The organism is Candidatus Eisenbacteria bacterium (assembly GCA_018831195.1).
GTDB lineage: Bacteria > Eisenbacteria > RBG-16-71-46 > CAIMUX01 > JAHJDP01 > JAHJDP01.
This window is the reverse complement of the sequence record JAHJDP010000032.1, coordinates 173015-230685: the sequence shown is the minus strand read 5'-3', so window position 1 is coordinate 230685 and position 57671 is coordinate 173015. Positions and strand designations below refer to the sequence as shown.

Genomic DNA, 57671 nt, shown 5'->3' with positions numbered 1-57671 from the left:
TCATCCCATTGGGCCGCATACTCCCACTCAGCGTCGGTGGGAAGTCGATATCCCTCAGCCCCATACGGATCGCCCCCGTTGCAGAGCCAATCACCAGAATGTTCATAAGCCCGCGTCAAACCGGCCTGCAAACTCAGCCAATCGCAATAGCGCGCGGCGCCGTACCAGGTCACTTCCAAAACGGGATGCTGGGACGGATCATATCCTTGCGGGTAGCCGCTCAGACCGTAGGGAGTTTCGGTCAAATAAAATGTGCCGGCCCCATCGAATACAATTTGACTGCCGTAGTTCGTCAGCTTCAGAAGGGCCTCTGTACTCCCATCCAAATTATCGAGCACATTTGTGGTTGTCACCGTCACATACCCATTGTCATAAGCCCATTGGACCGCTTCCATATATTCCTGGTTGGTGACTTCATACCGGCCGAGTTGGAAATCCCGTGTGAGCGTGACTTCGTGCAGAGTTTCGCCGCAGAAGGAGTGGCCGTCACCCATGAGGAAAGTCCCGGCAGGAACCGTGACCATCTCGGGATCGGCATAGCCGGCTGAGAAGGCGAAAAAGGACAGCAATAAACTGATGAACATTAAATCTCTGCGGCCCAACATCTCTGATGCCCTCCCCATGTCGCATGTTCTAAAATCGTCAATTCCCAGGCTGCAAGTTGTGATTGCATTATAGCTTACCAAAATTTGAGATGATCCGGGGAGTAAAAGTTGGAGGCGGCAACCAGATTCGAACTGGTGAATAACGGTTTTGCAGACCGTCGCCTTAGCCACTTGGCTATGCCGCCTCCCGGAGACGAAACCTCCCGGGGAAGGAGCCCCGAAAGGATCAAGAGAGAGAGGCATAAAAATGGAGCGGGAGACGAGATTCGAACTCGCGACAGTCACCTTGGCAAGGTGATGCTCTACCGGGCTGAGCTACTCCCGCTCTACTTAGATAAAGGCCACCGTAAGAGCCGCAAGCGGCTTCACAGATTTGCAGTTTAGGGTCCACCCGCCTCAGCTGTCAATACCTACGAAATAAATCCGGTCTACAGGTCTGAGACTCCCGGCGCCACCGCATCCCCACCGCAACACCTAATACCACAAGACCTTCCCATCTATCATCGTCCGCCCCATGCCCTATCCCCAGCCACAAAAGAGTCCCTCGCACAAGATCTCCAAAACGGCTACTATCCCCTCGATATGGCGCTTCGAATCCATAAATATGGCGGCACTTCGGTCGATGGGCCGGATCGTCTCCGCTCGGTGGCCCGCAGGCTCTCCGCCGATGTCGGCGCCGGCCACCGGGTCCTGGTCGTTGTTTCCGCCGCGGGCCATACAACCGATCAGCTCGTGACGATGGCCCGGGAATTCTGCAGCAAACCACCCCGCCGTGAGCTGGATATGCTCGTCACCGCCGGTGAACGGATCACGATGGCCCTGCTGGCGATGGCCCTGCATGAACTGGGGATCCCCGCCATCTCCTTCACAGGCTCCCAGAGCGGGATTATCACCGACACTCTGCATCAAGACGCCCGGATCCGCACCATCCGCCCCTTCCGCATCCTCCACGAGCTGAATCGGGGGCGTGTCGTCATCGTGGCGGGATTTCAGGGTGTGAGCGAGGCGAAGGAAATCACGACGCTTGGACGCGGCGGTTCGGATACAACCGCCGTCGCCCTCGCCATTATCTTCGGGGCCCCTTGGTGTGGGATCTACACCGATGTGCCGGGTATCCTCACGGCCGACCCCCGTTTCTTGCCTCATGGGCGCCCCCTGAAGCGCATCAGCCATGATGCCGCGGCGGTCCTGAGTCATCTTGGGGCGGGCGTTCTATCGCATCGTGCCGCGGCTCTTGCGAGGAAATTCGGCATCCCCCTCAAAGTGGCCCGATCGGATGCTGAGGATGAGGGCACCTGGGTCCTGCCAAATCATATGAAGGAACCACCTCAAGGGACTGAATCCGTAGAGCTTACCATGAGAGAGGTCGACCCGATGGAATCCGCGAAGATCCTATCCATTGCCTTGGCGCGCCCGGTATGGAAACTCACGATCGAACAAACCATCGATGCCATTCTTTCGCCCGCCGTGCCTCTTGAGGATCTCGGTCGCCCCCTGATCCTGCATGAGGAAGGGACGGCAACCGGCCATTCCCGCCACCTCATCTTTGAGGGCGATCCCCCTGCAGGGCTGCCGGAAGGCATGGCGGCCCGCGGTGCGTTGGCCCTGTTGAGCCTGGTGGGTGAGGGCACGATGGTCGATCCGGCGGTGGTGGATAAGGCTCGAGACGCCCTCGCCCACCATCAATGCCGGATCCTCGGAGTATATGCCCAAGGATTGGCCTTATCTTTTCTGATAAACAAGGATGAATCCGATGCGGCGATAAAGGTCATGCACAAGACCTTTATTGAATCGGTTTAACAATAAAATCCGCCGGCAGACAGAAGCGCCGGTCAGCGTATGACGACAATCCGGCCCTGGTTGCGATCTTCTCCAATATCGACACGATAAAGATAAACACCCGGCCGCACCCGGTTGCCATTTTCATCACGCCCATCCCATGGGATCTCAAGCGAGCCGGGTGAAAACTCACCCTGGAACAGATTCCGAATGAGGCGCCCGTCGACTCCATAGACTTGAATTGAACCTGCGATCGGCCTCTCAATTTGCAGTTTAAAAATTGTCTGCACATGCAGGGGATTCGGCGAAGCAAGACTCATTCTGTAATCCTGGCCGTTCAGAGCCCAGGTTGTCGTTGTGTCCGGGTCGGCGAAGATGGCGAAATCATCGATCGCCGCCTCAACGGCCGATCCCGGTCCGCGATCCGATGCGATAAACCTGAACTGCACATCCCCCAGAGCGTGCCCAAACTTCTCTATGAGATCACTGTCCACCAAAACCCATTCCGCAGTGGAAATATTGATATTCTCAATATCAACCCATGCTCCGCCGTTGTTGCGGGCCTGCACGACCCAATAATCCTCATAAGGATTGGCGCCGAGATGATTGGTGAACCAGCGGAAATACTTGGCCCGGGCGGTTTTTGATCCCCTAAGGTTGTACATCGGACTGGTCAAGGTCGTCTGGCCGAAGTCGACATCGTTGAAAGCGTCGTCCTCGCCGGGTATATGCTGTCCCGTGATCCAACATTGGGTTCCGGAATGAGTATGGTCTTCGCCCGGCTGGAATGCCGTGCCGATCGGCTCGACCCTCTCCCAGATCCCCTTGGTCGCATCATCTTCCGAGCCGCCGACAACCCAAGCGTCGCTGTCGTCCTCAAAATTGTCCCGCCACTTAACGACATCGAAGGAATAATATTCATCAGGCGCCAGCAGCGGTGAACAAACGTGATTTCCATCATGATCCGTGGCGGAGAGGTAGTAATCGATCGTCGTCAGCAGAGGCTGGGCCGGGATGGCGCCGCTATAGACGCCGGGGGTTTCCGTCCCGGCGAGCAAAAAGGTTTCAAAGCCGCCGCCGTTGATTCGATAAGACATAAACACCGAGTCCGGGCAAACCGTCGAGACCTTTGACATGATGTCGGCGCTGATCTCGAAATCAAAGCCGGATTCCGGCCTGGAATCAACCGGAACATGGAGGATGTGGACCCGCGGCAATGGAATGTGAACGATCGCCGCCGCCCGCTCCCCGATATCGGCGCTGTGATACCCGATATAGAAAAAGCCGTTCTCACCCCACCCCTCACTCCAGCTGTTTTTACAGATCCAGGCGCCATGATCGCCACAGACATAATCATCCCACCCAACAATGATGACGGCATGATTGACGTCGCCGACCGAGGCATGTTCATAGCAGTCGCCTTGATAATAGCGGAAGTCGGAATGAACCATCATCGCGACAACAATGGGACCGTATTCATAAATCGCCGCCTTCATCGCCCTTGTGCTTTGCGACAAATAGAACCAATTAGAAATCTTCGCCTGGGGCTCGAAATGATTTTGAAAACAGGCGGCCAGCTCCGTGGCCACATAGGGGATATCTTCCTCCGTCATGGCGCCCGGATCCATGAAGAGCCTATAACAGGAATTCATCCAACCACCGTCGCAACCATATCCACTGTCATTGCACGAAAGCATTTGCTGCTCGCTGAGATCATAGATAAGGCCGTCATGAATTCTTGCGCAGCCCTCCAGCGCCCCAATCGAAGCAAAGGCCCAGCAGGACCCACAGTCACCTTGATTCTTTGCCGGCGTTGTCCCTTCATGATCACGCCAGTCAAAACGGATGGGCAGATCGTCGGCGTTCTTCATCGATATGGAGGGATCGATTCTGGGGTATTGATCCATATCGTCCGGCGGATTCAATGTAAGCGTACGCTGTAATCTTTCCCAAGACCAGTCGGATCGGGATGTGGGACCGGCCTTCCAGCGATACCCTTTCTCGGCGATTTTCTGCCGAACCTCTTCCAGCGTCTCATCCTTCTCAGGGGGAAGAGGTTCTTCAGCGGCGGCAGGGCGTATAGAGAAAGGAGCGACAAAAAAGATCGACAGAAGGACGATCCCTAATATTCGATTTTTCCCCCCATCATTCGGCCGGCGGGGGAATCCGGTGTCGGTCGCATGCTTCTTGAAGGAACCGAATGCGCAAGAATCCTTCGAGGTGATTCCGCACAGCATTTGGCTGCCCTCTCTTCCCGCCGCCCCCGGCTTTCTGCGGCTACTGTAAGATTAGAGGGAACTGTGAAATATGTCCAGGCGGAATAAATCGATGAAGACAGAGCCTTTAAAGAGCCCGGGACCTTTCAATGGCTTGTTTATAAATATCCAGGTATCTCAAGGCCGTTTGACCCCATGAGTAATCAAGCTGCATGATTTTTGAAACCAGTTTTTTAAAGGTTCGCGGTTTGCCGTAGACATCAACGGCGCGCTGGATCGCTTTCAACATGGCTTCCCGTTTGTACGGTTCAAAAACAAACCCGGTCCCCCGTCCCGAGATCGGTTCGAATTCGAAGACGGTATCAGCCAGCCCACCGGTCGCCCTGACAATCGGCACCGTACCGTACCGGTAGGAATACATTTGATTCAAACCACAAGGTTCATAGAGGCTCGGCATAAGGAAAAAATCGGACCCCGCTTCAACAAGATGAGCCATCGGCTCGCTAAATCCGATGCTGACACCGATGCTCTGGGGATATTGAGTCCTCAGTTTCCTCATCAGCTTCTCATACCGGGGTTCTCCCGTTCCGAGCACGATGAGTTTCAAACGATCGCCCGTGATCATTTCTTTGGCCGCGCTTTCGATGAGATCAAAGCCCTTCTGATCAACGAGCCGTGTTACCATCCCCACGATTGGGATATCCATCTCCACCGGAAGTTCCATCGCTTGCAGTAACCGCTCTTTGTTTAAGCGCTTGTTTTGAAAGTCGGAAGGACGGTAGGGATAGGGAATCATCGGATCGGTTGCAGGATTCCAAACCTCCATATCTATACCATTCAGGATCCCCACCAGGTCGCCGGCCCGTTCCTGGAGCAGATCTTCCAGCCCGAAACCATATTCTTTGGAGACAATATCCTTTGCATACCGCGGACTCACCGTCGTCAACACATCCGAATCGGTCACCCCCATCTTGAGAAAGTTGGCCTGCTTCCAGAATTCCACCGGACCGGCGGGATAGAGCCAATTTTCAGGGAAACCAAGCCGGCGGACTTCACCCAGGGGATACATTCCCTGGTATCCGATATTATGAATCGTCAGCACGATCCCCGGCCGGGGCCCGATGCCGCGTGCGAGAAAGGTCGCCAGCGGAGCGGTGTGATTATCGTGTAGATGCACAAGTTCCGCCCGCCAGAGATCCCGTCGAACCACCTCCTCGACGGCACGGCAAAAGAAGATAAATCTCAGCGCATTATCGGGCCAATCCTTCCCCGTCTCCGGATCGATATAGGGATTGGGGCGATGATAAAAGCCGGGATGCTCCACCATCAATATTTCAACCCGGCTCATGGTTTCACACGCATGAATCACGCGGGCTGAATGCCGTTCCTCTCCCAGCGTCAAACCGATGGACCATTCCTTCAAGATTTTGAAACCGGCCGGCCTCTCATGATCCATTCCCGGATAGAGCGGGATCGCCACGGCGACCTGATGACCCAATCTCACCAATTCCCTGGGCAATGCGCCCATGACATCAGCCAAGCCCCCCACCTTCATGTAAGGAGCCATTTCGGCACTGCACATTAAGATTTTCAATTCTTAGCCTTCGGTGTTGGGATGTTCTTTGTCTGAGGGGCTTTTTTTATCTTCAGGATCGATGGACTCATCATCCAACTTGGCATCGCGAAGAAAGGCGGCGGCTTCTTCAGGAGGTGTCGGATTGATATAGAATCCTGTTCCCCATTCAAATCCTGCGACCTTCGTTAACTTGGGCATAATCTCTATATGCCAATGGAAATGAAAGGGCCCGGGCCAATCATTGACCGGTGCAGAGTGCACCACAAAATTATAGGGCGGATAATTCAGGGTGGCATTCAGGCGGGATAGAACATCCTTGAGCATACCGGCCAAAGCCCAATCATCATCTGGATCCCCATATTCAAAATTGGAGGCGTGTTTTTTGGGCAGAATCCATGTCTCAAAAGGGAATCGCGCGGCGAAAGGGGCGACAGCGATATATTTACTGGTTTCGTTGACGATCCTCTTCTCAAACATCTTTTCCTGTGAGATGACATCACAAAAGATGCAACGCTCTTTCAATGCATAATGCTGGTCGACCCCTTCAAGCTCATCGACCATCCGGCGGGGAACAATCGGCGTCGCCACCAATTGGCAATGTGAATGCTCTAAAGAGGCGCCCGCCGCCTCACCATGATTCTTGAATACCTGTATATAGCGAAAACGTCTATCCTGCGAAAGGTCGCTGATCCGAATCCGAATGGCCCGGATCACCCTCGCGATCCGAGCATGCGCCATCCGGCTGAGTTCCAAATCGTGCAACGGGGATTCAATAATAACTTCATGGGCGCCGACCCCGTTCATTTTGTCATAGATCCCTTCAGCTTCGCGTTTCAGCTCTCCTTCAATCTGGAGTGCGGGAAATTTATTTGAAACGACGCGGACACGCCACCCCGGCGCATTGCGGGCGGTGCCCTCTTTGCGGTCGGCATAAACCTCGGGAGGGGTCTTATCCTCATGACCTTCGCAGAAGGGGCAGAAACCGCTCTTCCGGCTGATCTGCACATGACCGAAGTCGGATGGTCTCCGGCCTCGCTCGGTTGAAACAATCACCCACCGCCCGATGACGGGATCTTTGCGGAGCTCAGGCATTCCGGCGCCTCCAATGAATCCTCATCGGCCGCATCCTGCGGCGGCCGTCTGTCAAATGGACCCTCTCTCAACTCTCAATGTCTCTTCATAAACATATCTAAGCCGCTGTCTGAGAATGGGCCGAAGCTCCTGCCCGCGGCGGGACAGGATGATTTCGGCTGTGGCCAGGAACCGTTCCAGTTCAAACCGCTTTCCACCGGATTCGGTCCCCCATGCAAAAGAAGGGATCCATTTGGGTGTCAAGCCGGGACGCCCGAAGAGTTGACTGGCGACACCGGTCACGCAGCCGGTTGTCAGGAGGGTTCCGATGGCGGTCTTCGTGTGATCTCCAAGAAAAGATCCCAACTTGATCCGGCCCGATGAAACCGCACGCCCTTCCTCCATCAATCGGACATCGCCGTAGTTATTCTTAAGATCGCTGGTGGTCGTGAGGGCGCCCAAATTCACCCACTCACCGAGGTATGAATGCCCGACAAAACCTTCATGGGCTTTGTTCGAATAACCCAAGACAACAGTGGAATCGATTTCACCATGAACCCGGCATTCGGGCCCCAACACCACACCGCCGCCGATTCTCTCACCCAGCAGAAGACATCCCGGACCGGCCCAAACCGGTCCCTTGACCCAGGTCATCGGCGCCACCCGGCATCCCGCCTCGAGAACGATCGGACCTTCACTGGCGTCGAGCAAGGCGCCCCGCCGGACAACAACACCGGCTCCCAGCGAAACCCGATCGGGTTCTTCAATCTCTCCTTTAACAATAACATCCTCGCCGTAGGGTGTTCCCAATCTCTTCGCCAAATCGCTTTCCAGAAGTTCCTCTGTCCAACCGACCAATTCCCACAAATGACCGAGACATTTTTGCCGTTTGGGAAAATCAAGCCAATCGATTCCTTTGGGACGTTCCCCTTCACATAGGATAGCTTGCATCTCGCCCAGCGCCTTCTGTGAGACCGGGGGCGCCGGCCGGATAGCGAGAATGCGGTCATCGTCGATGTACCCCTGCCCCGCCTTCAAGAGATCGAAAGATTTTTCAAGAGATGCGGCATCGGCCTCCGGCAGCCAACATCCGTTGATCAGGATGAGATCGGCCTCCGGCCGCTGTTCACCGGCCCGCTCCCCGTACCGCTCTGAGATTAGATCGTGGAGATCAGGACGGGCCGCAAAACCCAGATTTTCGCGCCCGAGAAGCCGTTGCCAGCGTTCCCGCAGAGTCCACGCGCCGACCCTCAATTCATAGACGGGGCGCATCCAAGTAAACGGTTGAAGACGCCGCCAGCCCGCATCCTCGAAAAGACGATATTCCACTGATTGAATCGCTCCCTATTCAGCCCGCGCTCTTTATGGTTCTTCCGTCAATTTTACTTCCATTCATTTTCTTCCATCATTGCTTGTTAATCATCGTGTCGATGACAAAAGCGCCATCCAATCCCAAATCGACGGCTCTACGCCTAATTTCCTGCGCTCGATCCCGGCTGACAAAATCACCAACCTGGATTTTGTACAACAACCCTTCATGGACAATATATACAGGTTCATCAAAGAGGCGCCGCAATTCCGCGGCCCGCGCTTCCGCCGGGTCCATCTGGGTAAAGGCCGCGACCTGCACACGATACCCATACCGGGTATTCGGTTCGTCTTCGCCGCTCTCTTCACCCGGCAGCGGCATCGCCTCTGGGAATCCTGGCTGCACCCGGTTATCCGGTGCTTCTGAGGGCAGTTCCCGCCCCGGCGCCTCTTCCACCGGCGTCGTCTGCTTCCGGGATTTCCCGCACCCGAAAGCGAGAATCATCGTTAAAAATAGTACCAGGCTATAAGAACCGATCTTCATGATTCTCCTCCCGCATCCTCCGGACCAGCTCCCGGATTTCCTGTACCCGCTCCCGGGGACAGACCAGGGTCACATCCTTTGTGCGCACCACAACAAGATTGTCGACTCCTAGCAGGGCGACCCGGCCCTCTTCGTCCGAATATACAATATTGCCGCTTGCATCCTGAACAATAACATCTCCATCTGTACGATTCTGCGTGGTGTCGGCTGGGCGGGTTTCGCCCCAGGCTTCCCATGTCCCCAAATCCGACCAGGCAAAAGGCGCCTCCACGACCCAGACACTTTTCGCCTTCTCCATGATGCCCTGATCCACTGAAATCGAGGGCGCTGCTACAAAATATTTATTGATAGCCGCCCGCCGGTTCGATTCAGTTTCCAGCTCTTCCTGAGCCGGCAGCGCATCATAGATATCCGGCTGAACTCTTTTCAATTCCGTCAAGAATGCCGTTACGGTCCAGATAAAAATCCCGCTGTTCCAGAAATACATTCCGGATTTCAGATATTTCTTCGCATCGGCGAGTTCGGGTTTCTCATAGAATCCATTGGCGCTGTACGCGGTCGGAATATCACCCTTTGGCGTTCCGCGCTCAATATAGCCGTATCCCGTTTCAGCCCGGTGGGGTTTGATACCGAGGGTGACCAACCCACCCGTGCTGCGGGCGACCCTTATCGCGGTCTTGACCGTCGTCAGAAATAGATCAAGCTCCGGAATCCAATGATCCGAGGGAAGGATGACAACGCAGGCTCCGGGATGTTCCATGGCCAGGAGATGACAACCCAGGGCAATGGCGGGACCGGTGTTCTTTGCCACTGTTTCTTGGATCACCCTCTCGTGGCGGAGGCGGGGCAGCTCCTTCAAAAGGGCCGAGGCAAGGCTTTCCGATGAGAGGACCCAGGGAGAGCCCTTTGGATTGAGAGCCAAGGCCCGGCGATAGGCTTGGCGGATGAGAGAATCCTCTCCGCCCAGCGCGAAAAACTGCTTTGGACGCACCTTGCGGCTTAGGGGCCAGAAACGCTCTCCGGATCCCCCAGCCAGGATGAAGACGGCAAGATCAGATTCAGGCACGGGTTTTCCTCCCTCAGCACGTTGAAACCGGTCTCAGAATACAAAACCCCAAACCTCAAGTCACTGAAAAGGATAGGTGCCAGGAAGCCGACCCCTTCCACCCGCCACCCCCCTGCGATCAAAAGAGAGGATTGAATTGGGATCAAGGTCGAAGCACTATATGCCGACCACCCCCATAGACACTTGATGCCGAAGAAGATCCCTGGATTTCAAGATGGCATGGCGCCGCAGAACCGGGAAGAAGACAGGGGAGACGATGAATTGTTGGGAGTTGAAAAAATGCGGCCGGGAGCCCGGCGGTTTTCAGGTCGACGATTTGGGTGTTTGCCCCGCTGCCGCGGCCGCATGGGAGCCTTCTTCAGACAAGGGAGATCGTTCGCGGCATTGCTGGGACATTGCGGGAACCCTCAGCGGCGGTATCGTGGAAGGATCGTTCGCTGTAAAACTGATGAACTGCGCGGTTTGTGATGTATTTTTGACAATTCAGCAGGTGGAGAGGTTAAAACCCCTTCCGAAATAAGTGGGGCGGCCTTGTCTCTTGCGGGATGCTAGAAATGAGACCGATGCTGGGGCCGATCGGACCCATCCTCCTCCTTCCCCCCCTCGATGATTTGCAGCTCATCCTCTTTTTCCGATGAATGACTTTCTTCATCTTTCTTCCGCTTCGGTTTGGGGGGCGATCCGCTCACCGCGTCGTAATATACGGATTCCGTTGCTTCAACAATTCGAGACCAGCTGAATTGATCTTCGGCCAGATGACCGCATTGCTTTGCCACCCGGCTCACCATTTCCGGGTTTTCCAGCAACATCTTCATCTTCTTGTGGAGATCTTCGACATCCCGGCTGCGGAAGGTCACCGCCTCATTTTCAACGACTTCTACATTCTCCGGAATATCACTCAAAAGAACGCACTTGCCGTAACTCAACGCCTCGATCAGTGAAATCGACTGCCCCTCCAGGATCGACGGCAAAGCCACAAAATAGGCATTCGTCCAAAGTTCATCGAGCACCTCGCCATAAACATATCCGACCATTTGCACGCGCGGATCATTGTCACGAAGACTCTCAAGGCTATCGACATAGCCGTCACTGAAAGAGGATCCCCCCGCCATGACAAGACGGACATCAGTATCAAGTCTCCGGAAGGCCTCGATCAAATAGTGGCAACCCTTCTCAGGCACCAACCGCCCTACAAAGAGAATGTAAGGATGCTTGTCGAGGTTGTACCTCTTGATCTTGTTCGGCGGCAACTGCGCGCCAGGGTTTGTTCCATTGGGAATAAAAAATGTCTCGGCGTTGTATTCCTCTTTGAAATACTTTCGCAGTGTTTTAGAAACGACAATAGTGCGATTGGGGAACTTGACCGCAGGCTCTTCGCATTTCTGAAGAAAAAGCCGGGCCATCTTCCCCCATTTTCCGCGCTGCCAATCCAAACCATGGACCGTGACAATTGTCTTTGTTTTTTTGAGCCGGGGCAGCCACGCGAAAATGCTCGGTCCCAGGGCGTGAAAATGCACAATATCATACTTCGAAAACATCGTTATCAATGTCGCAATCGCGCAATGTGAAATCGCGTCGAAATGCTTCGTGTTGAGCGAAGGAAAACGGATGGTGCGGATCCCGCGATACATCCCCGTATGAGATGAATAATGGTTCCGGCTGAAAACGGTGACCTCATGCCCTCGTTCCACCAACCGCATACCGATTTCCTCGACATGCCGCTCAATACCGCCATAGGTGGCGGGAATACCCTTCTGCCCCACCATGGCGATCTTCAGCGGCCGCCGCCCCCCCAGGACCGAATCGGCCCCGTGCTTCCTGTCATCAGGAGGGCTCATGAGGAAACCTCTTCATAAATGTTTAACAGCCTTTCCATATGCAGTGCGGGATTATGATCCTTCTCCACCAATCGTCTCGCCTCCCGCCCCATTTCGCGGGTTTGCTCCGGATGATCCAGAGCCTCGCGCATCGCCATGCCCAGGCCATCAGCATCCCCTGGCGGGAACGTCCATCCTGTCCGATCGGCACGAACCAGCTCCGGGATACCTCCGATGGAACTTCCGATCACTGGTTTTCCCAGCGCGAAGGCCTCGAGAATGGCATAGGGCTGATTCTCGTACCATTCCGATGGAACCACCACCACGCTGGCGCTTTGAATCACCTCTTTTAAATCTTCACCCGAACAGAATCCTTCAAATCGGATCCCGTCCTCCAAGCCCCATTCGGTGACCTTTGCCTCTAACTCCGCGCGAAGCGGGCCCTCACCCAGAATCCGAAGCTTCCATCCCCGGCCGACATTCTGCCGCCGCGCGGCCTCAATGAGGGTCGGTAGTCCTTTTTCACGCGACAGTCTTCCAGCATACACCACAACCGGGTCACCCTCGTAGACCGGCTTGAAATCATCGGTCGGAAGAAAATTCGGAAGATGCCGGAGTTTGATCGGCCTTTGGCTCATTTCACCGACTTTATCCACAAGGAAACGGCTGGGGCAGAGATAGAGGGCGATCTGATCATAAGTGCCCCAGAGAGTATGCAGGTAAGCCTCCAGGCTGCCCAGGATACTGGCGGGTCTGGAATTGAGGATGCAAGTGTTCATGGCGGCATGATAGAAACGGCCCTTCCGGCACCGCTCACAGATCTCCCCCCCTACCATCAACAGATAGGCGGGGCAGACCGGCTTGTAGTCATGCAATGTCATGACCATAGGAACATCACATCTTGCCAACTCCCTCACGACGGATAAAGAAATCTGGTGATAGATATTCTGGTGGTGGGCTACATGCGGTCTCCGAGCCCTAACCAGCTCTCGAACCCGCCTCACACTCTCCCGGTTGTAAAGAACCCGGGAGGCCGCCTTCAACTTACCCAGCCCACCCATCGACTTGTGATAATCGACCTCCTCCACAAAAGCATCGGCTTCGGTGGCAGGGACATTGCGCGGATGGGCCATGGAGAGATGCCCAACCTGGTGGCCCGCCTCCCTGAGAAGCCGGGAAATATCGAGGTAATACCGCTCGGCTCCACCTTTTGCATAATGGAACTTGTTGATTAGCAATATGTTCAAAGCCCAACCCCATTTTGGGCGGCATAGACCCTCTCCGTCTTCTCCGCCATCCTATCCATCCGAAAAAGCTCATTGAATCGTTCCAAACCGGATCGCCCCATCTTGATTCGGGTCTCATCCTCGAGGAGAAGGCGCTTGAGCGCGGCCCCGAGCGGGCCGATCGCTCCCGGCTCGACCAGAAGCCCCGTGACCTCGTGGACAACCATATCGGGAATCCCATAGACCATCGTCGAGAGAACCGGAATTCCGGCGGCCATGGCCTCGAGGATGACAAAGGGCTGTGTTTCAACAAAGGAGGGTAGCACGAGAAGATCCAGCAAACCGATAAGATTCCGGGCATTCTCGCGATGGCCCATAAAATGTACAAACTCATTCAGCACGAGTGTCTCGGAGCATCGCCGCAGATTTTCTTCTTCTTCTCCCTCACCGATGAATAGAACAGCGGTCCGGCGATCCCGAAGCATCTCTTTCTCTTGTGCCAGCGCCTCCAGCAGAATGCGGTGCCCCTTCCGCGCGGTAAGACGGCCGACATGGCCGACAAGGCGCGTTTCCGGTGGAAGTTTCAATCCTTCAAGCAGGTCGCGGCGGCCGGCCGGAGCAACCTCCGGCGCCGGATCAATCCCATATGGAATGCGTACAATTTTATCCTGACCGATACCATGAATCCGATGCAAATCTTCCGCGCCCGATCGCGTCATAATAATAAAGGCATCAATGGCTGGAGCCAGCAGGATTTTGAGCAAGGCCCGCCTCCGGGCCCGCAAAGACATCGGAAGGTGTTCTGTTGCGACAACGCGTCGATAACCCGCCAGCCGCCCCCAAAAGGCGACGGTATTCCGCAGCGCCTCATAGGGCGAGGGAAGATTAAGATGCAATATCTCGCCATCGATCTGCTTTAACTTTTTGAGGATGTCGCAGGCGCCGGCCGGAGATGTCCAGTGCCGGTGATTGAATTTTTCGACGGGAAAGCCGGCCTTTTCAAAGCGGCCCGCAAGCACCGCTCCACACGATCCCTCGGGAACCAGACCGATCGGGTCCCACCCAAGAGGTTTTAAACCCTGCGCCAGATAGACCAAATACCCTTCGGCCCCGCCAAAATAGGGGGCATTGGAGAAGAGAACGACCCGGCCTCTAGTCATCGGTGTTCTCCCCTCTTTCACATTTCAAGACACGGATGCCGTGGCGGTTGATGGTCTCCGGATTTGAACAATATTTTCTTAGCAATCCGGGACCCCGGCCATCGGGATCAAGGTGCCATGTCCGCGATTCAAAGAGTAGAATTCTTCGATGTTCCGAAGCGAGTTCTTCCGTCTCATTCCAAAACCGTTCCCAATGTGAAGGCGGATACGATGTCAGGCGGCGGTATGTTCCAACCTTCAAATCCATCCCGTTAAAACAATCACGAAGGTAATAGATCCGCAGCGGGTCATCGACACCAATGGTGATCCATAATACTTCCGCATCAAGCTGTTCCCTCATCCAACCGGAAATGGAACGGTAATCCTCTTTCGCATAGGCTTCATCCCACTGAACTCGTCCCCAGCACAATCCCCAGATCGCCAGCACTGCGATCGCGGCAGCGATCCGCACACCTCTTCGCTTCATGCTTATCCAACCGGCGGCGAGAAGAACAAGAAATGCCGGATAGGCGACCAGAGCGTAGCGAGGATTCATCGCTTTCAGATTGAGAAGAGAAATAAGCCAAACACCCAGCGGAGGTATGAGCAACCAGGCTAAGAGGCGAAGTCGCTGCTTGCGATTCGGTTCACGGCGGCCGACAACCCCCCATCCGATAAGGCCCGCAAAAAGAAGGGCGGCCGCTATCAACAGCGGCATATGATGCTTGAGGGCGCCGATCCGGTCTTCATGCAGTTCTTCAAGCGGAGGGCCTAATGTATAACCGCCGGCAAAAGCATAATAGGTAAAAGGGATACTCCAGGAACTCGCCCATGTTTCTTCCCGCGCCGGGGCCAACTCGACCGTCTTTGTTTTGTCCAACAAGCCGGAGGGGACAACCCGGTAATTATAGAAACGAATCTCCCAAGGAAGCAGTAGCAGCATCACGGCGGCCCAAGCTGAGAGCGTGCTCACCCAGTGTGAACGGCGGCGTCCAATCAACCAAATGAGTTGCACCGGGATAATAAAGAGACTGGCTAGATTGGAAAGAAAGGCACCGAAGAGAAGGAGGACATGCAGAATCCACCGCCCGATATGCCCCGGCCCATCCAGAGATCGAAACCATGCCAACAAGGCAACACAGGCCATCAGAAGAAAGAGGCTGTAATTGCGCACTTCCTGCGCATACCAGATGGAAAAGGGAGAAACCGCTATGGCCGCCGTTGCGGCCCAGGCCCCCCTAGCTCCTATGAGGCGGCGTGTCAGGCGCCAGAAGAACGGCAGTGTTAGAACTGAGGCCATGACACTCGGCCACCTCAACGCGGCCTCTCCATCCCCGGCGATAGTGCACCAATTGTGCAAGAGTATGGTATGCAGGGGCCCATGCAGGTTATCCAAATAGTCATCCCAGGTCAGCGATCCACCCAGATGCGCATACTTCACAGAGTAGGCTTCATCGATCCATAGGGATTGTCTTCCAAGACCCGCCACCCGGAGACCCAGAGCCATTAAAAGTAGGAGTGCCCATGCCCATACCCGGTTCGAATGAGCAATCTTCCCGCGCCTCACAATACGTGACTCCCCCTGATGGCTCACTTCGTTGCCGCGATTATTGCCGTGATATACAAATTCGCTTCTCCAATCCGTCCAAACCACCTCGAAAATCAGTAGGCGCCTTCTCTCGAGAGAACGGCTGGTATGGTTTGGAGAAGGATCTTTATATCCAACCCGAGGCTGATCCCTTCTACATACTTCAGATCCAGACGCATCCACTCATCAAAACCCAATTGGCTCCTTCCACTGATTTGCCAGAGACAGGTTATACCCGGCCTGACACTGAGCCGGGCCCGCTGCCAGGGCAAATACTGAACAACTTCATCCGGAATAGGTGGACGCGGGCCTACGAGGGTCATATCGCCCAGCAGGACATTGAACATCTGGGGCAGCTCATCTAAGCTGGTGCGCCTGAGAAAGCGGCCGAAACGGGTCGTGCGGGGATCATTGGCGATCTTGAAAACGGGGCCATCCACCTCATTGAGCTCTTGAAGTCGATCTCGATAACCTTCCGCGCCGACAACCATTGAGCGAAACTTGAAGAAGTTGAAGATCCTTCCTCCCTCTCCAACCCTGCGGCTTGTGTAGATCACAGGGCCCGGCGTATCGACCCGGATGAGAATGGCGAGAACAAGAAAGAGGGGAAGGAGGATGATAATGGCGGGTATAGTAATGACGAGATCAAAGAGGCGTTTGCCGAATGCCATATAACAGCGGCGATGCCACGATTTCGCCCGGCGTGGTTTGGGAATAGAACAGGGAACAGACAATGCATCCCGCGGAACCTTCTTCGCGGGGCGTGCTGTTCCGTTCTTCGAGGACTTTATTCGGGGAGGTCGGGAAGCCCTCTCCGTAGAGATATTTTCCATGCCCGTTTCCGCCGGAGTCATCTTGTCCACAGGGTAAACCCTTGATGTATCCCCCAGGCGAACCGGACGTGCCGCCACATGAGGGCTCGTTGCTGTTCCTACCCGTCCAGGGGTCGTTCGTTTTCAACGCCCCGGTCACTTCCATACTTCATCCATAAAGATCTCCGCTCGAAGCGGAGGATCCCTCATTAGCAACGAGTCGCGTCCATACCTCCTTGTCCAGCTATCTATGTCTATCTATCGGCGTCTATCGATCCGTCTAAAATCATATCATACCTGGCGGTTACGTGTCAATGAGCGCCGACGCTTGTCTTCCTTTTCAGAAAGACGATAGACAATCGAGGCCTGCGCTAACAGACTGTAGGTCAAGTAGATAAAAACATTTCCTCGCTGGTGGTCGGTTCGGAGCTGACCGACGGCAAATTGGATAAGCATCACATGAACCAGGAGTAAAGCTCCTTTGACATATGACCCCCTGGTCCATGAGACCCTGCCCCGGGGTCGAGTTTTTATAATGCTCTTCAGAATGATAAAAAGAAATATGGACATTCCCAGGAAACCGACCGTGTAGGCATAAAAGAGATAGGCGTTGTGAGGCCAGAATCCAAGGACGGTGGTATCGATCCGGGGCCCATGTCCGATAAACGGAGATTCGAGAATCCAGGCCCAGTAGGCGATCCAGACGACGGCTCTGTTTTCAGGCATTAACGACTCAAAGCGGGTGCCGGCAAGACGGGAAAACATGGTGACTTCCTGCTCATACCGGCCGCTGGTCACCGCTTCCGCAATGATAAAGACAAGCACCAGCGCCGATGCGGCAATGGCGATCCGCGAGAACTTCAGTTCCCGGCGCAGGTGCCATCCGATGATAGCCAATCCCAGCACAAGAATGACCATTCCTCCGCGGTTCACCGTGATGAAAAGGGTGATGATGGCCAGGCCGATGACGCCAAAATGGTACAGACGCTGCCATGGTTTGCCGGCGCAGCGGCTGGCCATAAAGAGCTGCAGCAGGATCATCATCGCCGCCGAGTCCGCCAGAAGAGGATGCGAACGAAAAACACCACCGACACGCCCTCCGAACTCCACCGCCGCGCCCAAAGCCGGGGAGGAATAATACCATTCGGGGATAATCCGGAGGGTCGGCGCAATAAACTGAAGAACCGATTGCACATTAACAATAATCGATCCGATAGTAAGCATGTGAAATATATAGTGAAGACGCTTCGGCGTCGTAACGGTATTCGTCATCACCGTGTACATCAGCACGGCGGCCAGCAGGAATTGTTGAAACGCAAAGGTCTCTTTGAAATCCATCCACTCAGGCAGCACGATCAGCGACAGGGCATGCGCCACCAAAAGAAAAAAGATGGGTTTGCCGACAAGGGATCCCTGCGGTCGCGGCTCCAATCCCAAACCAACTTTTACAATCCAAACCATGGTAAAGAGAATAGCAAATACAAAGTTCGTATTTCCCAACGCGATAGCGGTAGGATATGGATATAGCAATAGGAAAGCGCCGACACCCATATAGACGGGGAAACGTACAAAAACAAAGAAGACTATTAATCCGATAAGTGTTTTGACAATACGGGGATTAACTTGAAACCATTGGATACCGAGAATCAACCCGACGACCGCGGCCGCGAGAATGACCACGCCGCGCGAAATAATAAGCTCTTGAAACCGCTGGGGCGGGCCGGGTGGAAAGAATAACCTCCTCACGCGCTGTCGGAATGGAGCCGGGCGTGCGAGCCGGTTCATAACCCGGCCCCCGTCGGATCGCGACCCTTATCACCGGTCGATGTCCGGCTGATCTCTTTGAGCGAGAGATTCGCATGGATGAGAAATATCAGCCCGACCAAAGTGACCGGAACCCATTGAGTGGCGTGATAGACGATGGCGAAGGATAGCGCCATATTGTCCTCCACTCCAAAAACCCTGAGACCGAGTTTCGCTGCTAGCTGAAGAGATCCGATAAATCCAGGGCCCGAGGGCACCATTAGTCCGATCGCCATGACAACCAGGACGACCACCGCCGCTGATACCGGCAAGGGTTTCCCATCAACCTCTATCTCGGTTGCCGTGAAACAAAGATAGATGACACCGACGATGAACCCCCACATCAGCACCGATAACATGGAGGCCCATAGTAATTGTCGTCCCTTTTTGAGGACTCCTAGACCCTCCTGAAAAGCACAGAGAAGACCGATTCCGCGTTCCCTGAATCGGGAGGGGATATACCGGCCAAAAAGCTGGATCGTCTTGGGACCGGCGCGCAGCAGCAGGATAAAGAGACCCAGAACAAGGAGGCCGAAGAGCAGGCCGATCATGCCCAATTTCTGGACCGCCGGCGTCAATGGGAGAAAGATCGATATCACGCCGAAAAGCACCAACATGGTATAGAGATCAAAGACACGTTCCATGGCGATGGTCGCCAGGGCCGAAGATCGGGAGATGCCCTCCCATGTCCCGATGGTATGCGCCCTCACCAGCTCCCCCAGTCGCGCCGGAAGGAGGTTGTTGGCCATGAAACCGATCATGGTGGATTTAAAGAGAGGACTTAATGAAATGGTTTTCACCGAAGCCAGGAGATAACGCCACCTGACGGCTCGAACAAAATAACTGAGAAGTGTCAGGATGACTCCCGGGAGGAGATAGATCATGCGCGTGTTTCGGATATGCTCAATGATCTGGGCAAAGTCCGATTTGCGGAAGGCCAAATATAGAAAGAGAAGGCTTAATATAGATCCGAAGAGGAGTTTCCGTTTCATCAATCCTATCCCCTTGAGAAGGCCAGCGCCTCTCTCTTCAACAGGTCGGAAAATCCCCGAATATCCGCCGGATGGTCCACATTTGTATTCGTCAGCAGGGTCGTATCCGAATCGACATCATCCGGATGATACCCGTGCATTCCCGCGATCTTCTCCCAGCCCATGAAACTGGGCACGATGAGTTGCCCCGCATCGGCCAAATAGGTCAACTCCCCATACCGGCCGTCGGGAAAATGAACCCCCAGAGACTTTTCCTCCTCGATGGATAGGCAGCGCCCGAACCCTTCTTCTGAAAGGATTTCCACCGTCCGCCGTCTCTCGGCATCAGAGTCAAACCAAAACCGAGCCATGGTGGAATCGAGGAAGTAGAGCGTCCCCCGTTTCTTTGGCGGCCCGATCACCGGCAATCGAGCCCACAAATCATGGGCGTCAGCTACATCCGCCATCCCGTGATCGCCGAACACAAAGAGACGAACTTCGCGGTAATGCTTCTCCCCCTCCGCAACGAGTTCACGAATCGTTGTATCCCAATTCCGAAGCGCTTTTTGTACAACTTCAGTCCGCGTCCCATACATGTGCATAATACTGTCCAATCCCGGCGTATAGAAAAAGAGGAATGGCAGTTTTCCCTGGGAAACCTCGCGGCGCAGCTCCGGCAATGCCCGCTCTTCAGGCACGCTCCAATCCCAAATCCTGTGTGGCGTGCGGCGTTCGGCCAATTCATCAATGACGGTTGGAAATCCGGGAATGCCGCCCGGCTTGAACAGCGAACGCTTCTGGCAGAGATCCCATTCCGACAGAAGTTCGGAGGGAATTTCGTAGAGACTGAAATAACCGGTAATCCCCCGACGGATCAGGCGCGGCGTCAGTCTTTTTTTGAGGAACCAGGGTCTCTTCATCCATTCGCCGAAAAGGCGGATTATCCACCGGTCTTTTTTCAACGGGGAGTTTTCCGGGTCACGGAGATACATGGAAAAGTGGCCGTGGGCTTCCGGGAGGGCGCCGGTCAACAGGCTGGGGATCGCCGCGCTTGAATAGCCGAAAATGGTCCGGATGGGATTCGCAGGTTTCACAAATCCATCGAGGAACTTTGTTTCTTTAACGATCCGATATCCCAATGCGTCGATCAGGATAATCAGAACCAGTCGTTCTCCCTTCACACTCGCTCCTCGCTCATATTGTTTAACCTTCAATCCCCCGCATCCAGACTATCCATCGCCCCAGCTCTTGAAGCGCGGAACGCGGCGCCTCTCTACTTCTTCCGTCCACCCAGGGGGAAAGCCCGCCCAGGTGCTCGCGGGCGGAGAGGCTCCACTGCTCCCTCCCCGGGTCCAGTAGGAGAAGATACATGAGACAAGTCGAGCCCAAAGAGCTTCGGAAGCAAGCCGCCGGACGCATTCCCCACCAGTTCGCCAAGCTGCGAAGCTTTCCCCTTTCCTGGGGAGTCGTCAGAATTTGGCGCAATTGCCGGAAGCGATCCCTAAGACCGCCTTCCTCCCACCGGAGGACCGTATGCGGGAAGGGGCGCTCTGTCAGATTATACTTATCCAAAATCCGATCCCAGGTCCAATGCAACCAGCCCAGCATGTCCGCAAGGGGTTCCAATCTATCCCAGGATGTCTTTCTCTCCGGTTGCAGGGAGGTTGGATCTTGCCGACATCGCACCGATTCTTTTAGAAAATCACCAAGCGCCTTCGGCAGCAGACCTTCTGAAACCCAGTCATCCAAAACAGATAGCCGGTTCGCCATCCCCCAGAGCAAACGCCCCTCCATGGCCAATAAAATGGTTCCGAGATCAGAACTCATCTTCGCGGTCAGATACCCACGCTTCCAGGCCGCTTCCTCGTCGCCTGTCGCCGCGGCCTTATCCGCGGCGGCACAGGCTTCCACCAATTCCATAGAACGGTTAAAAAGCAGGCGGATGATCTCCCAGCGGCGCAGTCCATCCCTTTCAGGGTCGGGGAAGCGGTACAGGAGCTTAGCATCGCCCCAGAGACAGCACCCGGCCCGTCGCATCTCCGCAACGCCAAGTGTCGGGGCTTGAAGGCGAAGCTTTTTTATATCGTAGGTGCCAATAGTGACGGGAGAGGCGCTAAGGCCCGTGGCCCTTCCCCTCTCTCTGAAGTTCTGTTGCAGATCGTGTTCGAGAATACCCTTCAATTCAGGGGTCCGGTGTTTCACGACCAGGGAGAGATCGATATCGGAAAGAGGGAGCCATAGGCCGTTGGAACACGGCACGCCCGACATCTCACCCCAGGCGGCCGTGCCGGAAAGGAAGAGCGCTTGTGGCAGGACTTCGGAACTCCTCTTCAGGAGGGCCGGGATCGTCCATTCCATTAGCCGCCGAAGGGCCCTTTCGAATTCCGGATGCTGCGCAAAGGGAACGGCGGGCAGTTCAAAGTGATCTGGCCGGTTCATTGTGTCCTTCATCCTTCCGGCCACGGAGGGTTAAATCCTCTGATAGATGAAGTTGGGGATATCGTGCACTCTTCTGTTGAGAACCGTGCCAAGGAGCTGGCACTTCGCCCCCCTCAAGGTATGGATCGCCTTTTGTATAACTTCTCTCCGTGTGCGCCGGTGCTGGATGACAAAAATGACTCCATCTACGGCTGCTCCAATGATCGTCGATTCAGGATGGGCGAGCACCGGTGGACCGTCGAGAACAACGGTATGATAACGTCGTCCAAGATCCGCCATCAGCATTCCAAAACGAGGTGAATTCAAAAGATCGGTATGCCCTGCAATATCATTGCCTGAACAAAGAAAGTGCAGCTTCGGTTCTTCTGTTCCCAAAACGGCGTTGCCGGGTTCCACCTCCCCACGAAGTATATCTGCAAGACCCGGGTTTTTGCCTACGCCGTCGCTCAGACTATAGCTGGAGTGAGCGAGATCGGAGTCGACCAGCAGAACATTGTGATCGGCCGATCGGGCCAGATAGAGCGAGTAGTGAAGAGCCAGGGTCGTAACACCTTCACCGACAACAGCGCCCAGAAAGGCGAGAACGCGCCTGCTTTCTGGCGCCATCGCGACACCAAGGGCCGCCTGAAGCTGCTCCATTTCATGCAGCAGGCGAAAATCCGGAACCTTGTCCATTCCGGTTTCAATCGTATGGATTGTTTGAAAGGGACCCGGACCCCTGGGATCACCTGATCTTGGTCCTGTGAGACTGTCATGGATCCGGCTCATTCGATGAACCCTTTGCCGCCCCGCCGCGCGGGAGTCCAATGAACATCCCCGGACTTCAAGGCATCCATCGCGTCGATAATTTCCCGGGATCCCAAAACCTTCATGTTCCGTTGATATCCCAAGAGGAGGGCACGATCGCATAATTGATTGATCGATCGCGGGATACCCTCGGTGTTGCGATAGATCTCGTCGATGGCAGCTTCGTCAAAAATCCAATCATTGGGCGCACATAGACCCGCGACACTCTGCCGATGCCTCACATAATCACCGACATCATCCGGGTCGAGACTTTTAATATCACAGATTCCCGGGATTCTTTGACGCAGCTGCCGAAGGCCGTGCTGGTTCAAGATCACTTTCAATTCAGGCTGCCCTGCCAGAACAATCTGCAGCAGTTTCTGCGTGCTCGTTTCCATATTGCTGAGCAGCCGGAATTCCTCCAAAGACTCGGCCGATAGGTTTTGCGCCTCATCAATGATCAACAGAACATTCCCGCCGTGATTTTTCACATCGACGAGATATTCTTGAAGGGCGATCAATAAATCCAATTTTGTCTGTCCCTGCACAGGGAGATTCCAATCACGGACAGCGAGGATCATGAGCTCCTTAAATGTTAAGCGGGCATTCATAACCAAGGCGGTTTCGGTTCGGGAATCAACCCGTTGAAGCAGTGTCCTGATCAGCAGGGTTTTGCCCACACCGACCTCTCCCGTAACAACAAGAAATCCCTTGCGCTCCTCAACACCGTACTCAAGGTAGTTCAACGCGGCGCGGTGCGAAGGAGTCAAAAACAGAAAGCGGGGATCTGGAGTAATGTTAAATGGGTTTTCCGTCAACCCGTAGAATGTTTCATAGACGGCCACGGTTTACCGGCCCCCGAACGGGCTCACCGATGCAAGCACGGGAAGACCGATATAGGCCTCCACGTCTCCCGCATCCTTAATCGAGTGATCCAGCCCGTCCACGAGGAAAGCCATCCCGATTCCAAGGATAATACTAAAAAGCGGGAGAATCGCCAGACGGACATAGTCGGTCACGAGGATCGGAATCGATTCAGAAGCCGGCGTGAGAAGAATGACGTTCCAATCGGCTGATCCTGTCTTCTTGATTCTTGCATCAACACTACTTTGTACAAGGGCATTGTATTGCGTCGTCATCGCAGCGAGTACGCGATCAATCTGCCCCAAACGCATCTCCTTCGATGGAATCTCGGCCAACTCCGCCGACAAGGCTTCAAGAACCTGAGTTTGATTCGCCTCTTGGGCGAGCATGACCTCGATTCGCGCCTCGAGATGCCGCAGATAATTATTAAGCTCCCTGTCTAGAGCTGACTCGAGTTCAAGGACATGCCGCCGCTTATTTTGAACATCCGGATGGTTTTCCGTATAGCGTGCGGCAGATGAATAATATTCACTCCGGCGGAGTGTCAGCTCCTTCATGAGCATATCCAGGATCGATTCTTCGTTGGTCGTAGGATTCGAGAAAGGCATAATCTGCAGATCAGGTTGATTCCGCCGCTCCTCCTGGAGCCGGCGTATCGATTCAATCTGGGCCTGCCGTTCCGTAATGTTTGACTGAATCCGAGCCAATTCGGCCTGGGCGTCTCTACGTTCCTGGAGAAGGAAATACCTCTCGTCTTTGGGAGACGTCACCGCTTCTTCGGTCATATAATCGGCCCGGCGTTGTTCCCAGTCACCGAGGCGATCCTCTAATTGTTCGAGCTGCTGCTGGAAATAGGATTCAACCTCCGGTCCCCCGCGGGTCTGATGCCTAAAATCAATATAGGCCTGTGCCAGGGCCTGCGCGACATGCTGCGTTTCTTCCTGGGCATGCGATCTATAGGCGATATTAATAACGCTGCTCTTGCCGGGTGTGGTCGCACGGATCTGGAGGGGATCGATCTTTATTGGCTCACCGTTGTTTTTTCGTAATCCCCAATCCTCAATATAGTCCTGAGCCAATTGGTGAATTTGCTGGCTCTTTATAATTTCCACTTCTGAATTCAACTCTTCTTCCCACGAAAGAATCTGGTAACCGGTGGAAAAGACCGACTGTGGATGTCCGCGGCTGACAAGCAGGGATGAATGCGATTGGAAAGTCGTGGGTGATGTGGCGTTCAGAATCAATACAGCGATAATGGCGATCACTATAATGACGATAACGATTCCCTTCCGGCGGAAAATCACCGAGATGAAATCACGCATCGAGGTCCGCCGGCGTTCTACAGGTTCGGGCGGTTCATCGTAGCCGTTAGTTTCGCTCTCATGTTCCAGTTGCTGTGGTGTCACGAAGCTGTCCTCATCCCATAGGCTTCATCTTGTTCGCCCCAGACTGTTAGAATGTCACGTTGACGCTGTCGCTCGTTAGATTCATAGCCCACCAGGCTTGAACATAGAGCGCAAATGGTTGAATCGTCGGTCTTATATACTCGTCGACGAATTGCCCCCAGCGGGAGATCCAGGTCTTTGGGACAAACACGATATCGTTCGGCGCCAACAGTGGATCGACGGCCCCTTCCGTGCGTTCGAAGATGGCTTCGATATCAACCCGCCGGACTTCGACATCTTCAGGACCCACCCGGCGCATCAGCAGAACACTCGAAAGCTTGCCGCTTCTCAAGGCGCCGCCTGCGGCGCCCAAGGCCTGCAGAACGGACATCCCCGGCCGATAAACCCTCTCTCCCGGCGCCTCAACTTCACCCATCACATAGATCCCCCGCGGTCGTAACTCCGTTACGAGAACATCCACCTGCGGTTGGCGGATGAGCTGTCCAAGACGGGTCTCAATGACATCGGCCAATTGGGACGGGGTCATACCCCCCGCATTGATCACTCCAGCGCCGGGAATCGATACCGTTCCATCAGGACGGATCGGTACCGTTGCATTCATTTCAGGGTTGGCCAGGACTCTGACAGTGATCTCATCATCCGCCTGAAGAACATAGTCACTGAAATATGAAGGCGGTGCACCAGATCCCTCATCCGGAATCTGAACATTCAACCCCGGCGGCGGGATGTCTGTTCCGCCACCACAACTTGTTAAAATTGGGATCAGGATGACGAGAAGACCCAACATCCATTGCGCCGACGGAAAGCGCCCTGAGCCAAACAGGTCATGCCACGGCATCGCGCCCCTCATTTTCTTGCGTTACAGGAGTTCCCATTTGGAGTCCACCGCCCACATCGTTGCAACGCAATACGCTAGCATCCCATGGCGGCATGGTCAATGGAAGGTTCAACGCGCCTCCTGGGTTTTCCTCTAACTCGTAGATCGTCAAAAGACCGCAAGATCTTCAGGTTTCATATAGTTACCGCTCCTGGCGTCGCTTCAGCTCAAGAAGGAGACCTTGCACGAATAGGGGGATCATAATCTCATGATGCCCCACGATATAGGTTCCCCAGCCCGAAGCCTGCGTCGGCCGCCGGACAACATTCTCCGCGGGGCGGTAATGCTTCATAAAGTCAAAGACCGCCGTGGTCAGATCCGTCACAGGATGCCCGAGATTCCGGGCGACGGAGAGCGCCTTCAGGAAGACCTCTGGCAGGATGACAGCGCTTCCCCAGTTCAGGATAACACCTCCCTCAGCCAGAGAAACCTGATGCGCCAGGATCCGAAAATCCCTTGTGGATGTTTCACCAAAGGAGGCGCCATTGAATTCCGGGTGCTGCTGATAAATGTCGGTACCAATCGATCCATGAATGGTGGCTGGAATCCCCCGTCTGTAAGCCGCGGAGAGCCACCCAGCATCGGGATCCAGACCTCGTCGTTCCGCCTCTTCCAGAATCCGGCGGCCCAACCCCTCCCCCAACCCCTCACCGGCCGCCGCTGCCTCGCGGGTCCAATTATTTATGAAGGATGAGGTTTCCAGATCCATACCGAAATCACCCGTCTCAAGACCCTCGCCCACATCCTCTGAAGTCCGCCCGAAGAGAGTCAACTCCAGATCATGGACCAGACCGGCTCCATGGCTGGCGATTGAGGTCAGCAGACCTTCGTCCATGAGACGGACCAGGAGGGGTGTCAGTCCCGTTTTAATAAGATGGGCGCCCATGAAGAGCAAAACAGGCCGGGCCTCCAACCTCGCATCGACAAGCCGGCTCGCCAATTGTTTCAAGTCACGGGCGGCCAGGATATCAGGCAAACCATCCCAGAATTGGGAAAAGGAGTCGGGATCGACCGGCGGATGGCTGGACATTTCCTGGGCCACAATCCGAGCGTGCCCTTCGATGGATCGGCGGCGGATGCCGCTGAGATCAATTTCGGAGTATCGGGACATAATTCAACATCCTTGTTTGGTCCCAATTAATTGCGATCCGGTCTCCCTTCGAGCCGGGTCAGAACGGCATCGATCGATCCGACGGGGATCTCACTCTTCATCAGGACCGGGATCCGGCGTTCATCGTCAGTGATCCAGATCCACAATTTCCCCTTACTGTTGAACAAAGCTGAGGATGAGACCTTTGGTTCGATAACAAAACAATTAAATTCACCTGCGGGCACTTTCACTTTCTCTTTGCGATGGACAATAACATCAATTGGATAATTTTTCTTATCGGAATGGCTGCTGAGTCGAAGGGTATCGCCGACGGCCATTTTCATAGCCCGGACATAGTAGAAAGCGCTGAGAACATCATGCGCGCGCGGGGGCATTTCATAGATTTCGCCCCCTTCATAGATCGCGAAATGGTTGTCCTGATCCATTTTGACAACCCGGTCCGATTCGTATTTTCCCTCCCTGAGGTGCTTCTCGAAATGAACCGGAGTGAGATAGTCCCTATCGATGAGGGATTCAATATGGTCATCGACGCGGTAAAAGGAACTGACAAAGGAATTCGATTGGGCGCGGCTTTGAATCCGATAAACAGGCCGGTTGCGTTGATCGAGCGCTTCAGAGAATTCCAGTGTCGCTTCTCCCGCACGCAAGGGACCAAATCGCACGGAGAAAACCAGCTTTTCACCCGACACGAGGGCGGTCTCCCGCAGGGGCGTTTCTTCACGTACCTGCCTGAGATATCGATCTTCAAATGAACGGATGCGGATGTTCCCGATCTCGGATTCGGGTAGAAATGTTTCCGGAGAGTCGATTGAGCTCTCCAGCGGATCGATTTCGGAGGTGGCGCTGGGTTGGGCCATCAGCATGATAAGAAGGGCCAGGAGAAATCCCCGGATGAACAAACCGGAGAGAAAAGAATTATCCGGGCCGCGAAGGATCATCTTTCATCCTCAGGAAAGTGTCGGTTTTATTTCGCCATCCCCAAGACCCGTATGGCCGAATCCTCCGGCGCCTCTCTCTGTTGCACTCAGCTCTTCCACTTCTTCCAATATTCCCGCCGGCACCGATGAAAGGATCATCTGTCCGACACGATCCCCATGGCGAACCCTGAAAGGCTCACTTCCCAGATTCACCAGGAGAATTTTTATCTCTCCTCGATAATCCGCATCGATTGTTCCCGGTGTATTGACAATGGTCACCCCTTGGCGCCAAGCCAACCCACTCCGCGGCCGGATTTGAAGCTCATATCCCTCGGGCACGGCGACGGCAATCCCCGATGGTATTGCTGCTCTCGCCCCAGGTTGGATGACCTGATCCTCTTCAAGGCAGGCATGCAAGTCCCAGCCCGAGGCGCCCGCTGTTTGACGCCGCGGCAACTGGGCCCTCGGCGAAAGACGCTGTACCGCGATACGAATACTATTCGGCATCTTGGCCATCGATCTCCTCGTGAACCGACTTAAAAATCGACATCATCGATTCTGATACCATTTCCATCCTGAGGACCGCGGGTCACGAGGCAGAACCTCGCTGGATTCAGAATCTGCTCCGCGACCTGATTGACCTCATCCACGGTGATGGATCGAATCTTCTCAACAACTTTGCCGTCACGCGGCTGGCCTTGATAGAGTAACTCTTTGAGCGCCAACCGACTCATGCGATCCGCTATACTCTCCTGTGAAAGAAGGTGCACTAAAATCATTTGTTCCTTGGCATTCGACAGTTCCCACCTCTTGACACCTTCACGGCGGAGCTTGCCCAGCTCCTTCATTAACAACCGAAAAGAGCGGTTCAAGTTTCGTGGATCGACAGAAAGATAGATCCCAAAGGCGCCTGTATCCTCAAAGGAATCAACATAGGATTGGATCCCATAGGCCAGACCCTCCCGCTCCCGGATCCTCTGGAAGAGACGGGAGGAACTACCAGCGCCGAGGATGAGATTCAAAAGATAGATAGGATACCGGCGCCGATCGCTATACGAGGGTCCTCGGGCCGCCAGGGAAATGTGGGTTTGGCTTAGTGAATGGGTCGCATGAAGGGATCCCCGTCGGATTTTCGTTAGTTGGATCTCCCGGCCCCGCCCTCCACCCGGCGGCAGAGGGAATACTTCTGAGGTCATGTCGAGAAATTTTTCAGGATTCAAGTCCCCGGCCGCCACGATGATGGTATTCGACCCCCGATAGCGCATCTCATGGAAACGACGGATCGGCTCACTTTGAAAGGAACGGACGGTGCGCTCATACCCAAGAATAGGCCGTCCCATGGGGTGATCGGGCCAGAGAAGGGTCGCCATCAGATCGTGAACACCTTCCTCCGGATCATCCTCATAGCTGCGGATTTCCTCCAAGACGACCCTCTTCTCCACTTCCACCATATTGGGTTCGAGGCTGGGATAGGCCACGAGCTCGGCGAGCAGTAAGAGGGTTCTTCGGAGATTTTCGGGTTGGATTCTCGCATAGACTGCGGTCGATTCCTTGCCTGTACAGGCATCGACCTGCCCACCGATTCGTTCCATTGCTTTGGCCAAGGCCAAGGATGTGTGCGCGCGCGATCCTCGAAAAAGCATATGTTCGAGAAAGTGGGTTAATCCGGCGCTGGAGGAGGCTTCATGACGGGAGCCGCACCGAATCCAGACCCCGAGAGCAACAGAACGGCTGGCGGGGACCTGCTCGGCCACAATCGTTAAACCGCCGGGCATAACCCGCCGGGCGATTCTGGGCTCTTGGAGAGCCATATATGAGTCCTCCAAAATGTAGAAAGAGAGCCAACAGGCTCCAGGGGAGCCCACTAACCCTCTCAGGTAAAGGCTCTTCCCGGGTTCTACCCGGCGTTCGTCGGCTCCAGCGCCTGCTTGCGGCTTAGACGAACCTTGCCCTCATCATCTACCCCTATACACTTTACGAGGACCATGTCTCCAATTTTCAAGACATCTTCGACTTTATTGACCCGTTTGTGATCCAGCTCACTAATGTGAACAAGGCCGTCACGCCCGGGAAGGATCTCCACGAAAGCGCCGAAATTCATGATGGACCGGACCCGGCCGTTATAAATGCGGCCGACTTCAGGGTCTTCCGTCAGGCTGCGAACCATCTCGATCGCCCGAGCCCCGCCCTCTGCGTCGGTACAGGCTATCTTCACCTTGCCGCTGTCATCAATATCAATGGTGGCGCCCGTCTCCTCAGTGATTCTCTTTATGGTACGGCCTCCGGGGCCGATGATATCCCGGATTTTTTCAGGATTAACTTCGAGGACATTGATTCTTGGTGCGAAGGGCGACAGGTCGGAGCGGGCCCCGGACATCGCCTTGTCCATGATCCCAAGGATATGGGTGCGGCCGGCACGGGCTTTGTCCAACGCTTCGCTCAGGATACCAAAATCCAATCCCCCGAGCTTTATATCCATCTGAATTCCCGTAATCCCCTTCTTCGTCCCGGCAACCTTGAAATCCATATCGCCCAGGTGGTCTTCCATACCGAGGATATCGGTGAGGATGGCGATATCGTCGCCTTCCTTAATCAGGCCCATGGCGATGCCGCTGACCGAGGACTGGATCGGCACACCGGCGTCCATGAGAGAAAGACTTCCTCCGCATACCGAAGCCATCGATGAGGAGCCGTTCGATTCCATGATGTCCGACACAATCCGGATCGTGTACGGGAAGGTTTCATTACTGGGGATAACGGCCAGAAGGGATTTTTCGGCCAGGGCGCCGTGCCCAATCTCCCGGCGACCCGGTCCGCGAATCGGGCGGACTTCACCGACACTGAAGGAGGGGAAATTATAATGGAGCATAAACGTCTTCCAGTGCTCCCCGCCAAAATCCTCAATCTTCTGCTCATCTGATGATGTTCCAAGGGAGGTCACGACCAAAGCTTGCGTCTCACCCCGCGTAAAGAGTGCGCTGCCATGCGTTCTCGGGAGAACACCGATTTCGCAAGTGATCGGGCGAACCTCATCGAGCCCCCTGCCATCAACCCGGCGCCGGTCCTTAATAATCATGGAGCGCAGGCGTTCCTTCTCGATCGCATGGAAGACGCAGGAAATATCTCTTTCTCCCTCTGGAAACTCCTCAAGGAGTTTTTGTTTAACCTCTTCCTTCAAGAGATTAATCGCCTCGCGGCGGGCATCCTTGCCGGTCACCTTGAGAGCTTCATCCATCTTCGCGATAGTCAGGGCCCGGGTTTTCTCTTCGATGTCGGCCGGGGTTTCAACAACCTCGATCGGCCTTTTCGCCTTGCCGCACTTTTCAACGAGCTCAGCCTGCATCGCGACGATTTCTTGAATGGCGGTCATGGCGAATTTCAGCGCCTCAAGGACTTCCGCTTCTGAGACCTCGCGGGCCTCGCCCTCGACCATAACGATTTCTGTCGCCGTGCCGGCAACCACCAGATTCATCCGGCAGTTATCCGCTTCTGGAAAAGTGGGATTCAAGATCATTTCCTCACCGATCATACCGACACGAACGGCGGCAACCGGTTCGGGGAAAGGAATATCGGAAATGTTCAATGCGGTCGCCGTGGCGATCAAGGCGAGGGTATCCGATTCGTTTAGTTTATCGGAAGAGAGGACATGAGCGGAGACTTGCATCTCAAACCGGATATTTTTGTCAAACAACGGTCTGATAGAGCGATCGATGATGCGACAACTCAAGGTCTCCTTCTCAGTCGGCCTTCCTTCGCGCTTAAAAAAACCGCCGGGGATCTTCCCAGCGGCGTAAGATTTCTCACGGTAATCAACCGTTAATGGTAGAAAATCTCGCTCTAAATTCGATTCCGGATCCGCCACAGCGGCGGCGAATACAACGGTCTCACCATATTGAACCCATGCGGAGCCGCCGGCTTGACGTGCCACACGTCCTACTTCGATTTTTAGGGGTCGACCGCCTATAGTCCGCTCGACCTGATGAATCTCACTCATAGATTCCTCCAGTTTACGCGCCGGTTCCTTGGGAAAATAATTCCTTGCGCGATGGATCTTTTCAAGGGGATCAGAAAGCTACCGGCGGAGGCCGAGTTCCTTCACAATGCTACGGTAACGATCGACTTCTGTACTCTTTAGATAATCCAGAAGTCGACGCCGCTGCCCGACCATTCGCAAAAGGCCTCTTCTTGAATGGTGATCAGTTTTGTGCACGCGGAAATGCTCTGTGAGGTATCGGATCTTCTCCGTCAACAACGCGATCTGTACTTCGGGTGAGCCCGAATCCAGTTCGTGCAGTTTATATCTTTCGATGATTTCTTGCTTCTTAACCTTCGTCAGCGCCATCCCTTTAAGCCTCCCGATAACGCTCTAAATGTGCGCGGGCTTCTTTGTTTCTTGACCATAGAAAACCCAACTTAGCACACGCTCCTTAGCTGTTCAACCCCATCGCCTTCACTTATTGTATTCTCACCCATTCGGGAGAGAGCTGCGCGGGCCTGGGACATATCATCCTGAATCGCTTTCTTCAGGGCCTCCACCGACCGGAATCGCTTTTCAGACCTAATCCGGGTCAAAATGTGGACTTGAAGTGTTTTTCCGACCAAATCCAAATTCCAATCAAAAAGGTGAACCTCGACATTCGAGAACGTGGATTTGGTAAGGGTCGGGCGGCGCCCAATGTTCATAACACCGCCCCGCACTTGTGTTTCCACCTCTACCTGAACAACATAGACACCATCCTTCGGGAGAAGGATCCTCGGATCCAGCTCCAAATTCGCCGTCGGAAAGAGAAGCCGGGTGCCTTCTCCTCTTCCCCGGACAACCCGGCCTTCCAGGGCGTGAGGACGTCCAAGCCATCGCCGGGCGGATGCCACATCCCCCGCAAGAAGAGCCTGCCGGATGCGAGAGCTGCTGATCGGCATCCCCTCATCCACCAGGGCCGGAACCTGAAATACCCGAAATCCCCGGGATCGACTCAGGCTCTCCAGTTCCTCGATGCCCCCCTCGCGATCCCGGCCGAACCGGAAATCATATCCAACATACAACTCCTCGAGGTCGAGCTGGGCCAGCAGAATCTCATCCAGGAACGAGCCCGGGGACATCTGCGAGAGTTCTCTTGAAAAACCGACCACCAGCATCCCCTCGAAACCCAGCTCGACGAGAAAGCGTCGTTTTTGATCCTCCGTCTGCAAGCGGCGGATGGGATTATTGGGCGCAAATATCTCTCCGGGATAAGGATCAAAGGTGACAAGAACGCACCGGCCACCCTTATGACGCGCCCTTTGGAGCATCTGATAGAAGATCAGTTGATGACCGCGGTGAATCCCATCAAAGACCCCGATGGTGGCGTAGGCCCTCTTGAAAATTCCCTTACCGCAAGACATCGATCCCTCTCCCCAAGATCCGGCGAAAGATTTACAAGACCCTTTCGATAACCATCCGTCCCGACTCATGCCAAGGCCGATCGGCGGGACCCAGCGTCGGCTCTATTCTTCCCAGAGCGACGAGGCTCCCCTCGGTCCCCAGGAGCCTGAGAACCTCTCCCGGCTTAGGGGGATCGCCGTTGAGCTCGAAAACAGATAAGGGCGGTGGCGTCCCCTGCCGAACCCGGCGGATCCACAATCCGGTCAGTGTCAGATGACGAAGATGGCCGAGCGCCTCCGCCATCTCTACCCGCATCTTGCCGACAGCATCCAAATCGCCGGCGCGGATCTCAGCCTGATCACAGGCTCCCTCCAGTGTGAAGCCTCCAATAGCCGTTCGTGCGAGCTCCTCCACCGTCGCCTCTGTTCCCAAGGCCCGGCCGAAATCCTCAACGAGAGTCCTGACATAGGTGCCCCGGCCGCAGCGGACTCTGAATCGGATAAGATGATCCAGAATCTCGAGGATGTGAAACTCGTGGACCTTTACTTTTCTTGGCGTTCGTTCAACTTCCATGCCCTCTCGCGCCAATTCATACAGACGCCGCCCCTTGTATTTAAGCGCGGACATCATGGGGGGGATTTGTAATTGTTCCCCTTCAAACCGGCCGGCGGCCTCCCGGCATTGTTCGATGGTCACATGCGGAACAACGGCTTCAGCTATCACATCGCCGGTTCGATCGCCGGTATGTGTCCGCACGCCAAGTTTTAGATCTCCCTCGTAGGTCTTGTCGAGATCCATGAGATAATTGCTGAGTTTCGTCGCGCGCCCGACGCAACAGACCAGGAGTCCGGTCGCAAACGGATCCAGTGTGCCGCTATGGCCGATCTTACGGATCCCCAGCAGTTGTCTCAGTTGGGCGACCACATCATGGCTTGTACACCCGGAATGCTTCATGACAGGCAGCACATATCCGACCTCGCCGTCGGCCCTCTCTTGGCGGCGGCGTGTCGTACGGCGAACCATTCTATATCCGCTGGAACGGATACTATTCACAATCCTTCCTCCAGGTCCTCACCATTCGATTCATCAGCTTCGGGAATGTCCAGCGAATCAAGAATGTCAAATACCTTTTGACTTATCTCCAGCCCGCGATCGACTTGAAAATTCAATTCGGGGCAATGCCGGACCCGCAAGCGGCGGGCGAGTTCGACCCGCATGTAGGATGCCGCGCCTCGAAGCACCTTGAGGCCCTGGTCGACTTGATCTTCCCCACCCAGAAAACTGACGAAGACTTTTGCGTACCGGAGATCGATGCTCATCTCCACACTTGTGACGTTCATCCAACCGCGCCGGGGATCTCTAAGCTTGTTTTGTATAATATCGCTGATTTCACGAATCAGCTGCCCTTGTAATCTTTCTCTGCGGATGTTGCTCATATCCGCTCCCGGCAACGCCTATTCGAATTCATCCTCTTCCGGCATATCGACTTCAAAATCATTGGCAATGTCATCCTCATCCGCTACACCGGAAACCAAACCAAACCCATCCGGGTCAAACCGCTGTACCTCTTCTATCCAGGATAGGATTTGGCATTCATGTTCCTGTTCCACCGCATTCCGCAAGGCCTGCAATCGATCGCGAAGATATCCAGGCCGTTCCCCGACAATAGCGGCGCCCAACAGGCCCCGCTGCCGGCGATCCTGAAAACCGACCTCTGCGACGGACACCTGAAAACGCTGAATCAGCCGACCCTTGATCCGTTGAAGCACGGATCGCTTCGCCTTAAGGGATCGGCTTGCCGGGATGAGCAGATCGATACTGCATAGAGCGACAAACATTTATTGAGGTTCCCTTGAGCGCTGCACTCACCGCATCACTCAAGCTCTGCGGCCACCTCTTCGACTTCATAGACTTGTATCTTGTCGTTCTCTTTGAAATCGGTAAATCCTTCGAGGGAAATTCCGCATTCGTAACCGGTGGTGACCTCCCGGACATCTTCCTTGAACCGTTTCAGGGCTCTGATCCGTCCATCAAATACCTGTTCCGAATCACGAAGCACACGCGCCCGAGATTGCCGCGCGACCGAACCGCTTGTGACATAGGATCCCGCTACATATCCGAATTTGCTGATATAGAAAACCTCACGGATTTCTGCCTCTCCAAGAATCTTTTCCACCCGCTTCGGCTTCAGTTTTCCGGCCATGGCGTCACGGATATCGTCAATAACCTCATGGATCACAGAATAGAGACGGATATCGATTTTGCTTTCCTCGGCCAATGAACGGGCCCGGGGTTCGGGTCGCACCTGGAATCCTATAATGACCGCCTCAGAGGCCAGCGCCAGATTGACATCCGATTCGTTGATACTGCCGACAGCCGCATGGACGATGCGCAGGGCGACTTTTTCCGTGGATTGGTGCTCCAGTGTCTCCCGCAGCACCTCAACCGACCCCGCTACATCGCCTTTGAGAACGATCTTCAGTTCGGCCATCTCACCTTGCCGGATCTTCTCCTGCAATGAAAGCAGGGTCGGACGGCGTTGGCGCATCTGGTATTCGCGTTGGATCTGGCTGCGGCGTGAAGCAATACTTCTCGCTTCGTCATCGGTTGCCGTTACGGACAGGATATCTCCCGCCATAGGAAGATCGGACCATCCTAAAACTTCGACAGGCGTTGCCGGTGGAACATCGTTGACACGTTCGCCGTGATCATCATGCATCGCTCGCACGCGGCCCGAGTTCGATCCACAGACAAAGGGATCGCCGACATGGAGTGTTCCTGTTCCTACCAGAATACTCGCGACGATACCCCGCCCTCTTTCCCGCTTGGCTTCTATGACAACGCCCCTAGCCTTCCGCGTCGGCTGCGCCTTCAATTCAAGGAGTTCCGAAACCAGAAGAATCATCTCCATGAGCTTGTCGACGTTGTCACCTTTCTTCGCCGAGATCTCCACCGCGACAACTTTTCCACCCCATTCCTCGACAAGCAGATTCTGATCCGCCAACTCCTTTTTGATCCTATCGGGATTGGCATTTGGCAGATCACATTTATTTATGGCGACAACGATCGGCACATTGGCGGCTCGGGCGTGGTTGATCGCTTCAATGGTTTGCTCATTAACCCGATCGTCGGCCGCGACAACAAGGACGACGATATCGGTCAATTGAACACCGCGGGCCCGCATGGCCGTAAAAGCCTCGTGACCCGGTGTATCCAAAAAGACAACACGGCCTTGCTTCAAATGGACATCCGATGCGCCGATGTGCTGCGTGATGGCACCCGATTCCTGAGCGATCACATTTGTTTTTCGGATATAGTCAAGAAGCGATGTCTTCCCGTGATCCACGTGCCCGACAACAGTGACGATCGGCGGGCGGGGGCTCCAAGGAACATCGACCACTTCCTCCTTTTCCACTTCCTTTTGAGCTAATTCGTTGTGAAATTTCACCTGATATCCGAATTCATCAGCGATCGCCTCGATACTGTCCTTATCCAGACGGCGATTGATATTCGCGATGATCCCCAACTGTAGACATGCGGCGATAACCTCTGCCGGGCTGGCATCCATCGCTCCAGCCAGTTCCGCAACCGTGGCAAATTCCTCAATCTGAATGATGAGAATTTCTTCTTCCAAAACCGGCTCACCATCATCCCGACGGCGTTTCCGGGTTCGTCTGCGCGTGGTATCCATCGTGGCAAGGGTCTTCTTCACACTCTGACGGACCGCCGCTTGATCGACCTGCGCCTTCTTCTTTTTCTTCTTTTTACCGCGCCCACGAGCGGGAGCAGGAGCCGAACGGCCGGTGTGCTCACCTGCAGATATGTCTCTTTGAACCGGCCGAGGTTCCATCGGCGGACGGACCTCGCGTTCCGGCCTGGCCTTGGGTCTCTTCGGCGCCGATGCGACCGCGGGCTGCACCGATGTGGGCGGTTGAACCGCCGTCGGCGGCGGCATGGGAGCTCTGGGCCGGGTTGTAGGACGGACTTTGGTTCTGGGTTCCTGTTTGGCATGCTGGGGCGCCGGATGCTTCACCGGCGGTACCGATGCTTTTGAAGGCGGGGGCGGAGCTTTGACCTCCACTTCCTGGGGAGGCGCCGGGGGAGCCGGCGTCGGCGCAACCGCTCTCGGCGCCGGTTTCACGGGGGAGACGACACCGATGCCGCCGATACGCACCTTGCGGCGCTGAGCTTCCTTCACCGCCGCCTTCTCGTTCTGGAAATGATCCTTAATCTTCGCCACGGTATCCGCGTCGACGGATGCCATATGGCTCTTGACCTCGTCTCCAAGATTGAGCGATTCGATAATATGCATTAGGGCTTCGCTAGAAATCCTGAGTTCCCGTGCGAGCTGAAAGATACGTGTCTTCTTAATAATCACTAAACCCCCGTTCCCCTTCCGATATCCGTCTCAACAAACTGAATTCGAAGAAGGAGAGTCCTAATCAGTCTTGGGTGAATCCTCATCCTCTTGATCTAGTTCATCGGAATTCTCCTCGGCATCACCCTCTGTCTCACTATCTTCCACATCATCATCCGAATCCCCAGCTTTGGGGACTTCGCCTGACAAGTCGCCTTCCTCAAGCTCATTGCTCGAAACCGGCGTGACACCGGCCTGATCCACAATCAGAGCGCCGGGCAGGTCGACCTCTTCCATCGCTTCTTCAACATCAGCCCCGTCATCGGCAGCCCCTTCTTCCTCTGCTTCTTCTTGGAGCTGACGCGCCTTCTCTTCCAGCAGATGCGCCGCCAGGGTAAGGAGTTTCTGCGCCGTTTTCTCACCGATACCCGGAATTTCCATGAACTCTTCCACCGGTGTCGCCATGACGTCCTGAAGAGTTTCCTTGCCCTCGCGTATCAGCTTCTCAACGAGTTTCGGTCCCAGCTCCTTCGTCAGCTGGTCCAGATCGATATCGGTCTGCCCCGACCGATCCCGCATCGCTTCCGCCTGGCGCTGGCTAATCAAATGAATAGTGAAACCGGTGAGTTGGTGAGCCAGTTTAACATTCTGTGCTCCCCGGCCCATGGCCAATGCCAGCTGGTCATCCGGAATAACCGCTCGAACACACTTGGTTTCTTCATCCCATTTAACATCGAGCACCCTCGCCGGACTCAGGGCGCGGCTGACGAAGACCACAGCATCGCTGCTGTAGGGCACGATATCAACCCTTTCGCCGCCCAATTCTTTTACAATGTTTTGGACGCGGGATCCTTTCACGCCGACGCAGGCTCCCACGGGGTCAACCCGTTCGTCGTGGGAGACAACCGCCACCTTTGTACGGGAGCCGGGTTCCCGGGCGATACCGCGGATTTCCACAACCCGCTCGAATATCTCCGGTACCTCCTGCTCAAAGAGTTTTAGGACGAATTCGGGGCGCGTCCGTGAAAGGATGAGTTGAGGCCCCCGTGCATTTCGGTCCACATCAACGAGCAGGGCCCGCAGATGATCACCGATCTTTGGACGATCCCTGCGAATATTCTCTGCGGATGGAACAATCCCCTCGGTCCGGGCGACTTTAAAAATGATACTGCCGCGGTCGACCTGCTGGACCGTCCCCGAAAGAATGGTGCCGATCTTCGCATAATACTCGTCGTGAACCAGAGCCCTTTCCTTTTCGCGGACTCTCTGAACCAGGGCTTGTTTCACGGCGGAAACGGCATTGCGCCCAAAATCATCAAGGGAGACTTCAACCGGAACAACATCTCCCTCAGAGACACCCGAACGAATCATTCGTGCGTCTTCAAGATCGATTTCGCAGGTCAGATCCAGGGCCACTTCCGTCACCCTCTTATGAACGATAATCCGAATACTGCCCGTGATCGGATCGACGTCGACTTCGACATGAACGGCTTTCCGGAAGCGTTTTTCAGCTACCCCGAGGAGACCTTCCTGTAGGGTTTCCAGGAGATAATCCCGGTCCACACCCTTTTCTTTGGCGATGATCTCTAGGGCGTCCAACATCTCTGAACTCATGGCCGCGCTTAGCGCTCCTTTCCGTTCTTATTTCCGTTTTTAGGGGTCAAACCTGTATCGTTCACCCCGACGTTTTCCTCGGGGTCTTTTCTTTTCCACGGATCCAGCTCCAAATGTGCTTCCTGGATCTCCTCGAGTCGGAAACGCTCCTCTTTGTCATCTCCGAGAGAAATCCGAATCATCTGATCTTCAACGTCGATGATCTGACCCTTCCAACGGCGCCGCCCCCCATCCCTGGGGCTTTTCAGCATTATGTGCACTTTTTCACCACGAAAACGCAGGTAGTGCTCGAGAGTCCTCACCGGACGCTGCATTCCCGGTGAAGAAACCTCTATCGAATAAGCCCCTGCCAATATCGGATCCTGGTCCAGCACCTGAGAAATTGTCCGGCTCAAGAAGGCGCAATCCTTTAGCGCGATCCCCTCGTCCTTATCCGCATAAATGCGAAAAGAATGCCGAAACCGGGTGCGACTGGCCGTGGCTTGGACCAATTCAAAGCCCAGCTCTTCGAGGAGAGGCCGGGCGAGCCGTTCGAGTTCCTGGCTTGTCACCCCTTTTCCTCCCCGTTCTATGGCCCGTTGCCGCTCCTGAGACGGCCTCCGGCCCATACAAATCTGAGTGGACAACAACGGTCCACTCCCGTCCCAAAGATTACACCCAGTTAGATCTTACGGACAACAGCTTTTCTGAGCAGAATCTCTAGTGAAGATAGCTCCCATAGACCATCTCTACAAGTAGGGAACCCATTTGTTGGAGGGCTTCTGCCGAACAGTTCCCGGGCAGATCGTTCAGAGTATGCCAATCAGGGTCCTCCAAGCCGATTAGGAGTCCGGTGGGAATCCCGGCCTGAAGGAGGGGCAAGTGATCATCGGTGATAGGGTCGCGGACCTGGCGGCTCAGCAGGAAATATCCCAAGGATTCTTCGATCGATTCCAGAAGCCCGTAAACTTCCGGTGAGGTGGCCTGACACATCCCCTCCCGGTCATAGAGTTGATCAGAACGACAGACCATATCGATCACCAAGGCGACCTGGGGCCGGTCGACGGGCCAGTATGCCGCGAAATATTTCGATCCCAAGAGCCAATCCTCCTCGGCTCCCGGTCTCCCCAGATCCTCCCCATCGAAAAAGACGAGTGTGACCGGGATGGGCGGCGGGTACCTCCCGAGGATATCGGCGAGGACGAGGAGGACCGCCGTTCCAGAGGCTCCATCGTTGGCCCCTGGCACCGGTGTCTCGTGATGGGTCGAATCGGGATCCCTATCGGCCCAAGGCCGGCTGTCCCAATGGGCCCCGATGAGAAGCCCCCCATCCCGCAAGGGACCGAATCGCGCTATGACATTCGTCAACTCAAGAGGCTCTCTCTCGCCCCTGGAAGCCACAAACTGTTGTCGAAAGTACAATCCTCCGCCTGTGTCGAGTTTGCGCTCCATCCAATCCAGAGTCCGCCGGTGGGCGTCCGATTCCGGCACGCGGGGTCCAAAGGCGACCTGTTCCTCAATAAAAAGCAGTGCCAGATCACCTGAGAAAGGGGGCGATTGGGCCTGTGTTGAACAAATCCCGCCCAAAAGAGACAACCCAAGAATCGCCAGCTGGATTCGAACCGGAGATGGGAGAAGTCTAGAAAGAAAAACTAGCCGAAAGGAAGACACTGACATTCCATGCGGTATTCGTCTCACTCTTGCGGTCGATATCTTTGCCGATTGAGATTCGACCCTCTCCTCGAATGCTCTTTGTAAATTCATAACTCCCACGCGTGTTGACCTCGGCCGATGCCAGATTCCTGAGGATATTGGTTCCCGTTTGACTCTTCTCTTCACGGAACTCCAATCCCAGGGTCATGTCCAGCTTTGATTGAACCTTTTTCACGTTGCCTGTAAGTGGGACTTTGACCTCCCGGGTAATCCTCATCGATTTACTGAGATCCAGGGAAAATTGGCGGGAATTCGAATTTGTAACCGTCTTGTATGGAGTGAACTGCTCGGATTTGATATTGCGCTTTGAAGAATTGAATTGCAACTGAACACCGTTGGACAGTGTCGTGCTGAGATTGAGAAGGGGAGACCAGTTTGTGGTCGTCTCCATCCGATCCCTACCCGTAGTTCCGGTTCCCGATTCGCTCAGGTCCTTTCTGTATTTCGTTGAAGCCCTCAATGTCTTCGGCAGGTGATCGGCGAGAAACTTGATTTTTTTGTGGAGAGAACCCCATTCAATGTCAAGTTCGGGCCAGGTTGTCTTCTTTGAATGGCTGACGCCTCCGATCTGACGTGTGTCGGTATTGTTTCTTTGATAACTCGTCGAGACCCGGACTTCTTTCATGAAGGTAAAATCGGTCTTCAGGGATAGATTATCCCCATCCCCTGTTAAGGAAGTCGCTCCATCCAACTGTTTAACGCTCTTGCCGGGATCATTGGTTAAGCCCAGCCGATAGATAAAATCAGGTATGCCTTGAGCCCTGTTGTAGCTCGTACTCAGGTTTTTGCTGTAAGAGGCATTGAGATTACCGACAGTGAGCAGCCTGGCGAGCGGCGAGGGACCCGATCGCTTGCGCTGCCGGGTCTGCGTTGTTCCCCCATCCCCAACCTGCGTTTCTTCATCATCTTCTTCATTTCTATCCTGGCCTCCGCCCTTATCTCTGCCTTCCTGAATTGAATTTTTTGAAGAACCGCCTCCGGAGAACCGGGCGAAGAGCTCCTTAATCGGAAAACGCACCGACAAAGATGTGGATCGGGAATTTCTCAATGTATTAATCCGTACACCGAGACTGTCCCCCGCATTGCCGGGCCGGTTGAGATCAAGGGTCGACTGCCCGGTGAAGCTTACCGACGGAGTAATCTTGGGTCCCAGTAGAAAGCTTAAGAACCTGACTGATGTGCTCGCCGAGACCTGTTCTTTTCTCGATGTTTCGCGTCCCCACGCTAAACCGAGAATCGGCATCTTTTCCTTCACCATAAGATCCCGGCTGGAGCTCAGTGAGTAACTTATCGGACCGATCGGTTTGAAGCCCAAAGAGGTGCTCAATGCGGCCGATTTCTGTTTCGCCTGGCGGTCAAGACGCTCATAATCTTGTGCCAAATCACTGTTGATCCTCTGGTATCGGACCGATTCGCTTTTGTGGTAACTGGATGTGATCCCGAAACTCGTCGGTACGGGATTGAACATCGTATTCTTATATACTTTCAAGCCCCGGAATGAAACCTGCGGCGCATAGGAAAAGCTGTATTGTGATGATCGCGTCGTATCCTGGCTCAACGGTTCGCTTTTCCCACTCCAATTATATGTATAACTCCCCGACATGGCATCAATGGTATACTTCAGTAATGGATTATCGGTCCGCACGCGGCTGATCCGCATTTGGAAATTCCGAGTCGCGGATTCGGAGATATCCCGGTCGGTTTCCTGCCCCCTCAATTCGATATCGCTGTTGACCCTGTATTTTGGAACTCTCTTGTCCTGTTGAAATCCGAACGAGACCGGCAGAACCAGGCGGGACCACGTGATAAAGCGTTCCATATTGATTCGCGAATTGAGCCCGGTCAATGTCCTCGTGAAGCCGGATCCCTTCGGGGAGCCCACCTGGAGGAAGTCGGCGTCGGCGCGTTCATAGTTCAAATTCACCTCGGCGACATCGGACAGCTTGGCGGAAAGGCTGAACCTTCCGGCGATCCCCGTATCCCTCCGGACACCTGTCAGACGCAATTCATCGACCCAGACATTTCCCTGCTCGACCATCGTATCACCCTGCACCCGAACACCCATGGCGATGCGGCCCACGCTGGTAAGAGTCGGCTTGCCCTTCATGCTGACGATACCACCGTCGGGCAGGATCCGCTCGACATACTCCGTGGAATCCTGAACAAGTTTCAGTGCGCTCAGATCGGCCAAGGGAACGGTGATCAACTCCCACCCACGTTTAACTGGAATGCGGTATTCATAATAGTTTGTCGTATCGCTGATGACATCTTTGGCCAATCGAATGTAAAAATCGACCTCGGCGCTCTCCTGCTCCATCCGCCGGTTGAGATAAAACTCCATCGTCTCGTAATAGGTTATGAAATCCTGGCCCCTGGCATAGGTGCGGTACACCTGGGCGGAGTGACCCGGGGGCATATTTCGCATTTCCAGTGTCAAGGATTGCTCACGCTCATCGACTCCGTTTTGAACTCGAACTTTAAAGGGCGGCGTATAAATATCGCTGTTTTCCTTGTTATTGAGAACACCGGGGAAAAAGGCTTCGTTATTTGCATTAAGGAAGCTATCGCTGACAACATCTCCATCGGCCTTCAGGATCGGATCATCGAGCCACCGGTTTCCAATCATCTGGATCCCACCGACCTGAATCCAATTGGTCGTGTCTCTAAAACCTTCCGTCCAAAGACGAACATGCTGTATTTTATTCCATGCCGCCGAACCGATCGTATCTGCGGCGGCGCTGATTGGAATCCGCACACGCCTCCAAGCATTTGTTTCATCGACCCACCGGCCGCCGCCGAAATCACGATAGATATCGGTCTCGACAATCGTCGTATCATCCAATGGAATGGTAAATTCAAAGTAGGCCTCACTCTGATTAAGAAGGCCATTGCCATTCAGATCCTCCGTATCCAGACGGCCATTTTTCTCCGTACCGTTCACATGTCCATAGATCCAGGGGTCGTCCTGGCGATCCTCTTTATCAAAACTCCAATCATCAAAAGGGTCATCTCCGGCTTGTCCATCGGGTATCCCGTCAAGCCCCGTATCCTCCCCCTCACCAGAAGATTGATCGAGCTGCCCATCGAGGTTTTTGTCTTCTGTGTCCAGCTCCAGATTCGGCGGCTCAGCCGGGTTGTTAGCGAAAATAAAATCGTCGGATCTCGGATTCCGGCGCTTCCAGACGGCGTCCTCGCTTACAATCCCGAAATCGAGATGCAGAACACCCTGCCGGTAGGTTGAGGGATCCACACCCTCTTGGTACTGGTGCTTATCATTTATCCAGACATCGAGAAATTGAGCTTGTGAAAGATCAATGTCCCGGCGGGAGATCGCCTGCGTCACCCCGTTCCAAGAAGTGAATCGATCTTCATCGCTCGTGCCATAAGGGAATATTTTCATCTCCAGAACCGTCTTGCTGTCATCGGCCTCCGTTTCTTTAAGGGTTGGCTGAAGATTCCCCTCATGAACAACATTCAACGGCGAGTAGAACCAAATCTCGCCCCTCTTTCCCGCCCTCTCTGTTTCATTCTCTCCGAAGACACCCTGCGGGATCGATGAGGGCCGCCAAGCCTGCCGGTTGACGGAGATATCTTGAGTCTCGTTGGTGCCGTCAAAGTCATCCAGGTAGAGGCGGTTTTTTGTATTGGGATTGGGCATGCTCATCCCCACTCCGGCGTCTATCGAGAGGGAACTTCTCGCCCGCGCATCAACACCGGGGAGGGCGTCGATCAGGGAGGTCAGGAACCAGGGTGATGTTTGGTAGCTCATGGCCAGCTCGCCGACGGCGGTCCTTCGGGGCTCCTGCCCCAATCGTGGTCTTCGATCCTGTGATCCCTGGCTGTCAAAAACCCAGGTTGAGGAAAGCGCGAGAGGGGAGCCCTCCGGTTTGTAAGCCGCGGCGAAACCGAACAGAGATTTATCGGCTCCCCCGGCGAAGGGGATCGTCGAATAATTGACCTTGATTTCATCATCTTCCGACAGATTCGCCGCGGGCAGGATCTCGATATCACCGGTCAGGTAATCGATCCGGTAATCCCGATCCCGGGACAGCGTCCGGCCGCCTGAGGTAATCACCTCAGACCCTTCAATAATGTTAAAGGCGTCGATTTGAAGGCTTGTGACGGGGCTGCGATAGGTCACATCGAGGTAGAACTTGCTGTGGGTCAGGGGATCATCATCGAATGCCTTCGCATCATAGACATCGGAATTTCTGACAGATGGAGCCAGGATCGGGATCGAATCAGGATTGACGCCTTGCGACGCCATGATTCCCCCGGGACCGTACATCCGCAGGCTATCCGCCGGACTTGGATCAAAAGGCCGAAGCGTGGGGAAGATGATGAATCCCCCCTCCGGATCGATCCATTGAGGATCGACGATATCATCCCCCTCCAGGCTGGGCTCCCATGATGAGGCTCCTGTCTGCTCCAGCAGGTCGACGCCGAGGATCTGGAGATAGCTGAAGCGTCCTTCCTTCCACGGATCAATCTGCTGACCGGAGGTCAGCTCGCGGCGGACCTTTATCTCGAGGCTTTCCTCGAGAATGCCGCGGCCGCCGAGCCAATAAATATTCTTCATTTCCAGATGGCGCGTTGAAGCCCACACGCCGGATGTCAAATCGGTAAGATCATAGTCCGAATCACTGCGCGAGGGCCGGATCATCTTCGCGATGAGCCTATCACCGTCGATGCCGCCCACTTGGAATCCGCTGGTCGTCTTGTACATAACAGCCAGAACATCATCTGTACTGAGGGGCTGGTTCAGGATGAGAACCATGTGGCCGAAGTAGAGGTCGGTCTGAAGGAGGAAATCATCTTTCAAATGAAGTTGATCAAAATCTCCTTCATAAACCGCGCCGGCAGTCGGGTTCTGTGGATCATATGATCCGTCTAATGTCGCAAATCCATGAATGGCGCCGGTCTGTGTATTGTTATACCCATTGGCGTCGTCAACGAAGACAAAGACTGAGTTGGCATCAATATTGGTTGGATTCAAATTCGGGTCGCTAAAGAAGAAATACTGATTCCCCTGATAATTTAAATCCTTGATCAAAATCGTCGTCATTTCACTGGATCGGGTCACCGTTTTCGAGGCCGTCTCTCCTTCCTGCTTTGAGAGAATCATATTCAGCCCCACATCCCCCATCTTGGCCTGGGCATTAATTCCAAAGAGCCCCTGGTGGCTGCCGCCGTAGGAGACGTAACGGGTTCCGGGAAGGCTGAGACTTGTATTTCCAAGATCAACCCGCTGGATGATCTCATCCTCATAACCGGTGTAGTGGATCTTGATCCGGTTTTCGAGGGGCGTGACCGCCGCGCTGTTTTGATCGACGTCGACGGAAACCTTGTCTCCAATATTTCCCGAAAGGCGCAGGTTCAATTCCTGCTTCATATCCAGCTGTGGAAATTTGGATTCCCTCCGTTGGAACTCGTTGACGGGGCGGTTGGGATGCCAGCGTGATGTTCCGCCGATAGAGATCTTCTCGCTTCCCCGAACCGAAAGATTCGGTTTCCCCTTTCCAAAGATGGGAGAGAGTTGCGATGGGACCTCGACCGGCAGGTCGATTTTCACCAATCCGGCTTTGCTTCCCAGATCAGCCTGCTCCGCCAGCGTCTTTTTGACCTCTTCTCTCCAGATCTTGTGGATCGTTAGGCGGGTCAATCTCTCGAGATATTGATCATATGTTTCCTGAATCCTGAGGCCGAGGGCGACATCGCGGATGAGTTTGTATCGCACGATGGTCCGGTTGTTGATATCCGGCGCATATTGAGTGGTCGTCCGTTCGCGATCCCTAATCCCCATATCTTCGGGGAAAATGATAGAAAAACCTGTCGTGTCTGAAACAGGAAACTTCTCATGATAGAGTCCGAGGGTATCCAAAATAAAAGCGCGCGCCCGGTTCGTTCTATAGATTCGGAAAAACAGCAGATCATCACTTGGATGCCACCGGGGAATAAAGTCCCAGAGGGGACTTATTTTCAAGCTGTCTCCTTCAAAGGTTTCGGCTTGGATGGTCTCCACATCTGTTCCGGCCCTTGGACTGGGAAGAGCTTTCGGCGCGACGGTCACCGTTATCTCCGGCAGGGAATCGGGAAGCATAGGAGCGGGTGGGCCCATCAGGGAGTCCATGGCGGCCGTGATCGGCGCCGGGAGTGCATCGGCGGACTCCGGGATCAAAGCAACCGGTGGGCCCATCAGGGGGTCCATGGCGGCCGTGATCGGCGCCGGGAGAGAATCGGGCTCTGCGGTATCCTGAGCCGAAGAGATTTCTCCCTCCGCCGACATTTCGAGGGTATCAACCTCTGTTGAGTCCCCCGATAAGACACCGGGCGCCAGCTGATCCGGTGCGGGAATCATTTCTTGAGGTAGCCCCTGCGATAGTCCGAAGAATATCAACAGGCAGATACCCGTGATGATCCCAACTAGACCGGCCTTGCGGCCCCATTTTTTGTAGTGAATACTACCGGTCATCTCCGGAACAGCGATAAGGTTAGAGGGTTCAAGGACTCGGTTCCCTTCCGGCCCCGCATTCTATACTCTGGGGTTGGGGAAAAGTTCAAAAGTCATCCACCGGGCGGATTTTCAGCCGCGAGCGAACCGCTGGAAAGGGGTTTCGTGACGATCCTGCAACGCTACGTCATCCGATCCCTCATTTGGCCGAGCCTGCTCGGGCTGGGCGTTGTGACCGCGCTCCTATCGATGGATTTTCTGCTGGACTACCTCGATCTCTTCATCGGCAAGGGGATCCCCTTTCTCACCGTGGCCCGGATGTATATTTTGGGACTCGGGTGGATGCTGGCCCTCAGCGTACCCTGTGCCGTTCTCGTCGGCGTCCTGATGACGTACGGCAGGATGGCTCAGGACAACGAAGCTCTGGCCCTCCAAGCCGGGGGTGTCTCTCTCACCCAGATTATCATGCCTTCCCTGATCCTTTCCGTGATCATTGCCGCCGCCCTGGCGCTCTTCAATAATTACATACTACCCGATACAAATCATGCCTTCGCCAACCTCATCGTACAAGTCAACAAAACCCGACCAACGGCACAGATTCAGGAAGGAGTCTTCATCGACGACTTTCCAGGTTACACCTTGTTTATCAGCCGGCTTGATGACCGATCGGGAAGGATGCAGCAGGTTATGATTTTTGATTCTTCCATGGGCTCGACCCAGCCCCGGACCATTCTGGCCAAACAGGGTTTTCTTCATTACAAGCCGGAGCAGGGAATTCTTGTCCTTGAATTGGAAGACGGCGAGGTTCATGAGGCTCAGGCCGAGGGAGGCGGCACGACATACCGGCGCCTGCACTTCGAAAGGCAAACCATGAATATCACCGACAATTCCCAACGGGGGCAAGCCAACCCGGTGCGCCGGTCCCGTGGTCAACGGGAGATGTCGATCCCGATGATGGTAGAAAAGATAGAAGAGCTGCATGCCGAGGCGGGTCAATATGAAGCGGAGCGGGACACGGCTCTGGCCACGCTTGGGCTCACCGATTTTCGCCAGCTGCCGGGCCCAGCGCCAAAGCCGCTTCCCAGGCTGCTGCGATGGATCCCCTGGTTGCGCCCCGCAACGGTCCAATCGGTCCTGCCCGATTCGATGGTGGGGCCGAAGCAAAGGCGCTGGGTTGAGGAAGCGCGCCGAAAGGAGCTGCAGGTTCTCGCCACCGGAAAACGAATCGCTCAGTTCAAAGTTGAGATACAGAAGAAATTTTCGATTCCGGCCGCCTGTATCATTTTTGTTCTCTTGGGGGCTCCATTAGGTATTCAATCGCGGAGGGGCGGCATGGCGGCGGGATTCATCAGCGTCGGATTCTTCCTTTTCTACTACCTGGCCCTTGTGGGAGGAGAACAATTGGCGGACCGGGCTATCTTGCCTCCTTGGGTATCGATGTGGCTGCCGAATATTATTCTGGGTTTGTTGGGCATCTATCTGACCTGGAAGACATGCGCATTCGGTACGGGGAAGTAGGCCACACGGTGAAAATCCTTGATCGACATCTTCTGAGAGAGTTTCTACTCTTCTCCACCATCGGATTCGTCGCCTTCGTCGGCATTTTTGTCATCGTCGATCTTTTCGAAAAAATCGATATATTTATCGATCACAAAGCCTCTATCCCTGTGGTTATTCAGTATTACCTCTTTGGGCTTCCCCTGGTCATCATCGAGGTCATCCCCATCGCGCTGTTGTTGGGAGCCGTTCTCTCCCTCGGCCAGCTTAAAAAATGGGGAGAGCTGACCGCGATGCAGGTCTCCGGATTCACACCCTTGCGTATCCTCGCTCCGCTTCTTGTGGCCGGGGCGGCCATTTCCGTCGGGACCCTGCTGATCAACGAACAGGTGACACCGAACACGACGCGCATGCAAGAAGAGCTTTATCGAACCAAGATCCGCGGACGCCAGCATACATCGGGCGCCAGCCGCAGCGATATCCTCCTTCTCGGCCACATGGGCCGGATCTATCTGGCGGCTTCGTATGAAGCCCCAACCAAAATTCTCAGAACTGTTTCCGTTCAGCATCCCAAGAAGGGCGCCCAGGAATTGGAGTGGCGGTTGGACGCCCAGCGCGCCACCTGGCGTAATGAGATTTGGGAATTCCGCACCGGTATCCTGCGTCGCTTTTTAGAAGAGCAGGAAATCGGGGTCCGTTTCAACAAATATGCCGATTCCCGCCTTGAGGAAAGACCCGAAGATTTTGCGCGGCCGGAAGGTGATCCGCTCTACATGAGCCGTACACAGTTGCGTCAATATATCTGCCGTCTCGGCGAGGGGGGCGTGCGGGTCCAGAAATATGAGGTCAATTATCACATACGGGGATCATTCCCGTTCAGCAGTCTGGTCATGGTGTTACTGGGATCGGTTCTCTCGCTCCGCAACAGGCGGGGAGGCAATGTCGCACTGGGAGTCGGCCTCTCGCTCTTTTTGGGTTTCGCCTACTTCGCCTTCATCCGGGTCGGACAGGCCTTCGGGTATCATGCCACCCTCCCACCCCTTCTTTCGGCATGGCTTGGGAATATCACATTTTCTATAATCGGTCTCTTCCTGCTTTGGCGGGCTCACAGATAATCAGGATACGGTCACTCTTTTTTCCGGCTCGAATCATATTGTGGCATGTACTTCCGAAGGAATCCGGTATCGACATTTTTCCCGATGATAAAATCTTCATTTTGCATCACATCGATATGGAAGGTCGCTGTTGTCGGTATGCCTTCGATCACCAGCTCATCCAGGGCTCTTTTCATCCGCGCAATCGCCGCGCCACGCTCATCATCTTTAACAATGATCTTCGCTAAGAGAGAATCATAGTGGGATGGAACACTGTATCCGCTGTACAAATGTGAATCAACCCTCACACCCGGCCCTCCGGGCGCATGAAAGAAACGGATCGGGCCCGGAACCGGACGAAAATTGCGGCGGGGATCCTCGGCGTTGATCCGACATTCAATGGCGTGTCCGCTCAATTGAATATCCTGCTGCAGGAACGGCAAGGAATTTCCCGCGGCGATCGAAATCTGAAGCCGAACAAGGTCCCTTCCCGTTATCATTTCGGTGACGGGATGTTCAACCTGAAGCCGTGTATTCATCTCCATAAAATAAAAACTGCCGTCCTCATCGAGCAGGAATTCCATGGTGCCCAAACTGGAATACCCGATTCCCTGGGCGCCGCGAACCGCCGTATCGGTCAGCTGTGCGCGCTTCTCTTTGGTGAGAATCGGACAAGGCGACTCCTCAAGCAGCTTCTGATGCCGCCGCTGAATAGAACAATCTCTTTCATAAAAATGGACGACATTCCCCTCCGAATCCGCCGCAACCTGGATCTCTACATGCCGGGGTTTTTCGAGGAATCGTTCCATATACATAGCACCGCTGCCGAAGGCCGCCTCAGCTTCCGCTGTGGCCATTGCGAAGGCAGACTCCAGTTCCGATTCACTCCAGACAATCCGCATCCCCTTGCCACCGCCCCCATCCTTCGCCTTCATAATCATGGGAAAGCCCATTTTCTGGGTTACGTTACGGGCCTGCTCAAGCGATTCAATGATACCGTCGCTTCCCGGAACAACAGGAACGCCGGCTTCCTGCATCGCCTTCCGGGCCATCGCCTTGTCACCCATCAAGCGAATAGCCTCGGGTCGCGGTCCGATGAAGACGAGATCGGATTGCTCGCAGGCTTCGGAAAAATTGGCGTTTTCAGCAAGAAATCCATAGCCGGGATGAATGGCCTCCGACCGTGTGACGAGGGCGGCGCTGATAATGGCGGTGGTGTTGAGATAACTGCTGCGGCTTGGGGCCGGGCCGATACAGACCGCTTCATCGGCCAGTCGGACATGAAGCGAGTCCCGATCTCCCTCGGAGTAAACACTGACCACTTCGATACCCAGCTCATGACAGGCCCGAATGATACGAACGGCGATTTCACCCCGGTTGGCCACCAGGATCTTTTTAAACATTCGTCGCCCTCCTTGGCGGTGCCGGGTTTCCTTCAGCGCGGATGGTGTCCCATCCCCTAGGAATCAAAATCGAAGTGCTGGGACTTCTTCTCCTTCATCCCTTCCGGATTATCCGCCCCCTTCTGAAATCCCCTCCAAGTCCCATCACTCGCCGATTCGATTCCAGCGACTCGGAGTCTGAACTCAGTCGGGTTGGTAGCGTTGCGCAAAGCCACATCCAAGCCGATCAGATCCTCAGAGTAAAGTTTCATAAGGGACTGATCGAATATCTGCATGCCGTATGTGTTCGAGCCCTCCGCCATCGCCTCATAGATGCGATTCGATTTGGCGGCATCCATCAAATATTCTTTAACCGTCGGAGTGGCGATACAGACCTCGGCGGCGGGAACCCGACCCGCGCTGTCTTTTCTCGGGAGCAGCCTCAGACTCACGACGCCCGCGAGAGTCTGCGCCATAAGATACCGGACCTCTTGATGCTGATCGGGCGGATAAAACGACAGAACACGGTTGATGGTGCGGGCCGCATCGACAGTGTGCAGCGTGGACAAGACAAGGTGGCCCGTGTCAGCCGCCATAAGGGCCACCGACATTGTCTCCGAATCCCGGATTTCACCCAGCATGATGACATCGGGATCCTGGCGAAGAACATGTTTCAACCCCGCGGCAAAACTCGGTGTATCCTGTCCAACTTCCCGCTGGTTGATAATGCAACGGTCATCCCGATGCAAAAACTCAACCGGGTCCTCAATTGTAATGATATTCCTCGATTGCGTTCGGTTTAACAAATCGATCATGGCGGCGAGGGTCGTCGATTTCCCAGAGCCGACGGTGCCGGTGACGAGCACCAGACCGCGCGGCAACAGGGCCAGATTTTCCACGATCGGAGGAAGATTCAGCTCACTCAACGAAGGCACCCCAAGCGGAACAAAACGGATCGCCAGGGCTTGTGATCCTCTTTGAAAATAGATATTGCAACGGAATCTCGCCAATCCGGGCACACCGAAAGCTAAATCGATTTCCCGTTCTTCCCTCAACGCCTCCTGTTGGCTCGGTTTGAGGATTTCCATGGAGATTTCCTCAACCGATTCGGGAGTCTGCACGGGATAGTCGGTATTATGAAGAAGTCCATCAATACGAATAACCGGCCGGGATCCGGCTTTGAGATGGAGATCAGATGCCCCTTTCTCCATCATCACTTCCAAAAGATTCCTCAGGCTCAAGTAGCCTCCTTCCTTACCGCGGCTCAGGAAGCGTCTGGACGAACGAGAAAGAGAGGCTGGTTGAATTCCACCGGTTGCGTGTTCTCAACGAGAATGCGCTCAACCGTGCCGGAAACCTCTGCTTCGATTTCGTTCATCAGCTTCATCGCTTCCACAATGCAGACCACCTGACCCGGGGAGACCCTTGTGCCGACATCCGAATAGGGCGCGGCATCAGGCGACGGAGCTCGGTAAAACGTACCCACAATAGGGGATACAATTGGTACCAGCCCCTCATCCACTTCCGGCTCTTTGCCGACCGGCGCCGGCGCGGCCGGCGTGACGATTGATGGCACCGAGACAACCATCGGCTCACTGGCTGGGCACCCGCCTCCGTCAGCTCGAGACGGATGGAGGCCCAGGGCTCCCGCCTTAGTGATCCGGACGCGGGACCATAACTTCCGGATCTCCAATTCGTCGATCTGGCTCTCTTCCACCAAACGGATGAGTCTCTTCAATTCTTCGACATCCATCCCGTATCCCTCCAGCAGCAGTTCACATGGTCAAGGAAGGCCGATTCACGGATTCACCCGCTCCACATACTCACCGCTGCGGGTATCGATCTTAAGGCGTTCTCCAACTTCGATGAAAAGCGGCACTTGAACGACCAATCCCGTCTCCATCGTGGCCGGTTTTCCGCCTCCTGAGGCTGTGTCACCACGAAATCCGGGGTCAGTTTCCGTCACCTCGAGGACAACAAAGGTCGGAAGCTCCATGCCGAGAGGACCATCATCACTCATCATAAGATCCAGCTCGGTCCCTTCCTTAAGATATTTGGCGTCATCGCCGATAGCGGCCTCATCCATCACGACCTCTTCATAGGTTTCCAGATTCATGAGATGAAAGTGTGAGCCATCGCGGTAGGTATACTGCATCTTGTGTCGTTCAACCCGGACCTCCTCGACCTTCTCACCGGCCCGGAAGGTTCTATCGATCACAGCACCGGAAACCACTCTTTTCAGTTTGGTGCGGACAAAAGCCCCCCCCTTACCCGGTTTCACATGCTGAAAATCAACAATTTTACAGATATCCCCATCGATTTTTACCATCATCCCGTTGCGAAAATCACCGGTCGATGCCATCGCCCCTCCTCCTTCAAATTCTGGAAATGCCGTTAGCCCGGCCTTTCCTCCGACAAACGGTACAGGGCCCACAATCCAGCGGAGAAGCTCACACGTCCCAAGCCAATCACCGCACCATGGCAGGCCGATCCGACAATATCCTGGTGGCGATACGATTCGCGCGCCCAAGTATTGGATAAATGAACTAGAATGACACTCACTCCGCAAGCCGCCACGGCGTCCCGAAGGGCTATACTTTGATGTGAATATCCCCCTGGATTCAACAAGATTCCATCATAGATACCTTGGGCCTCCTGAAGACGGTCAATGAGAACCCCTTCATGATTTGATTGAAAAACCTCCAGACGGATCCCGAGCTTCTCCGCCTCGCCGGTCAAATCCTTCATTATGGTCTCAATCGAGATCTCGCCATATATCCCAGGCTCACGGCGGCCCACCATATTTAGATTGGGTCCCAGGAGCACCAAAACACGTTTCAAGCATCACCCCCCTATGCCGAGACCATGCGCCGGATGGTTTCTCTCACGAGTTCACGGGGCGGATCCGGGACAATGACCGGTCTTCCCCAATCCTCTATAAGAACGAACCGTTGTCGGCCCCGCGTAAATTTCTTATCATACCCCATGGCCTTTTCCACTTCGGCGGGATCGAGCCCGGAGGCCCTCACGGGTAACCCCCATTGAGTCAAGAGGTTCTCGATTCTTAGGATGGCCTCCTCAGACAGAGAACCCATGCGCCAGGATAACCAGAGGGCGGCGCACAGACCCACCGCCACAGCCTCTCCATGGAGCCACCGGCCGTATCCTGCGACCGCCTCGATGGCGTGCCCAAAGGTATGTCCAAGGTTCAGAACATGACGGTGACCATAGTCCTTTTCGTCCCTCTCTACTACGTCGCATTTGACCTTCAGGGAAGCGTCGACAACCCCCTCTAGAAGCTGGACCTCTCGATCCAGAATAGCTTGCCCTCTCTCCTCCAGGAGGGTCAATAACTCTCGATCCCCCACAATCGCCGATTTCAGGATTTCCGCCAAACCGCTCAGGTACTCCCTCTCTGGAAGGGTCTTGAGGCAGTTCGGATCAGCAATGACCATCCGGGGCTGGTGAAAGGATCCCAGCATATTCTTGGCCACCGGGAGATTAATGGCGACTTTCCCCCCGACAGAACTGTCTACCTGAGCTAAAAGGGAGGTCGGAACAACAACCCATGGCATCCCTCTCGAGAATGTCGCCGCGGCAAAACCGGCAAGATCTCCCACAACACCACCGCCAAGTGCGAAAACCGGCGAACGGCGGCAGACGCCCCGTTCCAGGAAGGACTGGCAGAGAACCTCGAAGGTCGCCATCGACTTTGAGCCCTCCCCCGCCTCCACGGTCATGAGGCTTGGGGCCAGTCCGGCATCGGTGAGGAGGGTTTGAAGGCGGTCGGCATAAAGCGGGGCGACATGGTTGTCACTCACGATCACGGCGGGGGAGGCCCACTCTTCTTCCCGTGCCAAGGCGAAGAGGGCCTCACGGATCTCCCCATCGTTCAGCGGACCGACATAGATTGTGTAAGGTGGATCGGTCCGGCATTGAAGCTTTTTCACAAGGGGTCGTCACCTTCCCGGTCGTCGACTCTGAAGGTGGAGGCGATAGCGCGCAGCTCTCTCATATAGGGCAGCTTTTCCCCCGTCGGATTGAAGATCGCCAGATCCATAAAAATGGCCTGATCTTCAAGCAAAAAGAGGATCGACTCAAACCCGCCCCCCATATTGTATTCTTCATTCTGCCATAAGCCCCTCAGCCGCACCGCCTCATTACCTTGAAAGGGCTCGAACCACCCCACCGAACGGGAAAACTCAACATGGTCCCCCTCGTTGTAGAGGACCACCAAGGCATCCCGGAATTTAAGAGCCCAGTCCGGATCAAGAAAAACACCCTCTCTAGGCCGGGTGTGAAGAATGAGAAACTGAGCGGGACCCTTGTAACGTACAAATGTCATTCGGATAACCTTGTTCTCCGGATCTTCAGAAACCTTGTAGCCCGCCGGGATGCGCAGGGAAAAATGATACTTATCTCTGATCGATTGCTCCATCCCCTCCTGCTCGCCTGATATGTAAAGTGTTTCTGCAACACCGATTGTTACGGTCGCTTCGAGCGACCGCATAAGCTGTTCGCCGTTCTCCTCCAAATAGTCCCGGAAGGCCTCTGGATCCTTGCAATGGAGGATGAGGATGGTCTGGCCCCGAGCCCAGACATCGCGAAGCATCCGATGACCGGCGGGGAGGGCGGCGAGTTTTTCCAGCTCTTCCTTCCCAAGAATTTTCTCCACGGTCTGCCGGATCCGCCCGTTCTGGCTGAGATCCTCCAGAAAAATATGTGTCCGCCATTCCCGGCGGGATGGTAACCCGCTCGGTTCAACCACCTCGACACTGAAGTTTCTTTCAGGACGGATGGCGACAATGACCGGCGCTTCGAGTCTCTCCCGGATCCACTCAACCCGGTCATCCTGCCGCTGCCACACGGTAAAGAGGCTGACGCTCTGAGTCGATCCCTTCGCCAACTCAAATGGTTTGCTGCAGCCCGATAGAAAGAGGCCCAGAAGAAGCAGACTCATCCCCATTTTCAGCCGCATGCGATCCCTCCAAAATCCTATTGAAGACCCCGGCTCACACCCTTGCTGCACTCGCCGAGGAAACTACCATAAGCCCCCCGCCGGGTCCAGCGCAGGGGGCTTTGTTCCATGAGGCACAGGAAGGTCTCAACAGCTAGGGAGAACGCCGGCCGGTCTCTCCCCGGCCCACAACCGGCGCCGGTTCTACCGATTTGGTTTGGGCATAGGGGCTTGAGCGCAGCCTCTGTAAAAGCTGTTCTAACTGGCGGATCTGGGTTTGGATTTGCCGTTCCTGGAACATTTCACGTTCACGCGTTTCCGCAAACAAATCGTATATTCTTCGATCCCCCAATTGAACGGTACGATCGAAGGAACGGCCCTCTCTTTGAATCTTCAGGTTCATCGTCATCCCTGATTCCCGCTGAGACACGAGATCACGGAGAGTCTCCATATTATTGACGGGCATTCCTTCTATGGAGAGTATAATGTCCCCCGCCAGGAGACCGGCTTGCGCGGCCGGGCTCTCCTCAAGAATGGCGAATATTGTTAAACCTTTATAACCCTCAGCTGAGTCCTCTCGCGCCGCGCCGCTTGACTCGGCCTCGGTTGAGATACGGACACCGAGAAAAGCGCGACTGGATCTTCCTTCCACCTCAAGCCGCTCTGCGGCGGCAAGGACATCGCGAACCGGTATCGCCAGGGCGACCTGGGGCCCGCTCCCGAGAGTGATATCATTGGGACAATCATGAACCGCGCCGGGTCTGTAGCAGGAACCGGAGAGCAAACCGATCCAATTCCCATCGGCATCGACGAGAAGTCCGCCGCTGCTTCCCGGGAAGATCGGCACGGTGGTCCGCAGAACAGCCCGCGTCGTCGCTCCATCGCGAGTATACGATCTCCCAAAAAACTGCCCGATGGTGAGAACCGGTTCGGGATTTCCGGAGGAATAACCTAAGGCGGCGACCCAATCCCCCCGCGCCGAAAGACTATCCGGGATTTCGCGAATCGGCAGGCTTCGGACTCCGGAGACAACCTCGTCTAATTCGATTAAGGCGACGTTCATTCGCCGATCTTCATAATGCAGGCGCGCCGCTATACGCTCCCCCGTATGGAAACGGATGACGATCGAATCGCCCAATTCGACGCCTGAAGCGGTCGTCACAATATAATGCCCGCCCGCGATGAGAACGCCGGATGAAACAAAAAGCTTATGGGAAAAGTCGCCCGGCAATCGCCGGTTCCTAAGATCCTGTGCATTCGAAGAGAAGAGGGGCCGGTGCGCCTCCACGGCCACAACACTCGGTTGCATCTCCTCAAGCATTTTATCGAGGGTGGATCCTAACT

The 57671-nt window shown here is 54.8% G+C and carries 47 protein-coding genes and 2 tRNA genes (2 of these 49 running past the window's edge); 4 read left to right on the top strand and 45 right to left on the bottom strand.

Annotated elements, in window-relative coordinates:
* The 3 genes from KJ970_06940 to KJ970_06930 all read right to left on the bottom strand — a co-directional run.
* On the bottom strand, window positions 1–605 hold the beginning of the coding sequence (locus tag KJ970_06940; protein MBU2690648.1) for an SUMF1/EgtB/PvdO family nonheme iron enzyme. The gene continues 682 nt to the left of window position 1, outside the view; only the first 605 of its 1287 coding nucleotides appear in the window; its start codon is at window positions 603–605; its stop codon lies off the left edge, out of view.
* Window positions 606–714: 109 nt separating this feature from the next.
* A tRNA-Cys gene (locus KJ970_06935) sits at window positions 715–790 on the bottom strand.
* A gap of 63 nt (window positions 791–853) precedes the next feature.
* A tRNA-Gly gene (locus KJ970_06930) sits at window positions 854–930 on the bottom strand.
* A 257-nt stretch (window positions 931–1187) separates the two neighbouring features.
* Between KJ970_06930 and KJ970_06925 the strand changes: the two genes are divergently transcribed.
* Complete coding sequence (locus tag KJ970_06925; GenBank protein MBU2690647.1) at window positions 1188–2405, top strand: aspartate kinase; 1218 nt, start codon at window positions 1188–1190, stop codon at window positions 2403–2405.
* Between the two features lie 32 nt (window positions 2406–2437).
* On the opposite strand, the gene KJ970_06920 is transcribed toward KJ970_06925, so the two are convergent.
* The 6 genes from KJ970_06920 to KJ970_06895 all read right to left on the bottom strand — a co-directional run bounded on the left by KJ970_06920 (window position 2438) and on the right by KJ970_06895 (window position 10165).
* Window positions 2438–4621, bottom strand: a complete 2184-nt coding sequence (locus KJ970_06920) for a hypothetical protein (protein MBU2690646.1) — start codon at window positions 4619–4621, stop codon at window positions 2438–2440.
* 106 nt (window positions 4622–4727) lie between these two features.
* Window positions 4728–6167, bottom strand: coding sequence for a glycogen synthase (locus KJ970_06915; GenBank protein MBU2690645.1), 1440 nt, complete (start codon window positions 6165–6167; stop codon window positions 4728–4730).
* A gap of 30 nt (window positions 6168–6197) precedes the next feature.
* Window positions 6198–7268, bottom strand: a complete 1071-nt coding sequence (gene galT / locus KJ970_06910; GenBank protein ID MBU2690644.1) for a galactose-1-phosphate uridylyltransferase — start codon at window positions 7266–7268, stop codon at window positions 6198–6200.
* A gap of 51 nt (window positions 7269–7319) precedes the next feature.
* On the bottom strand, window positions 7320–8576 hold the full coding sequence (locus tag KJ970_06905; GenBank protein ID MBU2690643.1) for a hypothetical protein: 1257 nt from the start codon (window positions 8574–8576) through the stop codon (window positions 7320–7322).
* Between the two features lie 76 nt (window positions 8577–8652).
* On the bottom strand, window positions 8653–9099 hold the full coding sequence (locus tag KJ970_06900; protein ID MBU2690642.1) for an SPOR domain-containing protein: 447 nt from the start codon (window positions 9097–9099) through the stop codon (window positions 8653–8655).
* The gene (locus KJ970_06895) at window positions 9080–10165 is read right to left on the bottom strand and encodes a mannose-1-phosphate guanyltransferase (protein MBU2690641.1); all 1086 of its coding nucleotides are present in this window, start codon (window positions 10163–10165) and stop codon (window positions 9080–9082) included. The genes KJ970_06900 and KJ970_06895 overlap by 20 nt, the downstream gene beginning before the upstream one ends.
* A 256-nt stretch (window positions 10166–10421) precedes the next feature.
* On the opposite strand from KJ970_06895, the gene KJ970_06890 reads away from it, so the two are divergent.
* Window positions 10422–10685 (top strand): hypothetical protein, encoded by a 264-nt coding sequence (locus tag KJ970_06890; protein MBU2690640.1) that lies wholly within the window; start codon window positions 10422–10424, stop codon window positions 10683–10685.
* Window positions 10686–10713: 28 nt separating this feature from the next.
* Here KJ970_06890 and KJ970_06885 read toward each other — a convergent pair whose 3' ends face one another.
* The 28 genes from KJ970_06885 to sprA all read right to left on the bottom strand — a co-directional run bounded on the left by KJ970_06885 (window position 10714) and on the right by sprA (window position 47418).
* Complete coding sequence (locus tag KJ970_06885) at window positions 10714–12003, bottom strand: glycosyltransferase family 4 protein (GenBank protein ID MBU2690639.1); 1290 nt, start codon at window positions 12001–12003, stop codon at window positions 10714–10716.
* Window positions 12000–13229: a glycosyltransferase family 4 protein gene (locus KJ970_06880; GenBank protein ID MBU2690638.1), complete on the bottom strand. Its 1230-nt coding sequence runs from the start codon at window positions 13227–13229 to the stop codon at window positions 12000–12002. Before KJ970_06880 ends, KJ970_06885 begins: the two co-directional genes overlap by 4 nt.
* Window positions 13226–14368: a glycosyltransferase family 4 protein gene (locus KJ970_06875; protein ID MBU2690637.1), complete on the bottom strand. Its 1143-nt coding sequence runs from the start codon at window positions 14366–14368 to the stop codon at window positions 13226–13228. The genes KJ970_06880 and KJ970_06875 overlap by 4 nt, the downstream gene beginning before the upstream one ends.
* Entirely contained in the window at window positions 14361–15854 is a 1494-nt protein-coding gene (locus KJ970_06870) for a glycosyltransferase family 39 protein (protein ID MBU2690636.1), read from the bottom strand. Before KJ970_06870 ends, KJ970_06875 begins: the two co-directional genes overlap by 8 nt.
* 155 nt (window positions 15855–16009) lie before the next feature.
* Complete coding sequence (locus KJ970_06865) at window positions 16010–16606, bottom strand: sugar transferase (GenBank protein ID MBU2690635.1); 597 nt, start codon at window positions 16604–16606, stop codon at window positions 16010–16012.
* A gap of 432 nt (window positions 16607–17038) precedes the next feature.
* Window positions 17039–18532 carry an O-antigen ligase family protein gene (locus KJ970_06860; protein MBU2690634.1) on the bottom strand — a complete coding sequence of 498 codons (1494 nt, stop codon included), beginning with the start codon at window positions 18530–18532 and terminating at the stop codon, window positions 17039–17041.
* Complete coding sequence (locus KJ970_06855; GenBank protein MBU2690633.1) at window positions 18529–19542, bottom strand: flippase-like domain-containing protein; 1014 nt, start codon at window positions 19540–19542, stop codon at window positions 18529–18531. The genes KJ970_06860 and KJ970_06855 overlap by 4 nt, the downstream gene beginning before the upstream one ends.
* A gap of 5 nt (window positions 19543–19547) precedes the next feature.
* Window positions 19548–20735, bottom strand: coding sequence for an alkaline phosphatase family protein (locus KJ970_06850; GenBank protein ID MBU2690632.1), 1188 nt, complete (start codon window positions 20733–20735; stop codon window positions 19548–19550).
* Window positions 20725–21960 (bottom strand): hypothetical protein, encoded by a 1236-nt coding sequence (locus tag KJ970_06845; GenBank protein ID MBU2690631.1) that lies wholly within the window; start codon window positions 21958–21960, stop codon window positions 20725–20727. Before KJ970_06845 ends, KJ970_06850 begins: the two co-directional genes overlap by 11 nt.
* Before the next feature lie 30 nt (window positions 21961–21990).
* Entirely contained in the window at window positions 21991–22635 is a 645-nt protein-coding gene (locus tag KJ970_06840; GenBank protein ID MBU2690630.1) for a CpsD/CapB family tyrosine-protein kinase, read from the bottom strand.
* Window positions 22636–22724: 89 nt separating this feature from the next.
* Window positions 22725–23591: an AAA family ATPase gene (locus tag KJ970_06835; protein MBU2690629.1), complete on the bottom strand. Its 867-nt coding sequence runs from the start codon at window positions 23589–23591 to the stop codon at window positions 22725–22727.
* A gap of 3 nt (window positions 23592–23594) precedes the next feature.
* Window positions 23595–25016 carry a hypothetical protein gene (locus KJ970_06830; GenBank protein ID MBU2690628.1) on the bottom strand — a complete coding sequence of 474 codons (1422 nt, stop codon included), beginning with the start codon at window positions 25014–25016 and terminating at the stop codon, window positions 23595–23597.
* A 46-nt stretch (window positions 25017–25062) separates the two neighbouring features.
* A complete protein-coding gene (locus KJ970_06825; protein MBU2690627.1) occupies window positions 25063–25854 on the bottom strand; it encodes a polysaccharide export protein in 792 nt (263 codons plus the stop codon).
* Window positions 25855–26035: 181 nt separating this feature from the next.
* Window positions 26036–27004 (bottom strand): hypothetical protein, encoded by a 969-nt coding sequence (locus tag KJ970_06820; GenBank protein ID MBU2690626.1) that lies wholly within the window; start codon window positions 27002–27004, stop codon window positions 26036–26038.
* A gap of 26 nt (window positions 27005–27030) precedes the next feature.
* Window positions 27031–27942 (bottom strand): DUF3108 domain-containing protein, encoded by a 912-nt coding sequence (locus tag KJ970_06815; protein ID MBU2690625.1) that lies wholly within the window; start codon window positions 27940–27942, stop codon window positions 27031–27033.
* 9 nt (window positions 27943–27951) lie between these two features.
* Window positions 27952–28428, bottom strand: coding sequence for a dUTP diphosphatase (gene dut, locus KJ970_06810; protein MBU2690624.1), 477 nt, complete (start codon window positions 28426–28428; stop codon window positions 27952–27954).
* Between the two features lie 29 nt (window positions 28429–28457).
* Entirely contained in the window at window positions 28458–29732 is a 1275-nt protein-coding gene (locus KJ970_06805; protein ID MBU2690623.1) for an insulinase family protein, read from the bottom strand.
* An 86-nt stretch (window positions 29733–29818) separates the two neighbouring features.
* Complete coding sequence (gene pnp, locus KJ970_06800; protein ID MBU2690622.1) at window positions 29819–31915, bottom strand: polyribonucleotide nucleotidyltransferase; 2097 nt, start codon at window positions 31913–31915, stop codon at window positions 29819–29821.
* A 78-nt stretch (window positions 31916–31993) separates the two neighbouring features.
* The gene (gene rpsO / locus KJ970_06795; GenBank protein MBU2690621.1) at window positions 31994–32263 is read right to left on the bottom strand and encodes a 30S ribosomal protein S15; all 270 of its coding nucleotides are present in this window, start codon (window positions 32261–32263) and stop codon (window positions 31994–31996) included.
* Window positions 32264–32334: 71 nt separating this feature from the next.
* Window positions 32335–33303 (bottom strand): bifunctional riboflavin kinase/FAD synthetase, encoded by a 969-nt coding sequence (locus tag KJ970_06790; protein MBU2690620.1) that lies wholly within the window; start codon window positions 33301–33303, stop codon window positions 32335–32337.
* A gap of 31 nt (window positions 33304–33334) precedes the next feature.
* Window positions 33335–34336: a tRNA pseudouridine(55) synthase TruB gene (gene truB, locus KJ970_06785; protein ID MBU2690619.1), complete on the bottom strand. Its 1002-nt coding sequence runs from the start codon at window positions 34334–34336 to the stop codon at window positions 33335–33337.
* Window positions 34333–34719, bottom strand: a complete 387-nt coding sequence (gene rbfA / locus KJ970_06780; GenBank protein ID MBU2690618.1) for a 30S ribosome-binding factor RbfA — start codon at window positions 34717–34719, stop codon at window positions 34333–34335. The genes truB and rbfA overlap by 4 nt, the downstream gene beginning before the upstream one ends.
* Before the next feature lie 18 nt (window positions 34720–34737).
* Window positions 34738–35121, bottom strand: coding sequence for a DUF503 domain-containing protein (locus tag KJ970_06775; protein MBU2690617.1), 384 nt, complete (start codon window positions 35119–35121; stop codon window positions 34738–34740).
* Window positions 35122–35156: 35 nt separating this feature from the next.
* Window positions 35157–37661, bottom strand: a complete 2505-nt coding sequence (gene infB / locus KJ970_06770) for a translation initiation factor IF-2 (GenBank protein ID MBU2690616.1) — start codon at window positions 37659–37661, stop codon at window positions 35157–35159.
* Between the two features lie 60 nt (window positions 37662–37721).
* Window positions 37722–39254: a transcription termination factor NusA gene (nusA, locus tag KJ970_06765; protein MBU2690615.1), complete on the bottom strand. Its 1533-nt coding sequence runs from the start codon at window positions 39252–39254 to the stop codon at window positions 37722–37724.
* A gap of 8 nt (window positions 39255–39262) precedes the next feature.
* Window positions 39263–39805 carry a ribosome maturation factor RimP gene (locus KJ970_06760; GenBank protein MBU2690614.1) on the bottom strand — a complete coding sequence of 181 codons (543 nt, stop codon included), beginning with the start codon at window positions 39803–39805 and terminating at the stop codon, window positions 39263–39265.
* 148 nt (window positions 39806–39953) lie between these two features.
* The gene (locus KJ970_06755) at window positions 39954–40829 is read right to left on the bottom strand and encodes a M28 family peptidase (protein MBU2690613.1); all 876 of its coding nucleotides are present in this window, start codon (window positions 40827–40829) and stop codon (window positions 39954–39956) included.
* A 43-nt stretch (window positions 40830–40872) separates the two neighbouring features.
* Window positions 40873–47418, bottom strand: a complete 6546-nt coding sequence (gene sprA / locus KJ970_06750) for a cell surface protein SprA (protein MBU2690612.1) — start codon at window positions 47416–47418, stop codon at window positions 40873–40875.
* A gap of 144 nt (window positions 47419–47562) precedes the next feature.
* Between sprA and KJ970_06745 the strand changes: the two genes are divergently transcribed.
* Both KJ970_06745 and KJ970_06740 read left to right on the top strand, forming a co-directional pair.
* Window positions 47563–48915: an LptF/LptG family permease gene (locus KJ970_06745; protein MBU2690611.1), complete on the top strand. Its 1353-nt coding sequence runs from the start codon at window positions 47563–47565 to the stop codon at window positions 48913–48915.
* Between the two features lie 8 nt (window positions 48916–48923).
* Window positions 48924–50009 (top strand): LptF/LptG family permease, encoded by a 1086-nt coding sequence (locus tag KJ970_06740; protein MBU2690610.1) that lies wholly within the window; start codon window positions 48924–48926, stop codon window positions 50007–50009.
* An 11-nt stretch (window positions 50010–50020) separates the two neighbouring features.
* Here KJ970_06740 and accC read toward each other — a convergent pair whose 3' ends face one another.
* The 8 genes from accC to KJ970_06700 form a co-directional block, all read right to left on the bottom strand.
* Entirely contained in the window at window positions 50021–51391 is a 1371-nt protein-coding gene (gene accC, locus KJ970_06735) for an acetyl-CoA carboxylase biotin carboxylase subunit (protein MBU2690609.1), read from the bottom strand.
* Between the two features lie 56 nt (window positions 51392–51447).
* Complete coding sequence (locus KJ970_06730) at window positions 51448–52611, bottom strand: type IV pilus twitching motility protein PilT (GenBank protein MBU2690608.1); 1164 nt, start codon at window positions 52609–52611, stop codon at window positions 51448–51450.
* 23 nt (window positions 52612–52634) lie between these two features.
* Window positions 52635–53123 (bottom strand): acetyl-CoA carboxylase biotin carboxyl carrier protein, encoded by a 489-nt coding sequence (gene accB, locus KJ970_06725; GenBank protein ID MBU2690607.1) that lies wholly within the window; start codon window positions 53121–53123, stop codon window positions 52635–52637.
* Between the two features lie 45 nt (window positions 53124–53168).
* Window positions 53169–53732 (bottom strand): elongation factor P, encoded by a 564-nt coding sequence (gene efp / locus KJ970_06720; GenBank protein MBU2690606.1) that lies wholly within the window; start codon window positions 53730–53732, stop codon window positions 53169–53171.
* A 32-nt stretch (window positions 53733–53764) separates the two neighbouring features.
* Window positions 53765–54211 carry a 3-dehydroquinate dehydratase gene (locus KJ970_06715; protein MBU2690605.1) on the bottom strand — a complete coding sequence of 149 codons (447 nt, stop codon included), beginning with the start codon at window positions 54209–54211 and terminating at the stop codon, window positions 53765–53767.
* Between the two features lie 11 nt (window positions 54212–54222).
* Entirely contained in the window at window positions 54223–55320 is a 1098-nt protein-coding gene (gene aroB, locus KJ970_06710; GenBank protein MBU2690604.1) for a 3-dehydroquinate synthase, read from the bottom strand.
* On the bottom strand, window positions 55317–56348 hold the full coding sequence (locus KJ970_06705; GenBank protein ID MBU2690603.1) for a DUF4837 family protein: 1032 nt from the start codon (window positions 56346–56348) through the stop codon (window positions 55317–55319). The genes aroB and KJ970_06705 overlap by 4 nt, the downstream gene beginning before the upstream one ends.
* A gap of 133 nt (window positions 56349–56481) precedes the next feature.
* Window positions 56482–57671: the 3' portion of a S1C family serine protease gene (locus tag KJ970_06700; GenBank protein ID MBU2690602.1), read on the bottom strand. The gene runs 118 nt beyond the window's last position; only the last 1190 of its 1308 coding nucleotides appear in the window; its start codon lies off the right edge, out of view; it ends in the stop codon at window positions 56482–56484.

Bases quoted from the DNA above. Each gene is read 5' to 3' on its own strand.
- dut (MBU2690624.1), bottom strand. From the start codon at position 28,428: ATGCCGAATAGTATTCGTATCGCGGTACAGCGTCTTTCGCCGAGGGCC.
- pnp (MBU2690622.1), bottom strand. From the start codon at position 31,915: ATGAGTGAGATTCATCAGGTCGAGCGGACTATAGGCGGTCGACCCCTA.
- KJ970_06865 (MBU2690635.1), bottom strand. From the start codon at position 16,606: ATGGCATTCGGCAAACGCCTCTTTGATCTCGTCATTACTATACCCGCC.
- KJ970_06775 (MBU2690617.1), bottom strand. From the start codon at position 35,121: ATGTTTGTCGCTCTATGCAGTATCGATCTGCTCATCCCGGCAAGCCGA.
- rbfA (MBU2690618.1), bottom strand. From the start codon at position 34,719: ATGAGCAACATCCGCAGAGAAAGATTACAAGGGCAGCTGATTCGTGAA.
- rpsO (MBU2690621.1), bottom strand. From the start codon at position 32,263: ATGGCGCTGACGAAGGTTAAGAAGCAAGAAATCATCGAAAGATATAAA.
- KJ970_06915 (MBU2690645.1), bottom strand. From the start codon at position 6,167: ATGGCTCCTTACATGAAGGTGGGGGGCTTGGCTGATGTCATGGGCGCA.
- sprA (MBU2690612.1), bottom strand. From the start codon at position 47,418: ATGACCGGTAGTATTCACTACAAAAAATGGGGCCGCAAGGCCGGTCTA.
- KJ970_06705 (MBU2690603.1), bottom strand. From the start codon at position 56,348: ATGCGGCTGAAAATGGGGATGAGTCTGCTTCTTCTGGGCCTCTTTCTA.
- KJ970_06870 (MBU2690636.1), bottom strand. From the start codon at position 15,854: ATGGCTCTGGGTCTCCGGGTGGCGGGTCTTGGAAGACAATCCCTATGG.
- KJ970_06860 (MBU2690634.1), bottom strand. From the start codon at position 18,532: ATGAACCGGCTCGCACGCCCGGCTCCATTCCGACAGCGCGTGAGGAGG.
- KJ970_06840 (MBU2690630.1), bottom strand. From the start codon at position 22,635: ATGGACAAGGTTCCGGATTTTCGCCTGCTGCATGAAATGGAGCAGCTT.
- accC (MBU2690609.1), bottom strand. From the start codon at position 51,391: ATGTTTAAAAAGATCCTGGTGGCCAACCGGGGTGAAATCGCCGTTCGT.
- KJ970_06885 (MBU2690639.1), bottom strand. From the start codon at position 12,003: ATGAGCCCTCCTGATGACAGGAAGCACGGGGCCGATTCGGTCCTGGGG.
- KJ970_06815 (MBU2690625.1), bottom strand. From the start codon at position 27,942: ATGATCCTTCGCGGCCCGGATAATTCTTTTCTCTCCGGTTTGTTCATC.
- KJ970_06820 (MBU2690626.1), bottom strand. From the start codon at position 27,004: ATGTCCCGATACTCCGAAATTGATCTCAGCGGCATCCGCCGCCGATCC.
- efp (MBU2690606.1), bottom strand. From the start codon at position 53,732: ATGGCATCGACCGGTGATTTTCGCAACGGGATGATGGTAAAAATCGAT.
- galT (MBU2690644.1), bottom strand. From the start codon at position 7,268: ATGCCTGAGCTCCGCAAAGATCCCGTCATCGGGCGGTGGGTGATTGTT.
- KJ970_06855 (MBU2690633.1), bottom strand. From the start codon at position 19,542: ATGAAACGGAAACTCCTCTTCGGATCTATATTAAGCCTTCTCTTTCTA.
- KJ970_06925 (MBU2690647.1), top strand. From the start codon at position 1,188: ATGGCGCTTCGAATCCATAAATATGGCGGCACTTCGGTCGATGGGCCG.
- KJ970_06890 (MBU2690640.1), top strand. From the start codon at position 10,422: ATGAATTGTTGGGAGTTGAAAAAATGCGGCCGGGAGCCCGGCGGTTTT.
- KJ970_06805 (MBU2690623.1), bottom strand. From the start codon at position 29,732: ATGGCTCTCCAAGAGCCCAGAATCGCCCGGCGGGTTATGCCCGGCGGT.
- accB (MBU2690607.1), bottom strand. From the start codon at position 53,123: ATGGATGTCGAAGAATTGAAGAGACTCATCCGTTTGGTGGAAGAGAGC.
- KJ970_06900 (MBU2690642.1), bottom strand. From the start codon at position 9,099: ATGAAGATCGGTTCTTATAGCCTGGTACTATTTTTAACGATGATTCTC.
- KJ970_06790 (MBU2690620.1), bottom strand. From the start codon at position 33,303: ATGTCTTGCGGTAAGGGAATTTTCAAGAGGGCCTACGCCACCATCGGG.
- KJ970_06875 (MBU2690637.1), bottom strand. From the start codon at position 14,368: ATGACTAGAGGCCGGGTCGTTCTCTTCTCCAATGCCCCCTATTTTGGC.
- nusA (MBU2690615.1), bottom strand. From the start codon at position 39,254: ATGAGTTCAGAGATGTTGGACGCCCTAGAGATCATCGCCAAAGAAAAG.
- KJ970_06825 (MBU2690627.1), bottom strand. From the start codon at position 25,854: ATGCCGTGGCATGACCTGTTTGGCTCAGGGCGCTTTCCGTCGGCGCAA.
- KJ970_06845 (MBU2690631.1), bottom strand. From the start codon at position 21,960: ATGAACCGGCCAGATCACTTTGAACTGCCCGCCGTTCCCTTTGCGCAG.
- KJ970_06920 (MBU2690646.1), bottom strand. From the start codon at position 4,621: ATGCTGTGCGGAATCACCTCGAAGGATTCTTGCGCATTCGGTTCCTTC.